General features: G+C 70.7%; 51 protein-coding genes (1 of these 51 only partly in view). 28 read left to right on the plus strand and 23 right to left on the minus strand.

Going from position 1 to position 57399, the window contains the following annotated elements:
* On the minus strand, positions 1 to 1478 hold a 1478-nt coding region (locus ACFVR6_RS09265; RefSeq protein ID WP_386961705.1), incomplete at its 3' end, for an LGFP repeat-containing protein.
* A 162-nt stretch (positions 1479 to 1640) separates the two neighbouring features.
* Between ACFVR6_RS09265 and rfbB the strand changes: the two genes are divergently transcribed.
* From rfbB to ACFVR6_RS09280, 3 genes are read left to right on the plus strand one after another with little or no spacing between them, the layout of a single operon-like run.
* A complete protein-coding gene (rfbB, locus tag ACFVR6_RS09270; protein ID WP_386961708.1) occupies positions 1641 to 2639 on the plus strand; it encodes a dTDP-glucose 4,6-dehydratase in 999 nt (332 codons plus the stop codon).
* Complete coding sequence (locus ACFVR6_RS09275) at positions 2636 to 4060, plus strand: sugar nucleotide-binding protein (protein WP_386961711.1); 1425 nt, start codon at positions 2636 to 2638, stop codon at positions 4058 to 4060. Before rfbB ends, ACFVR6_RS09275 begins: the two co-directional genes overlap by 4 nt.
* Positions 4057 to 4965 (plus strand): glycosyltransferase family 2 protein, encoded by a 909-nt coding sequence (locus ACFVR6_RS09280; RefSeq protein WP_386961714.1) that lies wholly within the window; start codon positions 4057 to 4059, stop codon positions 4963 to 4965. Before ACFVR6_RS09275 ends, ACFVR6_RS09280 begins: the two co-directional genes overlap by 4 nt.
* On the opposite strand, the gene ACFVR6_RS09285 is transcribed toward ACFVR6_RS09280, so the two are convergent.
* Positions 4928 to 6169 (minus strand): hypothetical protein, encoded by a 1242-nt coding sequence (locus ACFVR6_RS09285; protein ID WP_386961716.1) that lies wholly within the window; start codon positions 6167 to 6169, stop codon positions 4928 to 4930. The genes ACFVR6_RS09280 and ACFVR6_RS09285 overlap by 38 nt on opposite strands.
* Before the next feature lie 39 nt (positions 6170 to 6208).
* Here ACFVR6_RS09285 and ACFVR6_RS09290 point away from each other — a divergent pair, with 39 nt between their 5' ends.
* From ACFVR6_RS09290 to ACFVR6_RS09300, 3 genes are read left to right on the plus strand one after another with little or no spacing between them, the layout of a single operon-like run.
* The gene (locus ACFVR6_RS09290) at positions 6209 to 6940 is read left to right on the plus strand and encodes a glycosyltransferase family 2 protein (protein WP_386961719.1); all 732 of its coding nucleotides are present in this window, start codon (positions 6209 to 6211) and stop codon (positions 6938 to 6940) included.
* The gene (locus tag ACFVR6_RS09295; RefSeq protein ID WP_386961722.1) at positions 6937 to 7311 is read left to right on the plus strand and encodes a DUF2304 domain-containing protein; all 375 of its coding nucleotides are present in this window, start codon (positions 6937 to 6939) and stop codon (positions 7309 to 7311) included. Before ACFVR6_RS09290 ends, ACFVR6_RS09295 begins: the two co-directional genes overlap by 4 nt.
* On the plus strand, positions 7298 to 8887 hold the full coding sequence (locus ACFVR6_RS09300) for a DUF2142 domain-containing protein (RefSeq protein WP_386961725.1): 1590 nt from the start codon (positions 7298 to 7300) through the stop codon (positions 8885 to 8887). Before ACFVR6_RS09295 ends, ACFVR6_RS09300 begins: the two co-directional genes overlap by 14 nt.
* Positions 8888 to 8907: 20 nt before the next feature.
* Here ACFVR6_RS09300 and ACFVR6_RS09305 read toward each other — a convergent pair whose 3' ends face one another.
* From ACFVR6_RS09305 to ACFVR6_RS09335, 7 genes are all read right to left on the minus strand, one after another.
* A complete protein-coding gene (locus ACFVR6_RS09305) occupies positions 8908 to 11070 on the minus strand; it encodes a hypothetical protein (protein ID WP_386961727.1) in 2163 nt (720 codons plus the stop codon).
* Between the two features lie 65 nt (positions 11071 to 11135).
* Positions 11136 to 12248, minus strand: a complete 1113-nt coding sequence (locus tag ACFVR6_RS09310) for a glycosyltransferase (RefSeq protein ID WP_386961730.1) — start codon at positions 12246 to 12248, stop codon at positions 11136 to 11138.
* A 3-nt stretch (positions 12249 to 12251) separates the two neighbouring features.
* A complete protein-coding gene (locus ACFVR6_RS09315; RefSeq protein ID WP_386961733.1) occupies positions 12252 to 13706 on the minus strand; it encodes an LCP family protein in 1455 nt (484 codons plus the stop codon).
* A complete protein-coding gene (gene purE, locus ACFVR6_RS09320; RefSeq protein WP_386962842.1) occupies positions 13703 to 14170 on the minus strand; it encodes a 5-(carboxyamino)imidazole ribonucleotide mutase in 468 nt (155 codons plus the stop codon). The genes ACFVR6_RS09315 and purE overlap by 4 nt, the downstream gene beginning before the upstream one ends.
* Positions 14171 to 14297: 127 nt before the next feature.
* Positions 14298 to 15434 carry a 5-(carboxyamino)imidazole ribonucleotide synthase gene (locus ACFVR6_RS09325; protein ID WP_386961735.1) on the minus strand — a complete coding sequence of 379 codons (1137 nt, stop codon included), beginning with the start codon at positions 15432 to 15434 and terminating at the stop codon, positions 14298 to 14300.
* A 62-nt stretch (positions 15435 to 15496) separates the two neighbouring features.
* A complete protein-coding gene (locus tag ACFVR6_RS09330) occupies positions 15497 to 16078 on the minus strand; it encodes a PH domain-containing protein (RefSeq protein WP_386961738.1) in 582 nt (193 codons plus the stop codon).
* A 57-nt stretch (positions 16079 to 16135) separates the two neighbouring features.
* Positions 16136 to 16930 (minus strand): biotin--[acetyl-CoA-carboxylase] ligase, encoded by a 795-nt coding sequence (locus ACFVR6_RS09335; RefSeq protein WP_386961741.1) that lies wholly within the window; start codon positions 16928 to 16930, stop codon positions 16136 to 16138.
* A 100-nt stretch (positions 16931 to 17030) separates the two neighbouring features.
* On the opposite strand from ACFVR6_RS09335, the gene ACFVR6_RS09340 reads away from it, so the two are divergent.
* Together ACFVR6_RS09340 and ACFVR6_RS09345 are read left to right on the plus strand one after the other, a co-directional pair.
* A complete protein-coding gene (locus tag ACFVR6_RS09340; RefSeq protein ID WP_386961744.1) occupies positions 17031 to 18620 on the plus strand; it encodes an acyl-CoA carboxylase subunit beta in 1590 nt (529 codons plus the stop codon).
* A complete protein-coding gene (locus ACFVR6_RS09345) occupies positions 18617 to 18844 on the plus strand; it encodes an acyl-CoA carboxylase epsilon subunit (RefSeq protein WP_386961747.1) in 228 nt (75 codons plus the stop codon). Before ACFVR6_RS09340 ends, ACFVR6_RS09345 begins: the two co-directional genes overlap by 4 nt.
* Positions 18845 to 19071: 227 nt before the next feature.
* Here ACFVR6_RS09345 and ACFVR6_RS09350 read toward each other — a convergent pair whose 3' ends face one another.
* The 4 genes from ACFVR6_RS09350 to ACFVR6_RS09365 are packed head-to-tail and all read right to left on the minus strand — an operon-like array spanning position 19072 to position 23464.
* Entirely contained in the window at positions 19072 to 20193 is a 1122-nt protein-coding gene (locus tag ACFVR6_RS09350) for a hypothetical protein (RefSeq protein ID WP_386961751.1), read from the minus strand.
* Positions 20190 to 21440, minus strand: a complete 1251-nt coding sequence (locus ACFVR6_RS09355) for a sensor histidine kinase (RefSeq protein WP_386961754.1) — start codon at positions 21438 to 21440, stop codon at positions 20190 to 20192. Before ACFVR6_RS09355 ends, ACFVR6_RS09350 begins: the two co-directional genes overlap by 4 nt.
* Positions 21430 to 22095 (minus strand): response regulator transcription factor, encoded by a 666-nt coding sequence (locus tag ACFVR6_RS09360; RefSeq protein ID WP_386961757.1) that lies wholly within the window; start codon positions 22093 to 22095, stop codon positions 21430 to 21432. The genes ACFVR6_RS09355 and ACFVR6_RS09360 overlap by 11 nt, the downstream gene beginning before the upstream one ends.
* Before the next feature lie 10 nt (positions 22096 to 22105).
* A complete protein-coding gene (locus ACFVR6_RS09365; protein WP_386961760.1) occupies positions 22106 to 23464 on the minus strand; it encodes a class I SAM-dependent RNA methyltransferase in 1359 nt (452 codons plus the stop codon).
* Positions 23465 to 23511: 47 nt separating this feature from the next.
* On the opposite strand from ACFVR6_RS09365, the gene ACFVR6_RS09370 reads away from it, so the two are divergent.
* Entirely contained in the window at positions 23512 to 24153 is a 642-nt protein-coding gene (locus tag ACFVR6_RS09370) for a Maf family protein (RefSeq protein ID WP_386961763.1), read from the plus strand.
* 78 nt (positions 24154 to 24231) lie between these two features.
* Entirely contained in the window at positions 24232 to 25998 is a 1767-nt protein-coding gene (locus ACFVR6_RS09375; protein ID WP_386961766.1) for an acetyl/propionyl/methylcrotonyl-CoA carboxylase subunit alpha, read from the plus strand.
* 207 nt (positions 25999 to 26205) lie between these two features.
* Here ACFVR6_RS09375 and ACFVR6_RS09380 read toward each other — a convergent pair whose 3' ends face one another.
* Entirely contained in the window at positions 26206 to 27657 is a 1452-nt protein-coding gene (locus ACFVR6_RS09380; protein ID WP_386961769.1) for an NAD(P)H-quinone dehydrogenase, read from the minus strand.
* Between the two features lie 80 nt (positions 27658 to 27737).
* On the opposite strand from ACFVR6_RS09380, the gene ACFVR6_RS09385 reads away from it, so the two are divergent.
* The 5 genes from ACFVR6_RS09385 (at position 27738) to ACFVR6_RS09405 (ending at position 33741) form a co-directional block, all read left to right on the plus strand.
* Positions 27738 to 28571 (plus strand): purine-nucleoside phosphorylase, encoded by an 834-nt coding sequence (locus tag ACFVR6_RS09385; RefSeq protein ID WP_386961772.1) that lies wholly within the window; start codon positions 27738 to 27740, stop codon positions 28569 to 28571.
* The gene (locus ACFVR6_RS09390) at positions 28568 to 30268 is read left to right on the plus strand and encodes a phospho-sugar mutase (RefSeq protein ID WP_386961775.1); all 1701 of its coding nucleotides are present in this window, start codon (positions 28568 to 28570) and stop codon (positions 30266 to 30268) included. The genes ACFVR6_RS09385 and ACFVR6_RS09390 overlap by 4 nt, the downstream gene beginning before the upstream one ends.
* Positions 30269 to 30334: 66 nt before the next feature.
* A complete protein-coding gene (locus ACFVR6_RS09395) occupies positions 30335 to 31828 on the plus strand; it encodes an MFS transporter (protein ID WP_386961778.1) in 1494 nt (497 codons plus the stop codon).
* 56 nt (positions 31829 to 31884) lie between these two features.
* On the plus strand, positions 31885 to 32463 hold the full coding sequence (locus ACFVR6_RS09400; protein WP_386961781.1) for a GNAT family N-acetyltransferase: 579 nt from the start codon (positions 31885 to 31887) through the stop codon (positions 32461 to 32463).
* 324 nt (positions 32464 to 32787) lie between these two features.
* A complete protein-coding gene (locus ACFVR6_RS09405) occupies positions 32788 to 33741 on the plus strand; it encodes a hypothetical protein (RefSeq protein ID WP_386961784.1) in 954 nt (317 codons plus the stop codon).
* A gap of 217 nt (positions 33742 to 33958) precedes the next feature.
* On the opposite strand, the gene ACFVR6_RS09410 is transcribed toward ACFVR6_RS09405, so the two are convergent.
* Complete coding sequence (locus tag ACFVR6_RS09410; RefSeq protein WP_386962845.1) at positions 33959 to 35848, minus strand: BglG family transcription antiterminator; 1890 nt, start codon at positions 35846 to 35848, stop codon at positions 33959 to 33961.
* 165 nt (positions 35849 to 36013) lie between these two features.
* Between ACFVR6_RS09410 and ACFVR6_RS09415 the strand changes: the two genes are divergently transcribed.
* From ACFVR6_RS09415 to ACFVR6_RS09460, 10 genes are all read left to right on the plus strand, one after another.
* Entirely contained in the window at positions 36014 to 36331 is a 318-nt protein-coding gene (locus tag ACFVR6_RS09415; protein ID WP_386961787.1) for a PTS sugar transporter subunit IIB, read from the plus strand.
* Positions 36328 to 36603 (plus strand): HPr family phosphocarrier protein, encoded by a 276-nt coding sequence (locus tag ACFVR6_RS09420; protein ID WP_386961790.1) that lies wholly within the window; start codon positions 36328 to 36330, stop codon positions 36601 to 36603. Before ACFVR6_RS09415 ends, ACFVR6_RS09420 begins: the two co-directional genes overlap by 4 nt.
* A 17-nt stretch (positions 36604 to 36620) precedes the next feature.
* Positions 36621 to 38294, plus strand: a complete 1674-nt coding sequence (ptsP, locus tag ACFVR6_RS09425) for a phosphoenolpyruvate--protein phosphotransferase (protein ID WP_386961793.1) — start codon at positions 36621 to 36623, stop codon at positions 38292 to 38294.
* Positions 38291 to 39847, plus strand: coding sequence for a PTS mannitol transporter subunit IICB (locus tag ACFVR6_RS09430; protein ID WP_386961796.1), 1557 nt, complete (start codon positions 38291 to 38293; stop codon positions 39845 to 39847). The genes ptsP and ACFVR6_RS09430 overlap by 4 nt, the downstream gene beginning before the upstream one ends.
* A gap of 169 nt (positions 39848 to 40016) precedes the next feature.
* Positions 40017 to 40457, plus strand: a complete 441-nt coding sequence (locus ACFVR6_RS09435; RefSeq protein WP_386961799.1) for a PTS sugar transporter subunit IIA — start codon at positions 40017 to 40019, stop codon at positions 40455 to 40457.
* A complete protein-coding gene (locus ACFVR6_RS09440) occupies positions 40454 to 41605 on the plus strand; it encodes a mannitol-1-phosphate 5-dehydrogenase (RefSeq protein ID WP_386961802.1) in 1152 nt (383 codons plus the stop codon). The genes ACFVR6_RS09435 and ACFVR6_RS09440 overlap by 4 nt, the downstream gene beginning before the upstream one ends.
* 98 nt (positions 41606 to 41703) lie before the next feature.
* A complete protein-coding gene (locus ACFVR6_RS09445) occupies positions 41704 to 42417 on the plus strand; it encodes an alpha/beta hydrolase (protein WP_386961805.1) in 714 nt (237 codons plus the stop codon).
* A gap of 43 nt (positions 42418 to 42460) precedes the next feature.
* On the plus strand, positions 42461 to 43798 hold the full coding sequence (locus ACFVR6_RS09450; protein WP_386961808.1) for a flavin-containing monooxygenase: 1338 nt from the start codon (positions 42461 to 42463) through the stop codon (positions 43796 to 43798).
* A complete protein-coding gene (locus tag ACFVR6_RS09455) occupies positions 43795 to 44787 on the plus strand; it encodes a bile acid:sodium symporter family protein (RefSeq protein WP_386961811.1) in 993 nt (330 codons plus the stop codon). Before ACFVR6_RS09450 ends, ACFVR6_RS09455 begins: the two co-directional genes overlap by 4 nt.
* Positions 44784 to 45755 carry an SDR family oxidoreductase gene (locus ACFVR6_RS09460; protein WP_386961814.1) on the plus strand — a complete coding sequence of 324 codons (972 nt, stop codon included), beginning with the start codon at positions 44784 to 44786 and terminating at the stop codon, positions 45753 to 45755. The genes ACFVR6_RS09455 and ACFVR6_RS09460 overlap by 4 nt, the downstream gene beginning before the upstream one ends.
* A 238-nt stretch (positions 45756 to 45993) precedes the next feature.
* On the opposite strand, the gene ACFVR6_RS09465 is transcribed toward ACFVR6_RS09460, so the two are convergent.
* The 8 genes from ACFVR6_RS09465 to ACFVR6_RS09500 form a co-directional block, all read right to left on the minus strand.
* Positions 45994 to 47109, minus strand: a complete 1116-nt coding sequence (locus ACFVR6_RS09465) for an adenosine deaminase (RefSeq protein ID WP_386961817.1) — start codon at positions 47107 to 47109, stop codon at positions 45994 to 45996.
* A 25-nt stretch (positions 47110 to 47134) separates the two neighbouring features.
* Entirely contained in the window at positions 47135 to 48433 is a 1299-nt protein-coding gene (locus tag ACFVR6_RS09470) for a thymidine phosphorylase (RefSeq protein WP_386961820.1), read from the minus strand.
* On the minus strand, positions 48430 to 48831 hold the full coding sequence (locus ACFVR6_RS09475) for a cytidine deaminase (protein ID WP_386961823.1): 402 nt from the start codon (positions 48829 to 48831) through the stop codon (positions 48430 to 48432). The genes ACFVR6_RS09470 and ACFVR6_RS09475 overlap by 4 nt, the downstream gene beginning before the upstream one ends.
* 2 nt (positions 48832 to 48833) lie before the next feature.
* Positions 48834 to 50111 carry an ABC transporter permease gene (locus ACFVR6_RS09480; protein WP_386961826.1) on the minus strand — a complete coding sequence of 426 codons (1278 nt, stop codon included), beginning with the start codon at positions 50109 to 50111 and terminating at the stop codon, positions 48834 to 48836.
* A complete protein-coding gene (locus ACFVR6_RS09485) occupies positions 50108 to 51421 on the minus strand; it encodes an ABC transporter permease (RefSeq protein ID WP_386961829.1) in 1314 nt (437 codons plus the stop codon). The genes ACFVR6_RS09480 and ACFVR6_RS09485 overlap by 4 nt, the downstream gene beginning before the upstream one ends.
* Positions 51418 to 52932, minus strand: coding sequence for an ABC transporter ATP-binding protein (locus tag ACFVR6_RS09490; protein WP_386961831.1), 1515 nt, complete (start codon positions 52930 to 52932; stop codon positions 51418 to 51420). The genes ACFVR6_RS09485 and ACFVR6_RS09490 overlap by 4 nt, the downstream gene beginning before the upstream one ends.
* Positions 52933 to 53048: 116 nt before the next feature.
* Positions 53049 to 54164, minus strand: coding sequence for a BMP family lipoprotein (locus tag ACFVR6_RS09495; protein ID WP_386961834.1), 1116 nt, complete (start codon positions 54162 to 54164; stop codon positions 53049 to 53051).
* Positions 54165 to 54300: 136 nt separating this feature from the next.
* Entirely contained in the window at positions 54301 to 55416 is a 1116-nt protein-coding gene (locus tag ACFVR6_RS09500; protein WP_386961836.1) for a mannose-1-phosphate guanylyltransferase, read from the minus strand.
* A gap of 177 nt (positions 55417 to 55593) precedes the next feature.
* Between ACFVR6_RS09500 and sdhC the strand changes: the two genes are divergently transcribed.
* The 3 genes in view from sdhC to sdhA are tightly spaced (at most 41 nt apart) and all read left to right on the plus strand, a layout consistent with a single transcriptional unit that may run on beyond the window.
* The gene (gene sdhC, locus ACFVR6_RS09505) at positions 55594 to 56028 is read left to right on the plus strand and encodes a succinate dehydrogenase, cytochrome b556 subunit (protein WP_386961839.1); all 435 of its coding nucleotides are present in this window, start codon (positions 55594 to 55596) and stop codon (positions 56026 to 56028) included.
* Positions 56028 to 56483: a succinate dehydrogenase hydrophobic membrane anchor subunit gene (locus tag ACFVR6_RS09510; RefSeq protein WP_386961841.1), complete on the plus strand. Its 456-nt coding sequence runs from the start codon at positions 56028 to 56030 to the stop codon at positions 56481 to 56483. Before sdhC ends, ACFVR6_RS09510 begins: the two co-directional genes overlap by 1 nt.
* 41 nt (positions 56484 to 56524) lie before the next feature.
* A protein-coding gene (gene sdhA, locus ACFVR6_RS09515; RefSeq protein WP_386961844.1) for a succinate dehydrogenase flavoprotein subunit crosses the window boundary here: on the plus strand, positions 56525 to 57399 show its beginning. The gene runs 931 nt beyond the window's last position; the window shows 875 of its 1806 coding nt (coding positions 1-875); its start codon is at positions 56525 to 56527; its stop codon lies beyond the right edge, outside the window.

Consider the following 57399-nt stretch of genomic DNA (forward strand, 5'->3'; position numbering starts at 1 on the left):
AACGCCTGCCCGAACCCGCCACCGTTGGCGGCGATCGGCGCAGCCGTCATCACCGGAGCACCCCACGCACCACCCGCACCACCGGCGGCATCGAACGCGCCCAGCACCGGCTGCACCACGGCGAACGAACCCGCCGGCGAGGCCACCACCGCACCGCCCTCGAAGTTCTGGCGGCACACCGCGCCCGCGCACGACTGCTCCGACGTCGGCCAACCCAACCGACCCGCCGCACCGTTCTCACGGAAATATCCGTCCCGGATCACTCCCGACACCGCGAACGCACCGGCCGGGCCGGCATAGATGGAGCCGCCGGTGAAGGGCTGGGCCACACCACCGGGCAGGGTGCTCTGGTTGTGCGTCGGCCACCCGAGCGGTCCGTCGGCTCCCGAGCGGGCGAAATAGTAGTCGCGCAGCGCCCCGGCCCAGACCGTCTTCGCTCCGATGGAGGGCGTCCAGTAGATGGAGCCGTTCGCGTACGCGCGAGCGAAACCCCCGCCGTTGCGGGTGATCTCGAGCACCGCCGACACCGGCGCACCCAACGTGGCGTCACCGCCCTGAGCGGCATGCTCCGCCGCGATCTCGGCGACGTGGTCGCGTCGGGTCGAGCCGAACCAGTCGTTGAAGTACTGGTAGAAGTTGCGGTTGCCGTACGACGAACACCCATCACCGGTGCCGTACCCCGCCCGCAACGCCGCCGCATTGGGCTGATACGGCGTGTAGTAATACAACGCCGCCGTCGCCTTGTTCTCGATGTACACCGGCGACGAACCACAATCGATGTTCGGGTGATACCGCACATTCCACGTCTTACCCGGCGCATACCAGGTGAAATAGTTACTCGTCCCCGGCGGGTTCGCATACCGCTTCAGCTGCCACGCCGCCCCATGCACCTGATTGAAGAACCCGAAATAACGCGAATCGCACGCCGCCGTGTCCGGGCACCCCTGCCCCATCGCGATCCGATACTGCGAGTCATACGGATACGTGTCCGTCACCAGACCCTGCTCCTTCTGGAGCATCACGATCAACGCCTGCGGATTGATGCCACACGCCTGCGCCACCTTGAAGATGATCCGCGCCGCCGACTCCACCCCACCACCGGCATACGCATTGCACATCGCATCCGCACCGACCGCCCGCGTCAGATCGGTCTTGTCCTTCAAACACACATACCCGGCACGGCACGCCGTCACCTTCGAATTCAGAAACGCCTGGATCTGCGCCTCACTCATCGTCCCGGCGTTATAGAACACCGCATCCGACACGATGTTCCCCGGCCGGAACTGCGACAGATCCGCCGCCCGCACGATCCCACCATCCACAGCCGGCCCCGCCCGCACCACCCCGACCTCAGCAGCCACCGGAACCGCCTGCGCCGGCACGGCCACCAGGGCGCCAAGGAACATCAGGAGCACGCCCAACAGCGCGGTCAGTGCTTTCGAGCGCACAGAAACCTGCCGTGCCGGGGGACGCATCATGTGACCAGTGTTGCGGAAGTCATGAGTGGACAACAACGATTCGCACATAACGATCTGCTGAGGGCGCCAGTCGAGCGCTTCCCCGGTCGAGACAGACGCCCAGGCCGCGGTGATCCGCAGGCCTCACCAAACGCACATGATGACGACCGATAGCCTGGACCCATGCGCAGACTGCTTGTGACCGGCGGCGCCGGGTTCATCGGATCGAACTTCGTCCACCACGTCGTGGAGAACACCGACCAGCACGTGACGGTGCTGGACAAGCTCACCTACGCCGGCAACCGGGCCTCCCTCGCCGGGCTCCCGGAGGACCGGGTCCGGTTCGTCCAGGGCGACATCGCCGACGCGGCGCTCGTGGACGAGCTCTTTGCCGACGTCGATGCCGTCGTGCACTACGCGGCGGAGTCGCACAACGACAACTCACTGCACGACCCGCGACCGTTCCTGGACACCAACATCGTAGGCACGTACACGCTGCTCGAAGCGGCCCGCAAGCACGACCGGCGGTTCCACCACATCTCCACCGACGAGGTCTACGGCGACCTCGAACTCGACGACCCGGCGCGGTTCACCGAGAACACCCCCTACAACCCGTCGTCCCCTTATTCATCGACCAAGGCCGGCAGCGATCTGCTCGTCCGCGCCTGGGTGCGCTCGTTTGGCGTGCAGGCGACGATCAGCAACTGCTCCAACAACTACGGTCCGTACCAGCACGTCGAGAAGTTCATCCCCCGCCAGATCACCAACGTGATCCGCGGCATCCGCCCCAAGCTCTACGGCAAGGGCGAGAACGTGCGCGACTGGATCCACGCCGACGACCACTCCTCCGCCGTGCTGACCATCCTCGACAAGGGCGAGATCGGTGAGACCTACCTCATCGGCGCCGACGGCGAGAAGGACAACAAGACCGTGATCGAGCTGATCCTCCAGCTCATGGGGCAGCCGGCGGACGCGTACGACCACGTCACCGACCGCGCCGGTCACGACCTGCGCTACGCCATCGACTCCACCAAGCTGCGCACCGAGCTGGGCTGGGAGCCGAGCTTCCGCGACTTCGAGGCCGGCCTGGCCGCCACGATCGACTGGTACCGCGCTCACGAGGACTGGTGGGCGCCCGCGAAGGACGGCGTCGAGGCGTTCTACGCGGCGAAGGGCCAGTGACGGTGACCGAGTACGGCAAGCCTCTGCAGCCCACCCCCACTGCCATCCCCGGGCTGGTCGTGTGGGATCTGCCCGTCCACGGCGACAGCCGTGGCTGGTTCAAGGAGAACTGGCAGCGGGAGAAGATGACGGCGGCGGGCCTGCCCGACTTCGGCCCGGTGCAGAACAACGTCTCCTTCAACGACGCCGTCGGCACGACGCGCGGCATCCACGCCGAACCCTGGGACAAGTGGGTGTCCGTGGCCACGGGACGGGTGTTCGGAGCATGGGTCGACCTTCGGGAAGGCCCCACGTTCGGCACGGTGTTCACGACCGAGCTCGATCCGTCGAAGGCCATCTTCGTACCGCGCGGCGTCGGCAACTCATACCAGACGCTCGAGCCCGATACGGCATACAGCTACCTCGTCAACGACCACTGGTCGGCAGAAGCGAAGTACACGTTCCTGAACCTCGCCGACGAGACGGCGGCCATCGCCTGGCCGATCCCGCTGGATCGGGCCGAGCTGTCCGCCAAGGACCTCGCCCACCCGCGACTGGCGGAGGTGCGTCCCGTCCCCGCCAAGAAGATCCTCGTGATCGGCGCCAACGGCCAGCTCGGCCGCGCCTTGCAGGCGGAGTACGGCGACGACGGCACCGTCGAGTACACCGACAGGGCGACGCTGGACATCACGTCGCCCGACTTCGAGACCGCGCGCCACTGGCGCGACTACGACGTGATCATCAACGCGGCCGCCTACACGGCGGTGGACCGCGCGGAGACCCCGGCGGGCCGCGTCGACGCGTGGGCGGCGAACGTCACCGGCGTCGCCGCGCTCTCCCGCGTCGCCACCGCCAACGGCATCACGCTCGTGCACGTGTCCAGCGACTACGTCTTCGACGGCACCCAGGAGGGCGCGTACTCCGAGGACGCCGCGATCTGTCCGCTCGGCGTCTACGGCCAGACCAAGGCCGCCGGCGACGCGCTGGTGGCCGGTGTCCCCCGCCACTACGTCGTGCGCACCAGCTGGGTCATCGGCGAAGGCGGCAACTTCGTGCGCACCATGGCGTCGCTGGCCGAACGCGGCATCGACCCGAAGGTCGTCGCCGACCAGGTCGGGCGGCTCACCTTCACCGATGAGATCGCCCGCGGCATCCGCCATCTCCTCACCGTGGGCGCGCCCTACGGCACCTACAACCTCACCGGCTCGGGCGAGGCCGCCTCGTGGGCGGACATCGCCCGCGACGTCTACCGGCTCACCGGCCACGACGCCGACCGTGTCAGTCCGGTCTCCACCGACGAGTACTTCGCGTCGGCGAACGGTCCGATCTCCCCGCGGCCGCGCAACAGCGTCCTGGATCTGGCGAAGATCCGCGCCACCGGCTTCGAGCCCCAGCCGGTCGATGTCGGCCTGGAACGGTACATCGGCTCCCTCGACGCATGATCGACATCGTCATGCCGTTCTACGGCGACGCCGAGCTGTTGCGCGCCGCCGTGCGCAGCGTGATGGATCAGAGCGATGACCGGTGGCGACTCGTCGTGCTCGACGACCGCTATCCCGATCCCGAACCGGGCGCCTGGGTCGCCGGCCTGGACGATCCGCGCGTGGAGTATGTGCGCAACGAGACCAATCTCGGCGTCGCCGGGAACTTCCGCCGGAGCGTCGCGATCGCCACGGCGTCGCACGTGACGATCATGGGATGCGATGACCTCATGCACGAGGGGTACGTCGCCCGTGTGCACGATCTGATCGCGGAGTACCCCGACGCGGCGTATTTCCAGCCCGGAGTCGAGGTCATCGATGAGCAGGGCGACGTCGTGCGGCCGCTCGTCGACCGCGTCAAGCAGTGGTACGCCCCTGCTGCGGGCGCGCCGCTGCAGTTGAGCGGCGCGGACCTCATGCGGTCCCTCGCCCGCGGTAACTGGACCTATTTCCCGTCGATCTGCTGGCGGACCGATGTCGTCGCCGCTCACGACTTCGACCCCACCCTGGAAGTCGCTCTGGATCTGGACCTGCAGTTCCGCATCGTGCAGGACGGCGGTTCGCTCGTAGTCGACTCGGTTCCGGTGTTCCAGTACCGCCGCCATCATGAGAGCGTGTCGGCCCTCACCGCGAACGACGGAACCCGGTTCGTCGAAGAGCGCCGCGTGCTGCGGGAAGCCGCCGATGTCGCCGCAGACCGCGGCTGGACGCGGGCGGCGCGCGCCGCCCGGTGGCGGGTCTCCAGCCGCCTCAGCGCCCTGTCCCGCCTGCCGGCGACCGCGCTCGCGCGGGATGGGTCAGGGGTGCGCAGCCTGCTCTCCCACGCCGTCACGCTGGACGGCCGCGCGCGCTCTCACGCCGGATGAGGGCACCGATGTGGATCGCGAGCCCGCCCACGGGGCCCAGAGTGAGGGCGAGCACGACCCGCTGATCGAGGTCGCCCGGCACCGCGAGGAGCAGGATCGAGCAGGCTGCGGCAACGATCCAGCCCACCACGAATGCGGTGTGGCCGCCGCGGGCGACGACCGCAGCACCCGTGATGCACAGAGCGGCGGTCAATCCCGCGGATGCCACGAGCGCCGCCAGCGTCACGCCGCCGATCGCATAATCCTCACCGAGCCAGGCTCCGATGAGCGGGGCGATCCACACACCTGCGACGACGGAGAAGGCTGCGGTGACCGCGAAGACCGCGCCGAGCAGGGCTGCCAGCCGGCGCCCGAGCCCCACGCTCAGATGCCGCAGGCGCACGATGAGCAGGCTCTGCAGCGCCAATGCCGGGATGACCAGCGGTGCCCGGGTCACGGTGAGGTTGAACAGCAGCGCGCCGACCTCGTCTGGGGGTGTATCGCGGGCGAACGCTCCGATGAACAGCGGAAAGGCGCTGATCATGACGGCGGTGGCGGCAGCGGCGGCGAGGGTCCTGCCGGCGTTGGCGATGAGCCTCGGCATCGGCACGTCCACCACCACGCCACGACGGATCATGCGGAGCATGAAGATCGCCACGAGGACAAGGGTGAGCAGGATCGGGGCGACGATGGCGACCTCGATGAGGTCCGGACGACGTGCGGCCAGGGCGGCGGACACCAGCATGAGGCGGAGCACCGGATCGACGATGATGGCCGCACCCACCCAGCGCCACGCGTGCGCGCCGTAGAGCGTGCCGACGGCGACCGCCACGCACACCGACGCCGCGCCCCCCACGCACAGCAGCGCCACGACCGCGGCGGTGTCGGTCGGGAAGACGAGTCGCGCCCAGAGGGGAGAGGATGCCAGCACGAGTGCCGCCACCACGACGGCTGCCAGCGCCGCGAAGCGGAGCAGGGTGCGGGCGCCGCCACGGTCGGCATCCGCGCTGACCTGGACCGCACGGGCGATCTCCTGCTGGACGCCGCCGACCGCCCCGACGATCAGGAAGAGCGCGGCCCAGAAGACACTGAAGCCCGCATACTGTGCGGCATCGAGCCCGAAGCCCGCGACCGCCTGGATCCCGTAGCCGGCGACACCGGCGATGCCGGTCGCGACGATGACGATGGCCGCACCCCGGTTCGCCCCGCCCTCGCTCGCTCGCACTCACACGATCCTATCGAGCACGCTTGCTAGAGTCGTGCCATGCCGGTCTCCGCTTCAAGGGCTCTTATCGTCGTGCCCGCGTTCAATGAGGGCCGAGGCGTGCACGACGTCGTCCTGGAGATCCGCGACGCGATGGGCGACGCCGCGGACTGCCTCGTGATCGACGACGGTTCCTCCGACGACACCGCAGCCGAGGCGCGCCGCGCGGGCGCCCTCGTGGCGCGTCTTCCGGTGAACCTGGGTGTGGGCGGGGCGCTGCGGACGGGTTTCGTGTACGCGCGTGACGAGGGCTACACCGCACTCGTGCAGGTGGATGCCGACGGCCAGCACGACCCCCGTTACGTCCCCGACATGCTGCGCCGCCTGGAGCACGCCGACATCGTCGTGGGTGCGCGATTCGCCGGCGAAGGTGACTACGCCGTGCGGGGCCCGCGTCAGTGGGCGATGCGGGTGCTGTCCCACCTCATCCGCGCCGTCACGGGCTACCGCCTCACCGACACCACCTCCGGCTTCAAGGCCTGCGGCCCCCGCGCCATCGCCCTGTTCGCCGAGCACATGCCCGCCGAGTACCTCGGCGACACGGTCGAAGCACTCGTGATCGCGAGCCGCGCCGGATGCCGGGTCGAGCAGTTGCCCGTCGCCATGCGCGACCGCACCCACGGCACCCCATCCCAGAGCCCGGCGAAGGCCGCCAAGTACCTGATGCGTGCCGTCATGGCCGTCACGGTCGCCACCATGCGTCCTGCTCCCCGCGTAGGGGTCGCCCGGTGAGCACCGCCACCTACATCCTCGGCATCATCGCCGCGGCCGGCGCATTCGTCTACATCGTGGATCTGCTGCGACGCGGCAGGCTGCGCGAGCGCCATGCCGTGCTCTGGCTGTTCGCCGCACTCGCCGCACTCATCGTGAGCATCGCGCCCGGCATCCTCGTGTCGGCCGCCGATGCCCTGGGGGTGGACGTCCCCGCGAACCTGATGTTCTTCGTCGCGATCGTCGTGCTGTTCCTGGTCTCCATCCAGCACAGCACCGAACTGACGAAGATCGAGGAGCAGAACCGCAAGCTCGTCGAGACGGTCGCACTGCTGGAAATGCGGCTGGGCGCGCGCGATGACACCACCCTGCAGGACGATGACGCACACTGACACCGCACCCGACCGTACCCGCTCCACCTCACGGCGCTCACCGTGGGTGACGTTCACGGCGGTCTGGCTGATCCTGACCGTGGTGAGCTCGCTGTGGAGTCTGGCGACGCCCGTCGCCGGCTCGCCCGACGAGCCCGCCCACCTCATCAAGGCAGCCTCCGTGGCACGCGGGCAATGGGTGGGGGAATACTCGCCGCGCGGCCACATCGTGCAGGTGCCCGAGTACATCGGCGACACCCACGGCGACGCGTGCTTCGCATTCGACCCCTTCGCGGCCGCCGACTGCGCGGTCGGCCTCGAAGAAGGGGACGGCTCCCTCGTGGACGCCCTCACGACGGCCGGGCTTTACAACCCGCTGTACTACGTGGTCGTCGGCTGGCCCTCGCTCGTCTTCGACGATGTCGGCGGCATCTACGCCATGCGCATCATGAGCGGCCTGCTGTGCTCCCTGATGGCGGCCCTGGCCTTCATGGCGCTGCGCAGGCTCCCCTCCCCCCGGCTGCCGCTGGTCGGGTTCTGGATAGCGATGACGCCGATGGCGTTCTTCCTCTTCGGCTCCGTGAATCCGAACGGATTCGAGGCGGCGGCGGTGCTGTGCTTCTTCGCCGGCATGCTGGCGCTCATGCACAGCGGTCCACGGGAGCGCATCACCTCGCTCGCGGTGATCACCGGCGTGGGCTTCGCCGCTGCCGCGAACGCCCGCGGGCTCTCCCTGCTGTGGCTGGTGGCCGCGGCCCTGATCGCGGTCATCGCCGTTCCCTGGAAGCAGTTCTTGTCGCTCTTCCGCCGGCGCGCGGTGTGGATCCTGCTGCTGGCATTCGCCGCGACCGGGGCGATCGCCCTCGCCTGGCTGCTCGGAACCAACAGCCTCGGCACCTCCACCATCGATGCGGAAGCGGGCTTCGAGCACCCCAGCACGGGCGGATCCTTCGTTCAGGGATTCCTGCACGTGCTGATGAACACCCTCGGCTACGCCGAAGGGGTCGTCGGCTTGTTCGGCTGGCAGGAGACCCGCTCACCGGTGGAGGTCTACTTCGTCTGGGCCGTCGCCAGCGGCGCGCTGGTGCTGTTCGGACTCGCCGCGGCCCGAGGGCGGGCGCTGGCCATGCTCCTGGGGGCCGTCGGCCTCTTCCTCTTCCTTCCCGCGCTCGTGCAGGGGATCTTCATCTCCAGCGGCGGGATCATCTGGCAGGGGCGGTACAACCTGCCGCTGTTCATGTGCCTGGTCATCGCCGCGGCACTCGCGGGGGCAACGCAGTTCGACCGTCTCCCCCAGGCCCTCGTGCGTCGCCTGATCCCGATCACCTTCGCCGCCCTGGTCATCGCGCATCTCTACGCCTTCACCGCGACCCTGCACCGCTATGCGGTGGGCTTCACCGGCTCGTGGACCGAGGCGTTCCTCGGATCGGGCTGGCAGGCGCCGGGCGGCAACGTCGCACTGTTCATCGCGATGGCCGCCGTCGGCGCCGCCGCCGTGTTCCTCGGCTCCCGGGCGCTGTCACGTCGCGATGCGCCCGGCGAAGGGCGTCGCGCCGTCACGCTGCCCGAGCCGCAGCCCGAGCGCGTCGGCAGCTGACGCCCCTGCGGGAAACGGGCTCAGGGCACCCGCACCGTCTTGCATCCGAGCGTCGTGTTCGGCCCCTGCGGGGTGTTGATGCCGTACAGGCACACCGTCCGATCGCCGCTGGCGGCCGGCAGTGTGATCGAGAACCCGTGGTCTGCCCCGCTGGCGGGGAAGGCGAGACCGACGTCGGGCCGCGCCGATGCCGCACGGTGGCTCGTGCCGACGCCGTCGACGTACACATGCACGTCGATGGGCGCGGCGACGTCCGGGTCGATCGCCCAACCGGTGGCGGTGAGGCTGCCCGGTGCCGCCGTGAGCGACTCGAAGTTCCCGAAGGGTGCGGTCGCGACCGTCACCGATCGGCACCCGAGGGTCGTGTTGCCGCCCGGACCGGTGTTGATGGCATAGGCGCAGACGTCGGAGCGTCCTTCGGGGAGGGGCACCCGCAGCGAGAAGCCGTGCTGCGCACCGTACGCGGGGTATGCCGCGCCCACGTCGAGGCGGGTGGCGTCGGCGGTGTACTCGGCGCCCTGGCCTCGCACGTACACGTGGATCTTGGTCGAACCGTGCGTGTCGGGGTCCAGCGCCCAGCCGGTCAGCACCGCGCTCCCGGCATCCGTCGTCACGGACTCCAGATTGCCGATCGGGGTGCGCCCGAGGTCGGGCGACCCGGGCATCATGACGGTCGTGCACCGCAGTACGACGTTGCTGCCGATGCCGGCGTTGATCGCGTACAGACAGATCTGATGCGTGCCCGGACTCAGCGGGACGGTCTCGGCGAATCCATGGCGCGTGCCGTAGCCGGGATAGTGCGCGGCCAGATCGGGGCGGTCACGATCGGCGGCGAAGCCGTAGCCCGTCCCGCCGACGTACAGGTGCACCGGGATGGAGTCCGTGACATCCGGGTCCAGCGCCCAGCCGGCGATGCGCAGCGTGCCGTCGACGAAGGCGAACTGGTCGATCTGCGCGCGCGGCGAGCCGGACTGCGACACGAGCGTGTGGCATCCCAGGACGCGGTGCGACGATCCCTGGCCGACGTTGATGGCGTACGCGCACACCTCGGGGGTGCCGCCGTCGGTCGTTGCGGGGACGAAGAGGTCGAACCCGTGGCGGCTGCCGAGCGCGGGGAAGGCGGCCCCGACGTCGGGGCGGTCGAGGTCCGCGACGTAGGAGCGTCCCACGCCGGCGATATAGACGTGCAGTTCGATGGAATTGCTGGTGTCGGGGTCGGCTGCCCAGCCGCGCAGCTGGAATCCGCCCGGCACCGATGCGATGTGCTCGAGGTTTCCGATCGGGATGTGCGCGGAATCGGGCACCTGGGTCGAGCCGAACCAGTCGTTGAAGTACTGGTAGAAGTTGCGGTTGCCGTACGACGAACACCCATCACCGGTGCCGTACCCCGCCCGCAACGCCGCCGCATTGGGCTGATACGGCGTGTAGTAATACAACGCCGCCGTCGCCTTGTTCTCGATGTACACCGGCGACGAACCACAATCGATGTTCGGGTGATACCGCACATTCCACGTCTTACCCGGCGCATACCAGGTGAAATAGTTACTCGTCCCCGGCGGGTTCGCATACCGCTTCAGCTGCCACGCCGCCCCATGCACCTGATTGAAGAACCCGAAATAACGCGAATCGCACGCCGCCGTGTCCGGGCACCCCTGCCCCATCGCGATCCGATACTGCGAGTCATACGGATACGTGTCCGTCACCAGACCCTGCTCCTTCTGGAGCATCACGATCAACGCCTGCGGATTGATGCCACACGCCTGCGCCACCTTGAAGATGATCCGCGCCGCCGACTCCACCCCACCACCGGCATACGCATTGCACATCGCATCCGCACCGACCGCCCGCGTCAGATCGGTCTTGTCCTTCAAACACACATACCCGGCACGGCACGCCGTCACCTTCGAATTCAGAAACGCCTGGATCTGCGCCTCACTCATCGTGCCGGCGTTATAGAACACCGCATCCGACACGATGTTCCCCGGCCGGAACTGCGACAGATCCGCCGCCCGCACGATCCCACCATCCACAGCCGGACCCGCCTGCACCACCCCGACCTCAGCCGTCGGCACCGCCTGCGCCGGCACGGCCACCAGGGCGCCAAGGATCATCAGGAGCACGCCGAGCAGCGCCGTGAGTGTTTTCGAGCGCGCAGCAATGCCGGGTGCGGGGGGACGCATCATGTGACCAGTGTTGTGCAAGTCGACTGAGAATCCCGCGCGGCTCGCCCACACCACCCTCGATGGTGCTATAGGTCGGCGTGCAGCTGCCACACCCGTTCGGCCGCGCCGAGCCAGGAGAAGGCCCGGCCGCGGTCACCCGCGAGCACCGCGAGGCGAGCCCGGGCGGCATCGGAGCCGAGGGCCTGTGCCAGCGCTTCGGCGAACGCATCGGCCGACGCCGCAACGAACAGCCCACCCTCCGCGATCACCTCGCGGTGCACGTCGCTGTCCGCGGCGATGACCGGGGCGGCGACCGCGAGTGCTTCTACGACCGTCCACGGGTGATCGGTGATGCTCGAAGGCGCCAGCACCGCTTCGGCACCCGCCAGCGCGGCAGCGCGATCGCCGGTGTCCAGTCGCCCCTTCACGTGCACGCGCGATTCGGCCAGCCCCGCGGCCGCGGCGGCGTCCGCGACTTTCGCCGCCGCGTCGTCGCCCACATCGGTCACGACGACGGACAGGTCCCCGCCCTCGCGCACGACGGCGGCGAAGGCGACATCCAGCCCTGCCTGGCGGGATCCGTCGATCAGCACGTACTGTGCCGGCAGATCCTGCGTGCGTCGGCGTCCGACCTCATCCGCCGGCACCCCGAATCCCGCCGGCGGTGCCCCCGCCACGACGCGGAGCCGCTCACCGAGCTTCGGCGCGATCACCCGGAGCGCTTCCGCGTGGGCGTGGGTGGGCACCACGACGGCGTCGGCGTGCTTGACCGCACGCTTGAGCATGGCCCTGTGCCACAGCACGTGGGTGCGGGGCAGCTCGTCCGGCGCCTCCCAGGGGGTGAGGTCCCACACGGTCACGACCGTCTGGTCGTGGTCGTACACGCGATCATGGCGCACGAGCGGCGCCATCAGGCTCGGCGCGTGGATCATTCCACCGCCGGCACCCGCCGCGATCCCCAGCTGCCACGAGGTCGCGAGTTCCCGGCGCGCCAGCGGTGCGGTGTCGATGCGGGCGATTCCCGGGACCTCGTCGCGCACATCGGCGATCGTCTCGTCGGAGCCTGCGGGCATCAGCACGGACACCTCGCATCCGGACGGCGCGGTACGCACGAGTCCCCTCGCCAGTTCCCGCGATGCTTCGGCGACGGGCCCCACGGGGGCCGCGTCGTCCAGCACGACGCGCAGCGTGGTCGTCATCGCTCAGCCCTCCGGCGTCGGGGTGGGCGTGGGCGGATGCAGCGTCGATTGCACGATCTCGTGCACGTAGGCGTAGTCCGGGTCCTCCGGATCGATGCCGATGCCCTGCGGCGTCAGCTCGAGGGTGGTCACCGGCTGTTCCTTCGCCTTCAGTGCCAACTCGACGAACGCGGGGAACATCGACTGCGGCAGATCGGTCTGGATGAGGTCCTGCCCGGCCGAGGCGATCTCGTTGAACCGGGTGAGGACGGTGGTCGGGTCCAACTGCGCGAGCATCGCCTGCTGCAGCTGGCGCTGGCGCTGCATGCGGTCCCAGTCGCTCGTCGTGTAGCGGGAACGCGCGTACCACTGGGCCGTATCGCCGTCCATGTGCTGCTCGCCCGCCTCGATCCACCCGGACGCCCAGTCCTCGGCGGGCTGGCCGTCGTAGGCGGGGCCGCCGCCCTTGGGCAGGCGCTCCGCGACGGTGATGTCGACACCGCCGAGGGCGTCGATCATGGCGGCGAACCCGTGCATGTCGACGAAGACGTAGTACGGGATCTCGATGCCGAGGATGCCCTCGGCGGCATCCTTGGTCGCCTCCACCGCCGGGCTCGAGCCGTTCGCGGCGGCATCGGGATACAGTCCCGCCCCGTCTCGGCACACCTCGACCGCGTTCATGAGCTGGTTGATCCCCGCTCCCCACCCGCACGTGGTGTCGCCGTGACCTTCGAACCCGTCGGGGTAGAGATCCTGCATGGGGCCGACCGAGAACGGCGCGTTCTGGATGTCGCGCGGGATGCCGGTGATCGTCACGGCCCCGGTGTCGGCGTTGACGGAGACGACCGAGATGCTGTCGAACCGCATCGAGTCGCGGCCGTCACCGCTGTCGGCGCCGAGCAGGAGGATGTTGTAGTAGCCATCCGAGGGCGGCACGCTGGGGCCGCTCTGGCCGAAGATCGCCCCGAAGGCGCCTCGCAGGGTGCCCACCGAGTACGCGGCGTAGGCCGTGGTGCCGCCGGCGAGCACGAGCAGCACCACCGCGAGCCCCGCGACGCCCGCGCGGGCCGCCGGGCGCACCCGCACCAGCCGGACGAGCCGCAGCGTGTCGACCGTGAGCACCGCCCACAGCACGACGTACGCGACCAGCACGACCTGCGCCGCGGTGAGCACGAACCAGTTCGAGGCCGCCGCGGTGACCAACGGCCGCCACAGCAGGGTGGCGAGCACGCCGACGACGACCAGCAGCCACATGACGAGGGTCGCCGCCAGTCCCACGCGCCCCAGCCGCCGGTTGCCGGCCAGCACCTGGGCGGACCCGGGCAGCAGGAAGTTCAGTGCCACGAGCCACCAGGCCCGGCGGGTCATGACCTCGGGGGCCGTGGCATCCGGATGCCGCATCGGTCGGTCCTGCACGAGCCGCGATCGCGACGTCGCCGTACGCCCCGCCTGGCTGCGCGGCGGACTGGTCACACTCACAGCGAGTCCTTCAGCCGCCGGTTCTTCTCCTCGACCTGCGCCTCGAGGTCGCGCGCGTACGCGGCGACCCGGTCGACGAGCCGGTCATCGCCGGTGGCGAGGATGCGGGCGGCGAGGAGTCCGGCGTTGCGGGCGCCGTTGATCGAGACGGTGGCGACGGGGATGCCGGCGGGCATCTGCACGATGCTCAGCAGCGAGTCGAGCCCGTCGAGGGTCGCCAGCTGCACCGGGACCCCGATGACGGGAAGTCCGGTGACGGAGGCGAGCATGCCGGGGAGGTGGGCGGCGCCGCCGGCACCGGCGATGATGACCTTGAGCCCGCGTGCGCGCGCCTCGCGCCCGTAACGCAGCAGCTTGTCGGGCGTGCGGTGGGCGGAGACGACCTCGACCTCGTGCGGCACCGTGAACTCGCTCAACACCTGTGAGGCATCGCTCATGATGCGCCAATCGGAGTCGGAGCCCATGACGACGCCGACGAGGGGTGCTTCGGAGGAGTGCAGCGGCCGGGTCACCCGTCAAGGCTAGGCCGCCCGCCTGCGAGTTGTCCGCAACGGCGCGCGCCCGACCCGCCCTGCGCGTTGCGGCGCAGGCTCAGGCGTCGAAGTGCGCGGCTGCGGCGCGCGCTTCGTAGGCCGCCTCGTCGAGGTCGGCGGCGGCGACCGTCACGTGGCCGACCTTGCGGCCGGGGCGCGGGTCCTTGCCGTAGGTGTGGATCTTCGCCGTGGGGTGCTCCGCCATCGCGGCGGCGAACCGGTCGCCCAGCGCGCCCTCCGCCGGGCCGCCGAGGATGTTGACCATCACCGACCATGCGGCGCGAGGGCTGGGGTCGCCCAGCGGCAGGTCGAGGACCGCGCGCAGGTGCTGCTCGAACTGACCCGTAACGGCGCCGTCCTGGCTCCAGTGGCCGCTGTTGTGGGGCCGCATCGCGAGCTCGTTGACGAGCACCCGCTCGTCGCTCGTCTCGAACAACTCCACGGCGAGCATGCCGGTGACCCCGAGGCCCTCGGCGATCGCCTCGCCGATGCCGCGCGCGACGTCCGCGAGTCGATCGGCCGCGTGGGGAGCCGGGGCGATGACCTCGGCGCAGACGCCCTCGCGCTGCACGGTCTCCACGACCGGGTACGAGCGCATGTCACCGGAGGGCCGGCGCGCCACCTGCTGCGCGAGCTCACGGGTGAACTCCACCAGCTCCTCCACCAGCAGCGCTCCCCCGCGGGCGTCCTCGGCGAGCGCGGTGAACCAGTCATCGGCCTCGGTCGCCGCCGAGACGACCCGCACGCCCTTGCCGTCGTACCCGCCGCGCGGTGTCTTGACCACGGCGCGACCGCCGTGCGCGTCGAGGAAGTCCTGCAGCTCGGCGGCGTCGGCCACGGCGGCCCAGTCCGGCTGCGGCATCCCGAGTTCCTCCAGGCGCGCACGCATGAGCAGCTTGTCCTGCGCGAACCGCAGCGCATCGGCGCCGGGACGCACCGCGACCCCCGCGTCCTGCAGGGCGTGCAGCACCGGCTGCGGCACGTGCTCGTGGTCGAAGGTGAGGACGTCCACGTCGCGGGCGAAGGCGAGCACGGTCTCGGCGTCGCGGTAGTCGCCGACCGCCGTCGCGGCGAGCGCGGCGGCCATGCCCGGCTGCTCCGCGAGCACGTGCAGCTCGATGCCGAGCTCCACCGCCGGCGCGATCATCATGCGGGCCAGCTGCCCGCCTCCCACGACTCCGACTCGCAACGTCATGCCGATCCTTCCGTCCGTCCCCTTCATCTTCGCGCATCGGCATCGCCGCGCGCGCGACCGGGTCAGCGACCGGGCAGCGGCGGCGGGGGTCCGGGATCGTGCGCGACGGTGGGAATGGCGTGGGAGTCTCGGTGGGCGAGGATCTGGCTCACCTCCACCTGGTCGGCCAGCACCTCGTGCACGAGCGAAACGGCCGGGATGTTCTTCATGACCAGCGGTGCGTCGACGCCGTTGACGAGGATGAGGGTGCCTGCGCCCCACAGCCGCTGCAGCGGACCGCGGCGCTCGCGGATCGCGTAGCCGCGTGCGTGGGTGAGTTCGTTGCGGTGGGTCGTCAGCAGCCCGGAGCGCGCGATGACGCGGCGCGTGGTGATCGTGTACGTGCGGGAGAACCACGCGAGGAAGGGCAGCACGACCAGCAGCAGCACGATCGCCGCGGCCGCGGTCGGCAGCATCCAATCCTCGAAGGGCGCCGGCAGATTGCCCCAGTAGAACCCGACGGCACCGGCCACGGCGATGAGCACGAGAGCCGGCCACACCATGCGCCGGGCGTGGCCGCGCAGCCGCGCGACCCGCAGTTCAGGCGTGGGCGCACCGGGCGCCGGGGTGAGGGGGCGCCCCGCGAAGCTCATCGGCTGGGTCACACGACCATTGTGTCGGGCCGCGGCGACCTCGGCGGTGTGGCGCGCCCGAAGCGGTGCTCAGCGCACGTGCACGACGTCGCCGGCGGAGACCACGGACTCCACCCCCGCGACCTCGACCACCAGACGCCCGTCCGCGTCCAGCCGCACGGCGCGTCCCACGAGCACGCCACCGTCGGGCATCGCCACCGAGACGTCCCGGCCGAGGGTGTCGCACCGTTCGGACACCTCCTGGCGCACCCCGGATGCCGCGGCGTCACCGCCCGCGGCAACGAGCGCGCCCAGCAGCCGGTCGAGCTCGCGCAGGTACCGTGCCAGCAGATCGTCGAGGTCGACGGTGACCCCCACCGCGGCGAACGAGGTCGCGGTGGGCACGGGCAGATCGACAGGGGTCATCGTGGTGTTCACGCCCGCCCCGACGACGACCGCTCCGGTCTCCCCGGGCACCGCCTCGGCGAGGATGCCGCACACCTTGCCCCCGTCCAGCAGCACGTCGTTGGGCCATTTCATGCGCACCTCGTGCGACCGTCCGCGCAGCGCGTCGGCGATCGCGCGCGTCATGGCGGTCCCCGCGATGAGCGGAATCCACCCGCGGGCGAAGTCCGGCAGCGTGGGGATGCGCAGCAGCACGGACACCGCGAGGGCCGTGCCCGGCGGCGTCGTCCAGTGGCGGTCGAGCCGACCGCGGCCGGCACGCTGGTCGTCGGTCAACAGCACCGACAGGTGCGGGTGCCCTGCGGGGTCGCGCTGCACGTCGCGGACGAGGTCGGCGTTGGTGGAGCCGGTGGATTCGATGACCTGCAGCCGCGGTGAGACGGCCGCGGCCTGCGGGAAGCCTTCGGTGGGGAGCGTCATGGCGACACCCTACGCCGAAGGCCGGTTTCCACAGCGAATGCCGCAACCCCTTGTGCGCACCCTCCAACTCCCCCGGGTGTGTCATCGGTAGTGTGGAACGGTGACGGATCAGCCCGACCTTTCCACGACCGCCGGCAAGATCGCGGATCTCCGCGACCGCTACCAGGAGGCGGTGCTCGACGCGGAGATCGCCGCGCGCGAGAAGCAGCACGCCAAAGGCAAGCTCACCGCGCGAGAGCGCATCGAGCTGCTGGTGGACCCCGGCTCGTTCGTCGAGTTCGACGAGTACGTGCGCCACCGCACGACCGCGTTCGGGATGGAACGCTCGCGGCCCTACGGCGACTCGGTCGTCACCGGCACCGGCACGATCCACGGCCGCACGGTCGCGGTGTACGCGCAGGACTTCTCCACCTTCGGCGGTTCGCTGGGAGAGGTGGCCGGCGACAAGATCATCAAGGTGATGGAGTTCGCCCTGCGCGGCGGCATGCCCATCATCGGCATGCTCGACTCCGGTGGCGCCCGCATCCAGGAGGGGGTCGTCGCCCTCGGCAAGTACGGCGAGATCTTCCGACTGAACACCGCCGCCTCCGGCGTCATCCCGCAGATCTCGATCATCATGGGCCCCGCCGCCGGCGGCGCGGTGTACTCCCCGGCGCTCACGGACTTCGTGATCATGGTCGACAAGACCAGCCAGATGTTCGTCACCGGCCCCGACGTCATCAAGACCGTCACCGGCGAGGACGTCGGCATGGAGGAGCTGGGCGGCGCCCACACGCACAACACCCGCTCCGGCGTCGCGCACTACCTCGCCGAGGACGAGGACGATGCGCTGGACTACGCGCGCACGCTCATCGGCTTCCTGCCGGACAACAACATGGCGGAGCTGCCCCGCTATGAGAACGAGTTCGAGTGGGAGACGACGGATGCCGACCGGGGCCTGAACACCCTCATCCCCGATTCCGCGAACCAGCCCTACGACATGCACCAGGTCATCTCGCGCCTCGTGGACGGCGGGGACTTCCTCGAGGTGCAGCCCTTGTTCGCCCCGAACATCCTGATCGGGTTCGGGCGCATGGAGGGACGCACGATCGGCATCATCGCCAACCAGCCGTCCCAGATGGCCGGCACCCTCAACATCGAAGCCGGCGAGAAGGCCAGCCGCTTCGTGCGATTCTGCGACGCGTTCTCCATCCCGATCGTGACCCTCGTCGACGTGCCGGGATACCTCCCCGGCACCGATCAGGAGTGGACGGGCGTCATCCGCCGCGGCGCGAAGCTGCTGTACGCCTACGCCGAGGCCACCGTGCCGCTGGTGACGGTGATCCTGCGCAAGGCCTACGGCGGCGCCTACATCGTCATGGGCTCCAAGCAGCTGGGCGCCGACGTGAACCTCGCCTGGCCGACGGCGGAGATCGCCGTGATGGGCGGTCAGGGCGCGGTCAACATCCTCTACCGCGGGGAGATCAAGCGCGCCGAGGCCGCCGGCGAGGACGTGGCCGCCGTGCGCACGCGCCTGGCCACCGAGTACACCTACAACGTGGCCTCGCCCTTCCTGGCGGCGGAGCGGGGTGAGCTGGACGGCATCATCGAGCCGGCCCAGACGCGCGTGTCGGTCGCGAAGGCGCTGCGGTCGCTGCGCGGCAAGCGCGCGAGCCTGCCGCCGAAGAAGCACGGGAACATCCCGCTGTGAGCACCTCCGACACCCCCGCCCCGATCCGCGTCGACGTGCGCCGCGGCACGCCCGACGACCAGGAGCTGGCCGCCGTGGTCGCCGTGGTCACCGAGGCGTACGCCCGGGAGGCCGCGACCGCCGTCGTCGAGGATCCGCCCGTCCGCCCCGGATGGGAGCTGTCCGCGCGGGGCCTGCGCCGCCCGTTCGATCGCGACGCGGGCTGGGGTCGCGGCATCCGCTGACACGCGGCGCGGTGTCCCCCAAAATACCTACAGACACCCGTCTTGCCACCGACGGATACTGAGTGTGCTGAACGCAATTCTGCGTCGGTCGACCCGCTTCGTTCTTCGGATCCGGGAATCGACCCCCTGCGGAGTGGTTTTCGGGTAACCGCTCCGCAAGGCGAGGGGCAGGCGGCTTCGCCGCCCCTCGCCTTTTCTCTGCCCACGGGCACCCGCGCGACTCGGGCTCAGTGCTCCCGAGAGGGCAGCGCGATCTCCTGCCAGAGGTCCACGGTGTCCTCGCCGTCGGCGCGGGAGCGGCCGACCACCGTCACCGCGATCGTGTCGTGCGGCGCGGTGCGGATATAGATGCGCTCGGAACGGGCGTTGCGCAGCACCTCGGCGAGCTCGGCCCGCACGACGCGCAATTCGCGCTCGCCCACACCGTCCAGGCCGCCCTCGTCGAGCACGGTCACGTTCGCACCGCGCTGTCGCGCCGCCTCGAGCACGCCACGCACATCGTCGTCGAGCAGACGCCGACCGCGCAGTTCATCGCGCAGCCGCCCCTCCGCGAGGCGCGCCATCTCACGTTCGTGCGGGGCGAGGTCGCCGCCGGCGGCGATGGTGCGCGTGAGCACGGGACCGGCCACCGCCAGGGCGCGGCGCACCTGCACGCGCCGTTCCCGCTGGCGTCCGGCCTGCGAGGCGAGCCATTCGGATGCCGCACGCTGCAGTCGTTCGAGCTGCATGCTCTCCCGCGAAGCCCGATCGGTGGACCACATCAGCAGCTGGGCGACGGCGGTCCACATCGCCGACCCGACGAGCCCGAGCGACAGCGTCGGCACGAGGCCGATCCACAGCGCCCCCTGCAGACCCAGCAGGACGATGCCGATGCAGGCGACCACGGGGCGCCGGCGCACCACCACGATCGTCATGAGGGCGCCGATCGCCCCGATCGTCCACGTGGCGTACGGCAGCTGCCGTGCGGCGACGTCGACGTTGGCCCAGATGAGGGAGGGAAGCACGGCGGCGGTCACGAGTGCCAGCGCCGCCACCCATGCCGGCGCGACGGTGGGGCCGCTGACCCCCGAGGTCATGAACGACTGCACCGCGACCGTGCTGGTGTCCTCGTCGACCCGGCCGCCGCTGCCCGCGATCGCGGGGTCCTCCGGCTCTTCGGGGGCGGGACGCTCGCGCCGGCCCTCCCAGAAGATGCAGATCCACGACGTCACCAGGTACAGGGCGACGGCGAAGACCGTGACGGTCCACGGAGCGTCGAAGCCGTCGTCCCACCACGGCCAGCCGAGGCCGAGGTAGGCGGTGAAGGCCACCCCGAGGGCGGACAGCACGAAGCGCGGGTTGAGGGTCATACCGGCGGGCTCCACTCGAGCGTGATGGTGGTGCCGCGTGCTGTGGGCGCCACATGGGCCTCGCCGCCGACGGCGGCGACCCTGGCGTAGATGGAGGCGCGGATGCCCAGGCGGTCGTCGGGGACGGTGGAGAGGTCGAACCCGCTGCCGTGGTCACGGATGACGATCACGACGCCGCCGCGCGCGTCACCGTCGGAGACCGACACCTCGAGCCCGGCGGAGGCGGCGTGCTCGACGGCGTTCGCGACGGCCTGGGTGGCGGCCAGCACCAGGGCGCGCCCGACGCGGCCGGGAATGGTCAGGGTCTCGTCGGCCAGGATCCGGTCGACGTGCAGGTCGATCCCCACCTCGCGCGCGCCGCGCTCGAGACGCTCGACGAGCTCCCCGACCCCGATCGGGGCATCGGGCCCCTCACCGACGTCCTGTTCGGCGTTGGCGAGACGGGTGAGGGCCTCGCGGGCCATGGCGACGGCGAGCGCATGCTCGCGGGGCGACTCGGCCCGCTCGGCTGCGATCAACGCCGCCAGCACGCTGTCGTGCATGAGGGCGGCCACCGCGACGCGCTCGCGTTCGGCCGCGTCCGCGGCGGCCGCTGCGGCGTACGAGGCGACGGCATCCACCCTCGCCTGGTCGACCCGTGTCGCCACGGCCCGGTAGACCTGGTCGATCGTCACCAGCACGGCGCCGAGGATGATGGCGTAGATGACATCGAGGGTGACCGGCGCCCAGAACTCGGGGTCGAACCCCGCCTGCGCGAGCCGCACGACCCCGTACTGCACCGGCACGAGCACCGTCCACGCGATCTGCAGCGGGAACGGGAACGCCAGCACGGCGGCGACCGTGGCGATGTTCAGCAGCAGCCAGATCCACGGCCCGTCCTCGGGTGAGGGGTGGGATCCCGCCGTGGCCAGCGGCCACGCCAGCAGGGCGATGGGGTACGCCACCGCGAACACCCCCGCTGCCAGATGCACGCCTCGTCCGACCAGGCACGCCACGATCATGGCGGCCAGCGGCACGAAGACCACGATCATGAGCGCCGTGCGCCAGTCGGCGTGCTCCTCGGTGGAGGCAAGCGCCGTCAGCAGCGCGTGCGCGCCGAGGGCGATGCAGCCCGCTCCCACGGCGAGCGTCGTGAACCGCACGACCCGCGCGCGGGTGAACGTCGCCATCCCCGCTGCCGTGTCGGCGGTGTGACCGAACGTGCCGTGCGCCTCGGCCAGCACACGGCGGCTGGTCTCAGAAGGCACCGGGGGTCTCGGAAGGTCTGGTGAGCAGTCCGTCTTCCATGGCGCGCCGCGCCAGGTCCACCTTCGTGGGGGCGGGGCGGCCGACCTCCACGTACTTGTACCGCACGCGGGTGATGTTCTCCTTGGCGGTGGAGTACGCCACCCCGAGGCGGTCGGCGACGACCTTCAGCGGCAGGCCTGCGGCATACAGCCGCAGCACGTCCCGCTCCCGCGCCGAGAGCTGCGCGTCGGCGAAGGCCCGGTCGCCGTCGACGGCACTGGCCCACTCGACGTTGTCGAGGGGGTGGCCGTCGGCGACGGTCTGGATCGCGTCGACGACCTCATCGATGCGGCTCGCCTTGCTGATCACACCCGCGGCCCCGGCCGACAGTGCTTCGCGCACCGTCGCGGGCCGGTCGGCGACGCTGTGGATGATGACGCTCGAACCGTCGCCCACCAGACGCGAGACGTTCTCGGTGACGGTCGTGCCGTCGCCGAGCGTGAGGTCCAGGACCACCACGTCTGCCGGCGCCTCCCGGCTGTACAGGCGCCAGTCGAGGTACTCGGTGACGGTGCTGCCGGAGAAGACGACGTCCTTCGTCGCGGCGCGCAGGCAGGCGGCCTCGAGCCCGAGTCGGACCGACTCGTGGTCGTCGATGAGCGCCACACGGATCATGCTCGTCATGTTATCGCTGCGTGTCCTCGCGGATGAGCGTGGCCACGGCCTCGACATGATGCGAGTGCGGGAACAGATCGAGCGCGTCGATGCGGGATGCCGCATATCCGGCATCCCGGAAGGTCGCGAGGTCGCGCGCGAGCGCCACCGGATCGCACGCGACGTAGACGACGGTCTGCGGTGCGAGTCCCGCGATCGCCTCGACGACCTCGCGCCCGGCGCCCGAGCGCGGCGGGTCGAGCACCACCGCTCCGCGCGCCAGCCGGTCGCGGTCGCGCGTCGAGGCCTCCTCGCTCCACCTGGCCAGCCAGCGGTCGACGCGGCCGGTCTCGGCGCGGGCACCGACCCATTCGGCGAGGTTCTCACCGGCGTGCTCGGTCGCGCGGGAGTCGGACTCGACGCTGAGCACTCGGGTGCGAGGGCCGCCGATGTCGGCCAGCGCGGCGGCGAACAGGCCGACGCCCCCATACAGGTCCAGGTGCAGCGCCTCGGGGTCGAGACCGTCGGGCTGCGCCTGGCCGAGGTGCTCGGAGACCAGCTGCGTGAGCGCCGTCGCGGCGAAGCGGTGCACCTGCCAGAAGCCTCCGGCATCCACGCGGAATTCCCGCTGGCCGACCCGCTCGAGGACGACCTCGCGCATCGGGTTGGAGTTCTTCGCCGCCGGGTGCTTCGCAGCGCTGCCACCCCGCAGGCGGCGTCCGCCGGCGCGGTGGTGGTGCTCGGGGCGGGCCAGCACGCGCACACGACCGTCCGCCGGCAGCACCAGGTCGATCCGCCCCGGTTCGCCACTGCTCAATTCCAGCGCCACGCGCTCGATCTCCGGCGCGGCGAGCGGGTGGTCCTCGACGGTGACGACGCGATGGCTGCGCGCGGCGTACGGGCCCACGCGACCATCGGCATCCACGTGCAGGCTCAGCCGCGTGCGCCAGCGCGTGCCGTCGTCGTCGGCCGTCCCGGCGCGGTCCACGCCGTCGGCGGTGACCGGTGCGACCGTCACCGGCATCTCGAGGCCGCCGAAACGCTGCAGCGCGTCGGAGAGGACCTCGGCCTTGAGCGTGCGCTGGTGGGAGAGCTCGATGTGGCCGAAGTCGGCGCCGCCGGGACGCTCGGCGGGGTCGACGTCGACGTCGGCCTGCCGCCAGATGTGCGGACGGCGGTGCGGGGAGGCATCCAGCACCTCCAGCACCTCGCCACGCCAGAACGAGGCCTTGCCGACGTCGGTCAGTCGCACCCGCACCCGCTCCCCCGGCAGGGCATCGGGCACGAACACGACGCGCCCTTCGTGGCGGCCGACGAACACGCCGCCGTGGGCGACATCAGTGACGTCGAGATCGATGAGGGCGTCCGCAGACCCCAGGGGTGTAGCCATCCTTCGATGCTCGCACACCCGGCTGTGACCGCCTCTACGCTGGGACGATGCGCGTGTGCCTGGCCTCCACCTCCCCCGCCCGTCTGATGCTGCTGCGCCAGGCCGGCATCGAGCCGGAGACCCTCGCCCCCGACGTCGACGAGGACGCCGTGATCGCCGAGGTGCAGGAATCGGAGGGGCGGGTGCTGGATGCCGGGGAGCATGTGCTGCTGCTCGCGCGCCGCAAGGCCGCCGACGTCGCGGAGCGCGTCGCCGCCGAGGGATTCGACGGCCTCGTGATCGGCGGAGACTCGATGTTCGAGCTGGACGGGGAGATCCTCGGCAAGCCCTATACGCCCGAGGCCGCCATCGCCCGGTGGACGGCGATGCGGGGCTGCACCGGCATCCTGCACTCCGGTCACAGCGTCGTGCGCGTGACGCCGCACGAGCCGCCGCGCGAGGCGTACGCCGTCGCCGAGGCATCGGTCACCTTCGCCGCGGACATCGACGACGACGAGATCGCCGCCTACGTCGCCACCGGTGAACCGCTGCACGTCGCGGGGGCGTTCACGATCGACAGTCTCGGCGGCCCGTTCATCGATGCGGTCGCCGGCGACCCGTCCACGGTCGTGGGGATGTCCCTTCCCACGGTGCGCCGTCTGGCGCGTGAGCTGGGCGTCGCGTGGCCCGCCCTGTGGAACCGCTCGTAGACATCGGCAAACCTTTCGCGGACTTTCTTGTGCGGGGGATCCAAAGGAGGGCCCCGCAGCGTGGGTAGGCTGACATCCATGCCTGCTATCGCCAAGGTGCTCGTCGCGAACCGCGGCGAGATCGCCGTACGCATCATCCGCGCGGCGCGCGACTGCGGCAAAGCCTCCGTCGCCGTCTACGCCGACCAGGATCGCGACGCCCTCCACGCCCGCCTCGCCGACGAGGCCTACGCCCTGGACGGCGCCACGAGCGCCGACACGTACCTGTCGATCGAGAAGATCCTCTCCGTCGCACGGCGCACCGGCGCCGACGCGGTGCACCCCGGCTACGGCTTCCTCGCCGAGAACGCCGCGTTCGCCCGCGCCGTCATCGCCGCGGGACTGGTGTGGATCGGCCCGTCGCCGGAGGCCATCGAGGCGCTGGGCGACAAGGTGACCGCCCGCCATGTGGCCGAGAAGGTGGGCGCGCCGCTCGCGCCAGGCACCCCCGGCCCGGTCTCCAACGCCGACGAGGTCATCGCGTTCGCCGAGGTGCACGGCCTTCCGATCGCCATCAAGGCCGCGTACGGCGGCGGCGGCCGCGGCCTCAAGGTCGCCCGCACGTTCGACGAGATCGCCGAGCAGTTCGAATCGGCCACCCGCGAGGCGATCACCGCCTTCGGTCGCGGCGAGTGCTTCGTGGAGAAGTACCTCGACAGGCCCCGGCACGTCGAGACGCAGTGCCTCGCGGATGCCGCCGGCACCGTCGTCGTCGTCTCCACGCGCGACTGCTCGCTGCAGCGCCGGCACCAGAAGCTCGTGGAGGAGGCGCCGGCACCGTTCCTCACCCCGGAGCAGAACGAGGTGCTGTACACCTCGTCGAAGGCGATCCTCAAGGAGGTCGGCTACGTCGGCGCGGGGACGTGCGAGTTCCTCATCGGCGCCGACGGCACCATCTCCTTCCTCGAGGTCAACACGCGCCTGCAGGTCGAACACCCGGTGTCCGAAGAGGTCACCGGCATCGACCTGGTGCGCGAGCAGTTCCGCCTGGCCGAGGGCGGCCTGCTCGACGGCGTCGACCCCGAGCCCACCGGCCACTCGATCGAGTTCCGCATCAACGGCGAGGACCCGGGCCGCGGCTTCCTCCCCCAGCCCGGCCGCATCCACGTCTTCAAGACGTTCGGCGGCCCCGGCATCCGCCTGGACTCCGGCGTGACCGCCGGCGATGTCGTCTCGGGCGCGTTCGACTCGCTGCTGGGCAAGATCATCGTCACCGGACGCGACCGCGCGGAGGCGCTGGAACGCGCCCGCCGTGCCCTGGACGAGTTCGAAGTCGCGGGCATGCCCACCGTGCTCCCCTTCCACCGCCGCGTCGTGCGCGACCCCGCCTTCACGGCCGTGGACGGCGAATTCGGCGTATTCACCCGCTGGATCGAGACCGAGTTCGACAACGACATCGCGCCGTGGGACGGCGAGGCCGAGGCGCCGGATGCCGGCGAGCAGCGGCACACCGTCGTGGTCGAGGTGGGCGGCAAGCGCCTCGAGGTGAGCCTGCCCGACCGCATCGTGGCCTCGCCCGCGCGCGTCGGCCGGCCCGTCGCGGTGCCGCCGTCACGGCGCACGCACTCCACGACCGTCGTGGCGGGCGCCTCCGGCGACGCGGTGACCAGCCCCATGCAGGCGACGATCGTGAAGGTCGCCGTCAGTGATGGTCAGCAGGTCGTCAAGGGCGACCTCGTCGTCGTGCTCGAGGCCATGAAGATGGAACAGCCCATCCAGGCCCACAAGGACGGCGTGATCGGCGGCATCGACGCACAGCCGGGCACGACGGTGGCCGCGGGGCACCTGCTCCTCACCATCAGCTGACGCGCGGGCGGGCGCTCGTCGCCCGCGCCGGTGTGTTCGGACGGCGCAAACGTCCCCTACACGCGCCGCGTAGGACGGAACGCGACGACCGAAGCGCGCCGCGCCGCGGCATCCGCCCGCCCGCAGCGTTCGGGCGTCGCAAACGTCCCCCACACGCGGCGCGGCAGGGCCGAACGCGACGACCGAAGCGCGCCGCAGCGCGCGCGGCTACGCGTCGGCGTCGGCCGTGCGGTCGACGACGTGCATCGCGCGGGCGGCGTCGGTGATCGACCCCGACAGCGACGGGTACACCGCGAACACGCGGGAGAGCTGGTCGACGGTCAGGCGCCGCTCGGCGGCGATCGCGATGGGGTAGATGAGCTCCGACGCACGCGGGGCGACGATCACGCCGCCGAGCACCTCGCCGCTGCCCTGGCGCGCGATGATCTTCACGAACCCGTCGCGCACGCCCATCATCTTCGCCCGGGGATTGGCCGCCAGCGGCAGCTTGTGCACGCTGCCGTTGATGCGCCCGGCCTCGATGTCGGCCTGCTGCCAGCCGACGGTGGCGATCTCGGGCGCGGTGAAGATGTTCGCCGTGATGCGGCGGCGCTCGAGCGGGATGACGGCGTCGCCGAGCGCGTGGAAGACGGCCATGCGCCCCTGCATGGAGGCGACGGATGCCAGCGGCATGAAGCTCGTGCAATCGCCGGCGGCGTAGATGTTGGGGACCGACGTGCGGGCCACGCGGTTGACGCGGATGTGCCCCGAGTCGGTCAGCTGCACACCGGCCTCCTCGAGCCCCACACCCGCGGTGTTGGGGACGGAGCCGACAGCCATGAGGCAGTGACTCCCCTCCACGGTGCGCCCGTCGGCGAGGGTGACGACGACCCCGTCGCCGGAGCGCTCCACGCTCTGGGCGCGGGCCTTGGAGAGCACCTGCATCCCGCCGCGCTTGAACACGCGCTCCAGCACTGCCGCGGCATCCGGGTCCTCGCCCGGCAGCACGTGGTCGCGGCTGGAGACGAGGGTCACCCGTGCGCCCAGGTTCATGTAGGCGCCGGCGAACTCGGCGCCGGTGACGCCGGATCCCACGACGATGAGGTGCTCGGGAAGGGACTTCATGTCGTACAGCTGCGTCCACGTGAGGATGCGCTCGCCGTCGGGTTTGGCGCTGGGCAGCTCCCGCGGCGACGCCCCGACCGACACGACGAGGGTGTCGGCCTCGATGCGGTCGAAGTCGGTGCCGGCGGGTCCTGTCGACACGACGACGGCGTGATGCCCGTCGAGGCGCCCGTGGCCGGCGACGATGCGCACGCCGGCTTCGACGAGGGTCGCCCGCATGTCGTCGGACTGCTGGCGCGCGAGGGCGAGCAGCCGCTTGTTGACGGCGGCGAGGTTGATGGCGATCTCGGGCTTGAGCGGCTTGCCGTCGGCACCCCGGGCGAACAGCTGCACACCCAGGTCGCCGGCCTGCGAGATGGCGACCGCCGCGTCGGCGGTGGCGATGAGGCTCTTGGACGGCACGACATCGGTCATGACCGCCGCCCCGCCCACGCCCGCGCGTTCGACGAGGGTCACGGCAGCGCCCAGCTGCGCGGCGGCGAGCGCCGCCTCGTAGCCGCCGGGGCCGCCCCCGAGGACGGCGACGGACTGGGTGCGCTCGAAACTCAACGACATGCCTCCATTCTCGCAGGGCGCGATCACCTGCCGAGGCCGCGCTGCTGGCCCCGCGGCATCCGAGTTCCTAAAGTGGGGGCATGTCACACACGACCTCCCATCCCCTCGACGACCCCGCCACCGACCCGTTCGGCGTGGCCGCCGATGCCGCAGCCGACATCGCCCGCATCACGGGTGTCGAGCGCCACGACATCGCCCTCACCCTCGGCAGCGGCTGGGGCAAGGCCGCCGAACTCATCGGCGAGACGACCGCGGTGTTCCCCGCGACGGAGGTCACCGGCTTCAGCAAGCCGGCGCTGGAGGGTCACGTCGGGACGCTGCGCAGCGTCCGCACCGCGGGCGGCAAGAACGTGCTCGTCATCGGCGCGCGCACCCACTTCTACGAGGGGCACGGCGTGCGCCGGGTCGTCCACAGTGTGCGCACCGCCGCCGCGACCGGCGCCCGCACCATGGTGCTGACCAACGGTGCTGGCGGCATCCGCGACACCTGGAAACCCGGTCAGCCGGTGCTGATCAGCGACCACATCAACCTCACCGGCGCCTCGCCACTGGAAGGCGCCACCTTCATCGACCTCACCGACCTGTACTCCGCGCGCCTGCGCGACATCGCCCGGCAGATCGACCCCACCCTCGACGAGGGCGTGTACTGCCAGTTCCGCGGCCCGCAGTACGAGACCCCGGCCGAGGTGCGGATGGCCGCGACCATCGGCGGCCACATCGTGGGCATGTCCACCGCGCTCGAGGCGATCGCGGCGCGCCAGGCCGGCATGGAGGTGCTCGGATTCTCCCTCATCACCAACATGGCCGCCGGCATCCAGGCCACCCCGCTCAGCCACGGTGAGGTGCTCGAGGCCGGTCAGGCCGCCGAGCCGGTCATCTCGTCGCTGCTGGCCCGCGTGATCGGGTCGCTGTGAGCGACCGGGCAGCCGCCGCCGTGATCGATCCGATCGCCGCCGCGCGCGCGTGGCTCGCGCAGGATCCCGACCCCGTCACCCGGGCCGAGCTCGAACAGCTCCTCACCGCAGCGGATGCCGGTGACGCGTCCGCCTCGGCCGAGCTCGCAGACCGCTTCACCACGCGCCTGGCGTTCGGCACCGCGGGGCTCCGCGGGCGCCTGGGCGCCGGCAGCAACCGCATGAACCGCGTGCTGGTCATGCAGGCCGCCGCGGGCCTGGCCTCGTACCTCCTCGCCACGCCCGGACCCGACGGCCCGCCCACCGTCGTCATCGGCTACGACGGCCGGCGCAACTCCGACGTCTTCGCCCGCGACAGCGCGGAGGTCTTCGCCGGGGCCGGCCTGCGTGCCATCCTGCTGCCGCGCCTGCTGCCGACGCCCGTGCTCGCCTTCGCCGTGCGTCATCTCGGCGCGGATGCCGGTGTCATGGTCACCGCGAGCCACAACCCGCCCGACGACAACGGCTACAAGGTCTACCTCGGCGGCGCCGACGACGGCGCGCAGATCGTCCCGCCGGCCGACGCCGAGATCGCCGCGCACATCCAGCGCGTGGCGGATGCCGGCGATCTGGCATCCGTCCCCCGCTCGCACGGCTACGAGACGGCCTCCGAAGACGTCGTCGAGGCGTACATCACGGCGACGGCGGCGGTGTCCCCGGCGCCCGCGGGCATCGAGGACATGACGTGGGCGTACACCGCCATGCACGGCGTGGGCTGGGAGACGCTGTCGAAGATCCTCGAGCGTGCCGGCTACCCCGCCCCCGCGCTCGTGACGGCGCAGACCGAGCCCGACGGCACGTTCCCCACCGTCGCCTTCCCGAATCCGGAGGAGCCGGGGGCGATGGACCTGGCGTTCGAGACGGCGCGCAACGTGGGTGCGGAGTTCGTCATCGCCAACGACCCCGATGCCGATCGCCTCGCCGTGGCCGTTCCGGATGACGACGTCGCGGGCGGCTGGCGCCCCCTCACCGGCAACGAGGTCGGCTTGCTGCTGGGCTGGCGCGCGGCGCGGCTGGCAGCGGCGGCGGGCGCGGGCCGAGAGGCATCGCTCGCGTGCTCGCTGGTCTCCTCCCCGGGCCTGGCCGTCGTCGCCGAGCGGTACGGGCTGAGCTCGCACGCGACCCTCACCGGCTTCAAGTGGATCTCCCGCGCCCCCGGCATCGTCTACGGGTTCGAGGAGGCACTGGGCTACCTCGTGAACCCCGAGACGGTGCGCGACAAGGACGGCATCTCGGCCGCCGTCGCGATGCTGGGGCTGGTGGCGGAGGCCCGCGGCCGCGGGGCGACGGCCGCCGACCTGCTGCGGGAGTTCCAGGAGGAGTTCGGGTTCTTCGCGAGCGGGCAGGTGTCGCTGCGGGTGGAGGATGTCTCGGTGATCGGCCGCATCATGGCGCGGCTGCGGGCAGAGCCCCCGCAGGCGGTCGGCACGGTCGCGGTGGAGCGCATCGACGACCTGCTCGACGGTGTCGACGACCTGCCGCCGGGCGATGTGCTGCGGCTGTGGCTCGTCGACGGATCGCGCGTCGTGGTGCGCCCGAGCGGCACCGAGCCCAAGCTCAAGGCCTACCTCGACGTCCGGGGCGATTCCGCCGCGGACGCACGCGCGCGCCTGGCGGCGCTCGAGGCCGGCGCGAGGGAGCTCGTCGCGGCGGAGTGAGCGTCCGGAGTCCGTGCTAGTCTCCCTACTCGCGATATATCGCGACGACCACAAAGGGGCGGGCGGATGCGGGACGAGGACACCACGAGCCACGCGGCAGGAGAGCCGACTCGCGACCCCGATGCCGCGGCCGCCGGGACACCCGTCTCGGAGGCCGCGGCATCCGGTGCGCCCACAGCGCCGCCGAACGCGGGCCCGGCCGTCGACGCCCCGGTGGACGCCCCCCACTGGCTGCGCAACGTCGTCCTGTTCCTGAGCGGGCAGACCGTGAGCCTGCTCGGCTCGATGCTCGTGCAGTACTCGGTGTTCTGGTACCTCACCATCACCTACCAGCGCGGTGACATCATGGCGCTCGCGGCGATCTTCGGGTTCCTGCCGCAGGCGATCGTGTCGATCTTCGGCGGAGTGTGGGCCGACCGGCACAACCGCAAGTTCCTCATCATGGGGGCCGATGCCGCCATCGCGCTGACGACCCTCGCCCTCGCGGTGATGATGATGACCGGCTACGACGGGGTGTGGCTCATCTTCCTCACCCTCGCGATCCGCTCCGCCGGCGCCGGCATCCAGACGCCCGCCGTCTCGGCGCTCATCCCGCAGATCACGCCGACGCGCAACCTCATGCGCATCAACGGCATCAACGGGTCGATCCAGTCCGCCATGGCCCTGCTCGCCCCGGCCGTCGCCGGCGCCCTGTTCGCGTGGTCGGCGTCGGTGTGGGGCGCCTCGGCCGCCTCGCTCATCCCGATCTTCTTCATCGATGTCGTCACCGCCGCGATCGGCATCGCACTGCTGGCGTTCGTCCCTGTCACCGCGGTGCGCCGGGCCTCCGACACCCAGACCGGGTACTTCGCCGACCTCGTCGAGGGCGTGCGCTACGTCGCGCACCACGCGTTCCTGCGCTGGCTGCTGGTGCTGTTCGCGATCATCTTCCTGCTCACCGTCGCCCCCTCCAACCTCACGCCGCTCATGCTGGTGCGCTCGTTCGACGCCGGCGAGGAGCAGAACGTCGTCAACCTCGCGGTGCTGGAGGTCGCCTTCAGCGTGGGCATGATGCTCGGCGGCATCGTGGTGGCCTCGTTCTTCGCCAAGCGCAGCCGTATCGGCCTCATCGTGTCCTCGGCGTTCGTGTTCGGGCTGCTGGCGATCGGCATGGGGCTCTCTCCCAACATCTGGTTCTTCTTCGGCTTCATGTTCCTCGTCGGACTCGCCGTGCCGTTCTTCTCGACGCCGTCGTTCACCCTCCTGCAGGAGACAGTGGAACCGGAGCGTCAAGGCCGCGTGTTCGGGTTCGTGGGGATCGTCATGGCCGTCGCGATGCCGCTGGGCATGTCGGTGCTCGGCCCGCTCGCCGACGTCGTGCCGATCGAAGTGCTCCTGGTGGCCACCGGCATCCTCACTTTCATCGTCGTCGCGGCCGCGGTGTGGCTGCCGGTCGGTCGGCGCGCGGTGCAGGCGGCGCGGGAGGCCGCCCGTGCGAGCGACCCCACTGCGGCGGCGGCCGCCGTCGATGCCGCGATGCACGAGACGCACGAGACGCACGAGACGCACGAGACGCGCTGAGCACCCTGCGGCGGCGGGCGGCACGCGGGCGGATGCCGGGGCAATACGCTCAGGGGATGCAGCTGACCGCCCCCATCACCCTCGAGAGCAGCCACGTGCGACTGGAGCCGCTGACCGCGGAGCATGCGGTCGACCTCGCCGCGGCATCCGTGGGGCTCGAGCACGCCTGGTACACCTCGGTGCCGGCCCCGGCCGACGTGCCCGCAGACATCGCCCGGCGGCTCGAGATGCGCGACGCCGGTGAGATGAACCCGTGGGCGGTCGTGCGCGGCGGAATCGCCGTGGGCGAGACGACGTTCTGCAGCATCGATCAGGCCAACCGGCACGTCGAGATCGGCCACACCTGGCTCGGGCCCGCCGCGCAGCGCACCGCGGTGAACACCGCCGCGAAGCTGCTACTGCTCGGCCACGCGTTCGAGACGTGCGAGGCGATCGCGGTGGAGTTTCGCACCCACTGGCACAACCGGCAGTCGCGCGCGGCGATCGCGCGGCTGGGCGCGAAACAGGACGGCATCCTGCGCAACCACCGCCTCGGTCCCGACGGCACCCTGCGCGACACCGTGGTGTTCTCGATCCTCCCCCACGAGTGGCCCGCCGTGCGGCTGAATCTCCAGGAGCGGCTGGCGCGCGGCTGAGCCCTCCCCTCCGGACGCCCGGATGCCGGCGCGTCGCCCGGATGCCGGCGCGTCGCCCGGTACGCGCCCCGAACCCCGCCAGACACGGGTTGGTTACCCGGTACGCGCCCCGAACCCCGCCAGACACCGGGTCATCACCCGATACGCGCCCCGAACCCCGCCAGACCCCGGGTCATCACCCGATACGCGCCCCGAACCCCGCCAGAGGCTCGCGATCCGCTGGGCGGGCGTCACGGCTCCCCCACAGCCCGGCTCTTCGGCGTGTCCTCCCCATCCGCCGGGAGCGCGCCACCATGTGGACCGCTGAGCGCGGATGCTCGGAGGATGACCGAACACCTCCGCCTGATGACGCGCGAACAGCTCCACGGCCACGGGCTGTCGGGTCGCCAGATCGCGGCATCCGCCGCCGGCGGCACTCTCGTGCGGTTGCGGCGCGGGGTGTACGTCCACACCGGCGACTGGCGCGATGCACGCCCCGAGCGCCGCATCGTCGCTCGGGCACACGCACTCGCCGCAGTCGCGTCGACGCGACCCGTGTTCGCCTACGAGACGGCGCTGGCCCTGCACCGGCAGCCCCTGTATCGGGCGCGCGACGACCGCGTGCACGTCATCGCAGCCGACGGGAGACCGGGCGCGGCGCATGGGGTCGTGCGGCATCGGGGCGAACTCGGGTCCGACGTCGTCGAGGTCGACGGCCTGCTGTGCACGAGCATGCCCCGCTCGGTGGCGGACATGGCCCGCACTGCGACGTTCGAGCAGGCTGTGACTTCAGCCGATGCCGCGCTGCACACCCTGTTCGCGCCGCGCGACGGGATGTACGACCTCGCGGGCGCCCGAGAGTTCCGCGCGGCTGTGCTCCAGATCGTGCGTGCCAGCGCGCACGGACTGCGCCGAGCCGAACGCGTGCTGGAGTTCGCCGACGGTCGCGCGCATTTGCCCGGTGAGACGATCAGCCGGATCCGGCTCGTCGAGCTCGGATTCCGCCGGATACGCCTGCAGGTCGCCGTCCCCTCGCCCTCCGGGGGCAGCTTCTTCGTCGACATCGGCCTCGACGACGCCGATGCGTTCGGGGAATTCGATGGATCGATCAAGTACGTGGACGGCCGGATGCTGGACGGCCGCTCCCGCGCGGATGTCTTCGACGCCGAGAAGCAGCGCGAGGACTGGATCCGCGGCACCACGCAACGCCGCTACGCCCGATGGGGCTGGCCGCATGTGCGCACCGCCGCAGTGCTCGGGGAGCGTCTGGCTGCCTTCGGCATCCTGCCCCCTCGGTGATCTCGGCCACGATCCCGAACCCGATACGCGCCCCAACCGGCGGGGACGGCGACGCGATACCCGATACGCGCCCCGAACCCGCGCGGACGTGACCCGATACCCGATACGCGCCCCAAACCCGCGCGAGACGGCGACCCGCTACCCAGTACCCGCCCCAGACCCAGGCGAGACGGCCCCGGTGCCCGATACGCGCCCCGAACCGGGGCGGACGAGCGGGTCAGCCGTCGATGACGGCGACCAGCTCGTCCAGGAACGAGGCGAAGTCGGTGCCGCGGCGCACGATCCGCTGCACGCTCTCGCGCTCGCTGAACACCTCGACGAACTGCTCGAACACCGTCTGGAACGCCGCGCGGTCGCTCTCGGAGAAGGCGGTGAACGCCACCACCTGCACGCGGCCATCGCCCCACGGGATCGACGGCTCGGCGATGCCGATCGCGATCGCGGTGCGGGTCGCGGTCATCCCCAGCGCGTGCGGCACCGCCAGCGAATCGGTGAACGCCGTCGACGACAGCCGCTCCCGCTCGATCGTGCGCTGCACGTAGTCGTCGTCGATCACGCCGTCGGCCACGAGCAGGCTCCCCAGACGCCGGATGACGGCCTCCTCGTCGGCATCGCCGTCGAGACCGCGGATGAACGCACCGGCGGAGAAATAGCGCTCGAGCTCCGCCCGCAGCCGCGCCAGGCGCCGCCCGCGCCGCACGCGCCCCGCCGCGGCCTGTACGCGCTCGACGTCGGCATCGGTGAGGAACGGCTGGATGCGCACGATCCGCTCCCCCGGCGCCGGCGGGTCGATCGTGGTGAGCACGAGGTCGGTCTGGATGCCGGCCCAATCCGGATCCGCCCGCGTCTCCACACCGACCACCTCCACCGCCTGCCCGAGGGAGCGGTCCACGCTCGAGCGCAGCAGCTCGTGCAGCTCGTAGTAGCCGGGGCACACGATCGTCGCGGTCAGGAGCTGATCGGCGCGGCGGCTGCGCTCCAGGCGCCCGCCGACGTGCATGGCGATGTAGGCGATCTCGTCGTCCATGAGCGGGATGTCCAGGCGGTCCGCCAGGCCGCTGGCGATGAAGACGGCGACCTCGAAGATCATCGGGTAGGTCGATTTGAGCGACCGGGTGAGCGGATTGCGCGACCACGCCTGCTCCCGGGCGCGGTGGCGCAGGTTCTGCACGTGCAGGGCCAGGCGCAGCACGAAGTCCTCGTGGGCGATGTCGACGAGGAACTCGGATGCCGCGGCCTGCACGACCTCGCGCACGACCTTCTCCACCTCGGGGTCCAGTCTCTCGCGCGCCCGGTCGGCGGGGCCTTCGCCGGGCGCGACGATGCGGGTGAGGATGAGCGTCGCGAGGTGCGCGAGGTCGCCCGCGCCGAGACTCATCCCCAGGTGCGCGACGCTCAGCCGGTCGATCAGCGCGCTGATCTCCGCCCGCGCCGCGTCGCCCTCGGGCCCGCCGCCGTCCAGCGCCCGGTCGCGCGCGACCCGGTCGGCGGCGATGGCGATGTGCATGACGACATCGGCGATGCCGAGTTCGTTGACGAAGTAGCCGAGGTCCCCGAGTCCCGCGACGAGCTCGGACTTGAACGGCCCGAACGCCTGCGCACCGATCGACCGGCTCCCGAGGGTGCGCCGCAGCGCCTCGAGGTCGAAGGAGCCTGCCTCCATCTCGTCGTGCGCGAGCCTGCTGAGCAGCCGGCGCTGGGCGGCCTCGGTGCCGCGCAGCCGGGCCCGCGAGGCGGAGCGCTCCAGCGTGAGTTCGGTGCCGCCGAGGAGACCCCGCACGCGCGCGAGGTCGGCGTCGATGGTCGCGGGACTCACGTGCAGCCGGTCGGCGGTGTCGAACACGTCGATGCCGTCGTCCTCGTCCAGCAGCATCCGCACGAGCGAGTGCAGCCGGTCGCGCGGCGTGCTCGTCTCGGTGCCGGCGCGCAGCGCCGCCGCGGCATCCGCGCCCGCCCGGTAGCCCTGCGGGCCGGACTCCACCGCCGTCCCGCCCGGCACGCGGGCGTTGATGGCGGTGACGTAGCTGCGGACGCTGCGCGGGGTGACCCCCAGCGCGTCGGCGATGGTCGCCGCCGTGCGCCATTGGCCGTCGCGGGTGAGCAGCATGAGCAGACGATCCTGCCTTGCTCGTGTCACGTGATCCCCCGAATACGCCTGAAGCCTGAGACCCAGTCAACCACGCGTGTCGCCGTCTTCCGCCCCTGCGGAAGCAACCCTGGTTGTCCGCTCCCAGTCCTGTCACAACAATGGAGGAAGCAGGGAGGAAGGTCGATGAGGATCCTCGTCGTGTGCGGAGCGGGCGCGTCCAGTACGTTCGTCGCGCAACGCGTACGTCACGCGGCGCGTGATCACGGCCTGCCGTATGCAGCCTTCGCCGGCACCGAGCAATCGCTGCCGATCGATCTGGATGCGGCCGACGTCGTGCTGGTGGGCCCTCACCTCACGCACGCTCTCGACCGGATCCAGCACGAGGCCGACCAGCGCGGCACCGCGGTGGTGCTCCTCCCCGCAGACATCTTCAGCGACCGCGACGGCACCCGTACCCTCGCGTTCGTGCAAGAGGCCTTGAAGGAAAGGGAACCGTCATGACCCCGCTCACCCGCACGGTCCGCGTCGGCTCGTCGCACGGCTTGCACGCGCGCCCCGCGAAGCTCTTCGCGCAGGCGGCGAAGGACGCCGGCATCCCGATCACCATCTCCAAGGATGCCGGCACCCCCACCAACGCCGCGAGCATCCTCGGCGTCATCGCACTGGGGGTGGAGCGCGGCGACTACGTCACGCTCACCGCGGACGGGGAGGGCGCCGAGGCCGCTCTCGACGCCCTCGCCGAGCTGCTGGCGACCGATTTCGACTCCGAATGACCGACGAAGGAGACATCATGAGTGAACTGCGCGGAGTGGGTATCGGACTGGGCGTCGCACAGGGACCGGTCGCGCGCATGGCCGAGCCCCTGCCCGCCCCCGCCGACACGGCGAGCGAGCAGGAGCCCGAGGCGGAGCGCGAGCGTGCGCGCACGGCGGTGACCGCTGTCGCCCGCGAGCTCGAGCAGCGTGGCGCGAAGGCCGGCGGCGCCGCCCGGGACGTGCTCGAGGCGCAGGCCATGATGGCCGAGGACCCGTCGCTGCTGACCGAGGTCGATTCGCGCATCGCGCAGGGCAAGACCGCGGAGTTCGCCGTGTTCGACGCATTCGCGACGTTCCGCGAGCAGCTGACCGCCATGGGCGGCTACCTGGGCGAGCGTGCCGCGGACCTGGACGACGTGGCCCAGCGGGTCATCGCGCACCTGCGCGGTGTGGCAGCCCCCGGCGTCCCCGACCCCGGGCACCCGTTCGTGCTCGTCGCGAAGGACCTCGCTCCCGCCGACACCGCCCTGCTCGACCTGGACAAGGTGCTGGCGCTGGTCACCACCGAGGGCGGCCCCACCTCCCACACCGCGATCCTGGCCCGCGAGAAGTCGATCGTCGCAGTCGTCGGGGCGGTGGGTGCGAAGGACCTCGCCGACGGCGAGATGGTGATCGTGGATGCCGCGGCGGGGGTCGTCACCACCGCGCCGAGCGGGGAGGACCTCGCCCGGGCGCAGAACCGTGCCGACGCCCGCGCGTCTGCGGCATCCGCCCCCATCACCCCCGGCGCCCTGGCCGACGGCACCCCGGTGCCGCTGCTGGCCAACCTCGGCAAGCCCGAGGGCGCCGAGGAAGCCGTCGCGCTGGGCGCCGAGGGCGTGGGGCTGTTCCGCACCGAGTTCCTCTTCCTCTCCTCCAGCTCCGCCCCCACCGTGGAGCAGCAGCGCGAGACGTACACCAGGTTGCTGGCCGCCTTCCCCGGCAAGAAGGTCGTCGTGCGCGTGCTCGACGCCGGCGCCGACAAGCCGCTGGCATTCCTCAACGACGCGCACGAGGAGAACCCGGCGCTGGGCCTGCGGGGCCTGCGCGCCCTCCGCGCGAGCGAGGACATCCTGCGCGAGCAGCTGACGGCGCTGGCGCAGGCGGATGCCGCGACGGAGGCTGACCTCTGGGTCATGGCCCCCATGGTGTCCACCGTCGAGGAGACGCGGTACTTCACCGAGATCGCCCGCGACTACGGCGTGAAGACGGCCGGGGTCATGGTGGAGGTGCCCTCGTCGGCGCTGCTGGCCGACAAGGTGCTCCAGATCGCCGACTTCGCCTCGATCGGCACCAACGACCTCACCCAGTACACCCTCGCGGCCGACCGCCTGCTCGGCTCGGTCGCCGCGTTCCAGGACCCGTGGCACCCCGCAGTGCTCCGCCTGATCCGCGAGGTCGGCGAGGCCGGCGCCGCCAACGACAAGCCGGTGGGCATCTGCGGCGAGGCGGCGGCCGATCCGCTGCTGGCCGTCGTGCTGGTGGGGCTGGGAGCCAAGACGCTCTCGATGGCCCCCACCGCGCTGGCGGACGTCCGCGCGAGCCTGCTCAGCTACACCCTCGACGATGCGAAACGCATCGCCGACGCCGCCCTGACCGCGGAGGACGCGGCCGGAGCACGCCTCGCGGCTCAACAGTCCGCAACCCGAGAGAAGGAGACACAGTCATGACAACGACGTCCACGCCCGCAGCGGGCGGCAACACGGTGAGGGTCGGGGTCCAGCGCTTCGGCACCTTCCTCTCCGGCATGATCATGCCGAACATCCCCGCGCTCATCGCGTGGGGTATCTTCACCGCCTTCTTCATCGAGGCGGGCTTCACGCCGAACGCGGACCTGTCCACGATCGTCGGCCCCTTCATCCACTACCTGCTGCCGCTCATCATCGCCTACACCGGCGGCACGATCGTCTACGGCGTGCGCGGCGGCGTCGTCGCCTCCATCGCGACGATGGGTGCGATCGCCGGCTCCGACCTGCTCATCGCGAACTTCAACGCGTCGCTGCCCGAGGGCGCCGACCAGCTCGGCCAGGTGCACATGTTCATCGGCGCCATGATCATGGCCCCGCTGGCGGCGTACACGATGAAGTGGCTCGACAGCCTGTGGGAGGGCAAGATCAAGGCGGGCTTCGAGATGCTCGTCAACATGTTCTCCGCCGGCATCTGGGGCTTCGTCATGGCCATCGTCGGGTTCTACCCGATCGCGTGGCTCGTCAACGGCCTCATGGAGATCCTCAGCAACGCGGTCAACTGGCTCGTCGAGCTGAACCTGCTGCCGCTGACGAGCATCCTCATCGAGCCGGCGAAGGTGCTGTTCCTCAACAACGCCATCAACCACGGCGTGCTCACTCCGCTCGGCGTCCAGCAGGCGGCGGAGGACGGCTCGTCGATCCTGTTCCTGCTCGAGGCCAACCCCGGTCCGGGGCTCGGTCTGCTCCTCGCGTTCGCGTTCTTCGGTCTCGGCGCCGCGCGCGCCTCGGCCCCCGGCGCCGCGCTCATCCAGTTCGTCGGCGGCATCCACGAGGTGTACTTCCCGTACGCCCTCATGAAGCCGATCCTCATCCTCGCCCTCATCGGCGGTGGCATGACCGGCGTCACCACCAACATGCTCCTGGGCGGGGCGCTGCGCGCCCCTGCGGCACCGGGCAGCATCATCGCGGTCCTCGCGCAGACGGCATCGGGGGCGTATGTGGCCGTGATCCTGTCGGTGATCCTCTCGGCGGCGGTGACGTTCGTCATCGCGGCGCTGATCCTGCGGGCTTCCCGCAAGCGTGATCTGGCGGCGATGGCGGCGACCGACGACGCCTTCGGTGAGGCCATCACCCAGACCGAGGCCGCCAAGGGCAAGTCCTCCGATGCGCTGAGCAACCTGCGCGGCGGGGCGGCGACCGAGGCCGGCGGCGGCGTCGAGCCGGCGGTGATGACCGAACGCGAGATCAAGAACATCGTGTTCGCGTGCGACGCCGGCATGGGGTCGTCGGCGATGGGCGCGAGCGTCCTGCGCAACAAGATCAAGAAGGCGGGCATCGAGGACGTCACGGTCGTCAACAAGGCGATCGCGAACCTCGACTCCTCCGCGGACCTCGTCATCACGCAGAACCAGCTCACCGACCGGGCCCGCCAGAAGACGCCGAACGCGGTGCACGTCTCGGTGGACAACTTCATGAACTCCCCGAAGTACGAGGAGGTCGTGGACCTCGTCCGCGCCCAGCACGACGGGGCGTGACAGACCGCTGCGGGGCCGGGCGGCGTGATGCCCCCGGCCTCGCGGCCTTTCGCCCGTGCGGCCGCTATCGCGGTCGCCGGGCAGTGCGCAAGCCCTCGTCGGGTGGCGCACGACCTGCGACAGTGGAAGGGCGGATGCCGCGGCATCCGTCCGAGGAAAGGGGCAAGACATGGCACGTGACGTGCTGAGCGTGGGACAGGTCCGCATCCATCAGGGATCGGTGAGCCGCGAAGACGCGATGAAGGAGGCCGCCGACATCCTGCAGGCCGCCGGCGCCGTCACGGGCGCGTACTACGACGCGATGCAGCAGCGCGAAGAGACGGTCTCGACCTACATGGGCAATGAGCTGGCCATCCCCCACGGCACCAACGAGACCAAGGACACGATCCTCGACTCCGCCCTGTCGTTCGTGCGCTACGACGGCGGCGTGGACTGGGACGGCAACCCGGTGACCTTCGTCGTGGGCATCGCCGGCAAGGGCGACGAGCACCTCGAGATCCTGTCCCAGATCGCCCTGCTCTTCTCCGACGACGACGAGGTGGCAAAGCTCAAGCAGGCCCAGACGCCCGAAGAGCTGTACGCCCTCCTGTCGACCGTCAACGCATCATGAAGGCCGTCCACTTCGGAGCCGGCAACATCGGGCGCGGGTTCGTCGGCCTCCTGCTGCACGAGGGCGGCTACGACCTCGTCTTCTCCGACGTGCAGGAGGCGCTGGTCGACGCGATCAACGACGCCGACTCGTACACCGTGCACGAGGTCGGCGACGGCGGCACCGACAAGGTCGTGACCGGCTTCCGCGCGATCAACAGCCAGACCGACCCGCAGCAGGTCATCGACGAGGTCGCCACGGCCGACGTCGTCACCACCGCGGTCGGCCCCACCGTGCTGCGCTTCGTCGCCCCGCACATCGTGGCGGGCCTCGCGATGCGCGACCCCGCGCTCCCGCCGCTGCAGATCATGGCGTGCGAGAACGCGATCAATGCCACCGACGTGCTCCGCGACGAGATCCGGGCGCAGGCGGAGGACGGCTGGGATGCCATCGCCGGCCGGGCGATCTTCGCCAACACCGCCGTCGACCGCATCGTGCCCGCCCAGGCACCCGGCGAGGGCGTGGACGTCACGGTGGAGCCGTTCTACGAGTGGGCCATCGAGAGCGCACCCTTCGGCGGCGAGCTGCCCTCGATCCCCGGGGCGCACTTCGTCGGCGACCTCGCCCCCTACATCGAGCGCAAGCTGTTCACGGTGAACACCGGCCACGCCGCGACGGCGTACTTCGGCGCCCGCGCCGGCGTCGACACGATCGCCGCCGCGCTGTCGGACCCCGCCATCGCCACCGCCGTCGCCGCCGCGCTCGAGGAGACCTCGGCGCTGCTGGTCGCCAAGCACGGGCTCGACCCGCAGGAGATGGCCGAGTACCGCGCCACGATCCTGCGCCGGTTCGCCAACCCCGCCCTCCCCGACACGGTGTGGCGGGTGGGCCGTCAGCCGCTGCGCAAGCTCTCGCGGCACGAGCGGTTCGTGGGCCCCGCGGCCGAAGCCGCCGAACGCGGTCTGCCGGTGGCCGGGCTCGTGGCCGCCATGGCCGCCGCGCTCGAATTCGACGACCCGGAAGACCCGCAGTCGGTCGACATGCAGCGGCTGCTGCGCGAGCAGGATGCCGCGACGTTCACGGCATCCGTCACCGGCCTCGAGCCCGACCACCCGCTGTTCTCTGCCGTGCTCTCCGCCGTGCAGGCACGCCAGGGCGCGCTGTCCTGAGCGCCGGCGAGGACGTGCCGCGTGAGGGCACGGAGGCGACTCCGGGCCCTCACGCGGCGCCGACCCGCCCGCGCCGAGGCCGACGCATCCTGCGCTGGGTGCTCCTCTGCCTCGGCGCGCTCGTCGTGGCCGCGGTCGTGGGCGTCGTCGTGTGGACCCAGGTCGGCGTCATGGCCGCCGAGCCCGAACCCCTCGCGGCGGTGCGCGCAGATGAGCGCATCTCGATCACCGACGACGCCGCCGGCATCGTGCTCTCGCCCGCCGATGGCCCGTCCGACACCGGCCTGGTGTTCATCCCGGGCGCGAAGGTAGACCCGTGGGCTTACGCCGCGACCCTCGCCGACGTCGTCGCCGAGGACGGTGTGACGGTGGTCATCACCAAACCCTGGCTGAACCTCGCCTTCTTCGACCTGCGCGGCCTCGATGCGTTCACGTCCCTCGCTCCGGACGTGTCGACGTGGATTGTCGGCGGGCACTCCCTGGGCGGCGTGCGCGCCTGCCAGCTGGCGGCGGATGCCGATGCGCTGGCTCTGTTCGCCTCGTACTGCGCCACCGATCTGGCCGCCAGCGACCTTGCGGTCGTGAGTCTCGCCGGCAGCGAGGACGGCCTCTCGACCCCGGAGAAGATCGCCGACGCGCGGCATCTGCTGCCCGCCGACGCCGACATGGTGGAGATCGACGGCGCCTCGCACGCGTCGTTCGGCGCGTACGGTCCGCAGGCCGGCGATGGCACACCGACCATCACCGACGACGAGATGGCGGCGCGCATCGCCGATGAGCTGGGCGCCTTCGTCGCGCAGGGTCTCGGTTAACAGGCGCTAACATCGACCCTGGACGACGAAGTCTGGGGAGAACATGCACGCGCACTATGCCGTCATCGGCGCCGGCCCATCGGGCCTGGCCATCGCACGAGCCCTGTCACGGGCAGGACTGGAATGGGACGGCTACGAGGCCGCCGGCGGCGTCGGCGGGCTCTGGGACATCGACAACCCCCGCTCCACGATGTACGAGTCCGCGCATCTCATCTCCTCCCGCACGACCACCCAGTTCGCGGAGTTCCCGATGGCGACCTCCGTCGACTACCCGGGACACCGCACCCTCCTGCAGTACTTCCGCGACTACGCCGAGCGGTTCGGTCTGACCGAGCGGTTCCGCTTCGACACCCGGGTCACCGACGTCTCCCGCCAGGACGACGGGTCGTGGCAGGTGACGGCGACCGGGCCTGAGGGAGCGCGCACCGAGACGTACGCGGGTGTGATCCTCGCCAACGGCACCCTCGCCGAGCCCCACATGCCGGAGTTCCCGGGCACCTACACCGGCGACCTGCGGCACACCAGCACCTACAAGCGCGCGAGTTCGCTCGCCGGCCGGAGGGTGCTCATCATCGGCGCAGGCAATTCGGGCTGCGACATCGCGGTGGATGCCGTGCACCACGCGGCATCCGTCGACATGAGCGTGCGCCGCGGCTACTACTTCGTGCCCCGGTACCTCTTCGGCAGGCCGTCGGACACCCTCAACCAGGGCCGGCCGCTGCCGGCGCGCATCAAGCAGTTCATCGACACCCGGGTGCTGCGGGCCTTCACCGGCGACCCGGCGCGGTTCGGCTTCCCCCGGCCGGACTACCGCATCTACGAATCGCACCCCGTCGTCAACACCCTGCTGCTGAACCACCTCGGGCAGGGCGACCTGCGCATCCGCCCCGACATCGCGCGCTTCGACGGCACCACGGTGCACTTCCGCGACGGCACGTCGGGCGATTACGACACCGTGCTGCTGGCGACCGGCTACACGCTGGACTACCCGTTCGTCGATCGCGCCGAGCTCAATTGGCGCGGCTGGTCACCGCAGCTGTACCTCAACGTCTTCCCGCCGGCGTTTCGCGGGCTCTTCGTCATGGGCATGATCGAGGCCTCCGGCATCGGCTGGCAGGGCCGGTACGAGCAGGCGGAGCTGATCGCGGCGTACCTCGCCGCGCCCGCCGAGCGGCAGCGGGAGTTCCGGGCGCGGGTGGATGCCGCCCCCTGGCCCGATCTCACCGGCGGCTACCGGTACCTGGGGCTCGAGCGCATGTCGTACTACGTGAACAAGGACGCCTACCGCCGCGCCGTCCGCGACGCGACCGAGGCGCTCCGCGCGAGCGCGCCGCCGCGGCGCGGTGGCGTGGAGCGCGTCGCGAAGCGGGTGTCGGCATGAACCCCGACGAGGTGATCCTCAACTTCACCCCCGGCACGCTCATGATCCTCAACGTGGTGCTGGCACTCATCATGCTGGGCATCGCCCTGGACACCTCGCTGGACGACTTCAGGATCGTCGCCCGCAAGCCGAAGCCGTTCGCCATCGCCATCCTCGCGCAGCTGCTGGTGCTGCCCGCGGTCACGCTCGGCCTCACGCTCGTGCTGCCGGTGAGCCCGTCGATGGCACTGGGCATGATCCTCGTGGCCTGCTGCCCGCCCGGGAACATCTCGCAGGTGCTCACGCATCGCTCGGGCGGCAACGTCGCGCTGTCGGTGTCGATGACGGCGGTGGGCAACCTCCTCTACATCGTCGTGCTGCCCTTCAGCATCGCCTTCTGGGGATCGCTGCGGGCCGACACCCGCGAGCTGCTCTCGGCGGTGTCGCTGAACGGCTGGCAGATGCTGCTGGAGATCCTCCTCATCATCGGCGTGCCCTTCCTCATCGGCCTCGCGGTACGCGAGAAGCTCCCCCGCGTCGCCCGCCGGGTGCAACCGTTCGTGAAGTGGTTCTCGCTCCTCGCGCTGGTCGGATTCATCGTGGCAGCGCTCGCGGGCAACTGGGCGTACTTCGTCGCCTTCCTCGGGATCATCATCGTGGTCGTCACGATCCACGACGCCGTCGCGCTCGCGATCGGGTACGGCACCGCCGTCGCGGGGGGCCTGGGCACCCGTGAGCGCAAGGCGATGACGTTCGAAGTCGGCATCCGCAACGCCGGTCTCGGGCTGGGACTCGTGTTCACCTTCTTCGGCGGGCTCGGCGGCATGGCCATCGTCGCCGGCTGGTGGGGCATCTGGGACATCATCGCCGGCCTCGTCGTGGCGGCCCTGTGGGCGCGTCACACCCGCCGGCGCACCGGGTCGGCCACGGGCGATGCGTCACGCCACGCCACGGTCGGCGACGCGCGTCGCGACCACGGCGTGACCGGCGACGAAAGGAGCGCGTCGTGACGGGAGCGGCGGCGGGCGGGCGGGTACTGGTGACCGGCGGCGGCGGATTCCTCGGCACCCACGTGACCGCAGCGCTCCGCGCGGCCGCCGGGGTGGACCTCGTCGTCGCCGGCGACGTGCGCACCCCGGCCGCCCCGGTGCCGGGCGTCGTGTACGAGACCCTCGACGTGACGAGCCCCGACGGCATCGCGCCGATGCTCCTGCGCCACGGCATCGACGTGGTGGTGCACCTGGCCGCCATCGTGAGCCCCGGGCGCGATCACGACCTGGAGTACCGCGTCGACGTCGACGGCACCCGCCATGTGCTCGAGGCGTGCCTCGAGGCGGGGGTGCGACGCGTCGTCGTGTCGTCGTCGGGCGCGGCCTACGGCTACCACCCCGACAACCCGGAGTGGCTCCGCGAGGAGCACCCGGTGCGCGGCAACGAGGAGTTCCCCTACGCCAAGCACAAGCGACTCGTCGAGCAGCTGCTGGCCGGGTACCGCATGGCCCACCCGGAGCTGGAGCAGGTGGTGTTCCGCATCGGGACGATCCTCGGCCCCACGGTGGCGAACCAGATCACCGCCCTGTGGGACGGCCGCGGCGTTCTCGCCGTGCGCGGCTCGGACTCGCCGTTCGTGTTCGTGTGGGTCGACGACGTGGCCGCAGCCATGGCCCGCGGCGCCACCGACGGTCCGCCCGGGGTCTACAACGTCGCCGGTGACGGCCGGCTGACCGTTCATGAGATCGCCGCGCGGCTGCGCAAGCCCGTCGTCTCGGTGCCGCCCGGCGCACTCGCGGCGGCGCTGCGGGTGGGGCGGGCGCTGCGGCTCACGGTGCACGGACCCGAGCAGGTGGGCTTCCTCCGCTACCGGCCGGTGCTCGCCAACGATGCGCTCAAGCGCGAGTTCGGCTACACGCCCGCCCTCACCAGTGCCGAGGCCTTCGAGGCATACCTCGACACGCACCCCGGCGTCGCGCGCCGCTGACGCGGCCTCCGGCATCCCCGCACCGGCTCAAGCGCCGGCCCGTCACCCGATACGCGCCCCAAACCGGCCCGGACGCCGGCCCGTCACCCGATACGCGCCCCGAACCGGCCCGGACGCCGGCCCGTCACCCGATACGCGCCCCAAACCGGCCCGGACGCCGGCCGTCACCCGATACGCGCCCCAAACCGGCCCGGACGCCGGCGACGCGCGGCGGCGGCGGTGAGGTGAGCCCCCGCGGTCAGCGGGCGAAGCCGTCGGCGATGAGCTCGATGAGCTCCTCGCGCTCCTCGACCGAGAGGAACGCGGCGGCTGCGGCGTTCAGCTGGAACGCCTCCAGATCGCCGAGGTCGTACTCGAACGTCTCCGCCAGCAGCGCCAGCTCGCGCGTGAGCGAGGTGCCGCTCTGCGTGCGGTTGTCGACGTTCACCGTCACCGAGAAGCCCAGCTGGTAGAGCAGGTCGAACGGGTGGTCCTCGAGTTCCTTGCCCCACCGCTCGATCGCGCCGGTCTGCAGGTTCGACGAGGGCGACAGCTCGAGCGGGATCTCGCGGTCGCGCACCCAGCGCGCGAGGTCGCCCAGCTGCACGAACACCTCTTCGCCCTCGCGGGAGACGACTTCGAGGTCCTCCGCGATGCGCACGCCGTGACCGAGGCGCAGCGCGCGCCCGTCGATGAGCGCCGAGCGGATCGAGTCGAGCCCGGCCGCCTCTCCGGCGTGCACCGTGACGGGGAAGAACTGCGACGCGAGGTAGTCGAATGCCGCACGGTGGTTGGACGGCGGGAAGCCGTCCTCGGGGCCGGCGATGTCGAAGCCGACCGCGCCGCGCGTGCGGAAATCGACCGCGAGCTTCGCAATCTCCAGCGAGCGGTCGGTGTGGCGCATCGCGGTGATCAGCTGACCCACGCGGATGTCGCGGCCCGCCGCCTCGACGGCATCCTCACCCTCTTCGATGCCCTCCTGCACGGCTTCGACGACCTCTTCGAGGGTCAGTCCGCCCTGCAGGTGCTGCTCGGGTGCCCAGCGCACCTCGCCGTAGACCACGCCGTCGGCGGCGAGGTCCTCGACGAATTCCCGTGCCACGCGTGTCAGGCCCTCGCGGGTCTGCATGACGGCCGTGGTCAGGTCGAACGTCTTCAGGTACTCCACGAGGGAGCCCGAGTCGCTGCGCTCCTCGAACCAGTCGGCGAGGGCGCCGGCGTCGGTCTCGGGGACCTCGAGCGAGATCGCGTCGGCGAGCTCGATGATCGTCGCCGGGCGCACCGCGCCGTCGAGGTGATCGTGCAGCGAGACCTTCGGCAGCTCGCGGATCGAGACTCCCTGCACGCGGACGTCGTCGTTCTGATCGATGGCCATGGCGGCTTCCTTCGTTCGGTGCGGTTCAGGCGGTGATGCGCTCGAGCACGAGCGGGCGGGCGGGCGGAGCCGTGTCGCCGATCTCCCATGCGCCCTCGAGGGCGTCGAAGGCGCGGGCGAACCGCTTGTCATCATCGGCCAGCAAGGTGAACAACGGCTGACCCTCGGTCACCGTGTCGCCGGGCTTGACGTGCAGGTCGATGCCCGCGGCGTGCAGCACGGGGTCCTGCGCGCGGGCGCGGCCGGCGCCCAGCCGCCACGCCGCGATGCCGAACGGCAGAGCGTCGAGACGGGTGAGGATGCCGGAGGAGCCGGCGGTGACGGTGTGCGTCTCCCGGGGCTCGGGGAGCGCGGCATCCGGGTCGCCGTCCTGCGCGCGGATCATCGCACGCCACGTGTCCATCGCGCGGCCGTCGCGCAGCGCCGCTTCGACGTCGGCGTCGGGCTGACCGGCGAGGGTGAGCATCTCGCGGGCGAGTGCGACGGTGAGCTCGACGATGTCGGCGGGGCCGCCGCCGGCGAGCACCTCGACGGATTCGCGCACCTCGTTGGCGTTGCCGATCGCGAGGCCGAGCGGGGTGTTCATGTCGGTGAGCAGCGCCGTGGTCGCGACCCCCGAGTCGGTGCCCAGCGCCACCATGGTGCGGGCGAGCTCGCGGGCCTTGTCGACATCGCGCATGAACGCGCCGCCGCCGAACTTCACGTCGAGCACGAGCGCGTCGGTGCCTTCGGCGATCTTCTTGGACATGATGCTCGAGGCGATGAGCGGGATGGCCTCGACGGTGCCGGTGACATCGCGCAGCGCGTAGAGCCGCTTGTCGGCCGGGGCCAGGCCCGAGCCGGCGGCGCAGATGACGGCGCCGATGTCGCGCAGCTGGGCGAACAGCTCGTCGTTGGTGAGGGCGGCGCGCCAGCCGGGGATCGACTCGAGCTTGTCCAGCGTCCCGCCGGTGTGACCGAGACCGCGTCCCGACAGCTGCGGCACGGCGACGCCGAAAGAGGCCACCAACGGTGCGAGCGGCAGGGTGATCTTGTCGCCGACGCCACCGGTGGAGTGCTTGTCGACGGTGGGCTTGCCGAGCGAGGCGAAGCTCATCCGCTCCCCCGAGGCGATCATCGCGTCGGTGAGCACGCGAATCTCACGCCGCTGCATGCCGTTGAGCAGCACCGCCATCGCGAACGACGCCATCTGCGCGTCGGCGACGTAGCCGCGGGTGAAGGCGTCCACCATCCACCGCAGGGCATCGTCGGGCACCGCGCCGCCATCGCGCTTGGCGCGGATGACGTCGACGGCGTCGAACGGCTCGACGTGCTCGGAACTCATCGGGAAGCCTCCTCGAGGTCGCGGGGCCCGAACGCGTCGGGCAGCACCTCGTCGATCGTGCGGATGCCGGAGACGGTCTCCAGCAGCATGCCCGGCAGGGCGAATTCGTACAGCAGCTGTCGGCAGCGGCCGCAGGGCATGATGGTCTGCCCGTCGTTGTTGACGCAGACGAAGGCGACGAGCTGCCCGCCGCCGGACATCTGCAGGTCGCCCACGAGCGCGCATTCAGCGCACAGGCCCACGCCGTAAGAGGCGTTCTCGACGTTGCAGCCGGCGACGATGCGGCCGTCGGTCACGAGTGCGGCGGCTCCGACGCGGTAGCGCGAGTACGGGGCGTACGCCCGCTGCATGGCCTCCGTCGCGACGGCGCGGAGATGGTCCCAATCGATATCGGTCATTGTCAACCCTTGATGTACGGCTTGCCGGCCGCTGCGGGTCCGCGGATCTGCCCGGCGAATCCGGCGACGGCGATGATGGTCACCACGTACGGGAGCATCAGCATGAACTCGCTGGGGATGGGCGTACGCAGGGCCGTCAGCAGGTTCTGCAGGTTCGTGGCAAAGCCGAACAGCAGCGCCGCGAGGGCTGCGCGCAGCGGATCCCAGCGACCGAAGATCACCGCCGCCAGGGCGATGAAGCCGAGGCCCGCGGTCATCTCCTTCGTGAACTGCGGCACCGACACCAGCGTGAAGTACGCCCCGCCCATACCGGCGATGGCGCCGGCCAGCGACACGTTCCAGAAGCGGGACACGTTCACCTTGATGCCGACGGTGTCGGCCGCCTGCGGGTGCTCGCCCACGGCGCGCAGCCGCAGGCCCCAGCGGGTGCGGTACAGCGCCCACGCGACGACGGCCACCGTGATGTACATGAGGTACACGAGGAAGGTTTGGTTGAACAGCACCGGGCCGATGATCGGGATGTCGCTCAGCAGCGGGATCTCCAGGCGCGTGAAGCGCACCGGCCGGTTGAGCTGCTCCTCGTTGGGCACCAGCAGCGCGCCGTAGAGGAAGCCGGTGAGGCCGGTGACGAGCACGTTGAGCACGACACCGACGATGACCTGGTCGACGAGGTACTTGATCGCGAAGGCGGCCAGCACGAACGACACCAGAACGCCGCCCATCATCGCGCCGATGAGGCCGATGAAGGGGTTGCCGGTGATCGACGACAGCAGCGCCGAGGAGAACGCCCCCAGCAGCAGCTGGCCCTCGATGGCGACGTTGACCACGCCGACGCGTTCGCCGATGACACCGCCGAGGGCGCCGAAGACCAGCGGCACCGACAGCGAGATGGCGCCGAACAGCAGGCCGGTGACGGGCACGAGCCCGTCGGCGGCGGCCCACACCAGGAACGCGAACACGGCCAGGAGGCCGAAGACGATGGGCAGCCACAGCGCCGGACGGCGGTACGACCAGGCATCCCAGGCCGACCATGCCGTGAGCAGCACGAGCATGACCAGCAGCAGCCAGCTGGTGGTCGCCGTCGGCAATTCCACCTCGGGCAGCACGATCGCCGAGGTGGCATCGCCGAGGCGGAAGGTGCTGACGCCGTCGCGCGGGGCGAGCAGGAACAGCACCGCCAGCAGCAGGGTGACGATCCCCAGCACGATGGGCAGCTTCAGGTGACGCTGCTTGACGGTGGTGAGCGTCATGCCGGATGCGGCGGGAGCCTGAGCGGTCATGCCGTCACCGCCTTCTTCGCGGCCTTGGCTCGCGCCTTGGCAGCCTTCTCCGCGTCGGTCTTGGGCAGGAAGAAGATCGTGCGCAGCAGTGGCGGCGCCGCGATCAGCAGCACGATGAGCGCCTGCACGACCAGCACGATGTCGACCGGGATACCCTGGGCCTGCATCGAGAACGACCCGGCCTTGAGCGCCCCGAACAGGATGCCGGCGGCGAAGGTGCCCCACGCGCGGCTGCGGCCGAGCAGGGCGACGGTGATCGCGTCGAAGCCGATGCCGGCGTCGATGGTGCCGGTGAAGCCGGTGGTCACCGACCCCTGGATCTGGTTCATCGCGGCCAGGCCCGCCAGGCCACCGGCGAAGAGCATCGCGTAGATGTAGATGCGCTGCACGCTGATGCCGGCGGCGCGCGCGGCGAACGGGTTCTCACCCACGGCGCGCATGCGCACACCGAGGCTGGAGTACTCCACCACCCACCAGACGATGAGCGTCGCGATGATGACGACGATGAAGCCCCAGTCCAGCAGCGGGAAGGCCGGCCCGAACAGGTCGGGGAACTGCGCCGACTCGGGGGTGGCCGAGGTGATCGGCTGGTTGGTCCCCGGCTTCTGCAGCAGTCCGGGTGTGCGGATCATCCACAGCAGCAGGTAGTACGCCACGTAGTTGAGCATGATCGTGAGGATCACCTCGTGGGCGCCGGTGCGGGCCTTGAGCAGGCCCACGATGCCGCCCCAGATCGCTCCGCCGAGGATGCCGGCCAGCAGCGTCAGGGGCAGGTGCGCCCAGATGGGCATGTCGAGGTTGAAGGCGAAGAAGGCCGCGAAGATCGCGCCGACCAGCATCTGACCGCGGGCGCCGATGTTGAACAGGCCCACGCGGAACGCCAGCGCGACACCGAGACCGGCGGCGATCAGCGGTGCGGCGAAGCCGAGGGAGTTGGTCAGCGGGCGGATCTGCGCGGCGAAGTCCGCCCCGCGCGGGTTGAACACCGCGCCGCGGAACAGCGCCTCGTACCCGCCGTACACCGACTGCCAGATCGCGACGAACGTGTCGCCGGGACGGGCGAAGAAGTAGACCGCCGACTCCTGCACGTCGTCATCGGTGAGGGCGATGAGGATGCCGCCGACGATCATCGCCAGCACGATCGCGAGGATCGTGGTGACGGCGCTGCCGCGCAGCAGGTCCTTGATGAAGACGTTGGTGCGGGGCGGCGCCGGGTCGGGCTCGCCGGTGAGCGGGCTCTTGACGGGCGGGAGCTGCTCGGGAGGCAGCCCCTTGGTCACATCCTCGGCACCGGGCGTCGTGCCGGTCATGCTGCCACCTCCGGGTCGCTGGCTCCGGCCATCATCAGGCCGAGGATGTCACGCGGCGTGTCGCCGGGGACGACGCCGACGATCGTGCCGCGATACATGACCGCGATGCGATCGGCGAGGGCGGTGACCTCGTCGAGCTCGGTGGACACGACGATCACCGGCACGCCGGCATCCCGTGTCTCGATGATCCGCTTGTGGATGAACTCGATCGATCCGACGTCGACGCCACGGGTCGGCTGTGCGGCCACGAGCAGCCGCAGCTCGCGGCTGAGCTCGCGGGCGATGACGACCTTCTGCTGGTTGCCGCCGGAGAGCGTGCCGGCCGGGGTCTCCGGCCCGCGCGTGCGGATGTCGTACTCCTCGATGCGATCGCGGGCGAAGGCGTCGAGGGCGGAGCGGTTGATCGTGCCGAGCCGCACGAAGGCGGGGTCGGACGACCGGTCGAGGATGAGGTTCTCGGCGACCGAGAACCCGCCCACGAGGCCGTCCTCGGTGCGGTCCTCGGGGACGAAGCCGACGCCCTCGTCGAGGATGCCGCGCACGGTCTTGCCGATGAGCTCGGTGCCGTCGAGGCTGATGGAGCCCTCCACCCGGGCGGCGAGCCCGACGATGGCCTCGACCAGTTCGGTCTGCCCGTTGCCCTGCACACCGGCGATGGCGAGCACCTCGCCGGGACGCACGTCGAAGTTGACGTCGTCGACGATGACGGTCCCACCCAGGGTGAGCACCCGCAGGTCGCGCACCTCGAGGCCGCCTTCGCCGATGCGCGGCGGCTGCTTGTGCACGGTGAGCTCGACCGCGCGGCCGACCATGAGCGAGGCGAGCTCGGTGTTCGTGGCGGTCGGCGAAGCCTCGCCCACCACGGCGCCGAGCCGGATGACGGTGATGCGGTCGGCGACTTCGCGCACCTCGCGGAGCTTGTGGGTGATGAAGACGATGGAGGTGCCCTCGTCGCGCAGCTGGCGCATGATCGCCATCAGCTCGTCGGTCTCCTGGGGCGTGAGCACCGCAGTGGGCTCGTCGAAGACGAGCACCTTGGCATCGCGGGACAGCGCCTTGATGATCTCCACGCGCTGCTGCACCCCGACGGGCAGGTCGCCGACCATCGCGTCGGGGTCGATGTCGAACCCGAACCGGTCGGCGACGGCGTGCACGTGCGCCCGTGCCGCCGCGAGGTCGAGGACGCCGGGGCCCTTGGTGGACTCGTGTCCCAGCATCACGTTCTCGGCGACGGTGAACACGGGGATCAGCATGAAGTGCTGATGCACCATGCCGATGCCTGCGGCCATGGCGTCGCCGGGACCGCGGAAGTGCTGCACCTCGTCATCGAGGAGGATCTCGCCCTCGTCAGCCTGGTAGAGGCCGTAGAGGACGTTCATCAAGGTCGACTTGCCGGCTCCGTTCTCACCCAGGAGCGCGTGGATCTCACCCGGTTCGACGGTGAGGTCGATCCGGTCGTTGGCGACGAGGCTGCCGAATCTCTTTGTGATCCCGCGTAGCTCGAGCTTCATAACTGCACCTTATCCAGCACGTCGATCCTTGTGGGACACGTGACGTGCGCGTTGTGGGGGACGGCTCGGGGCGAGCAACGAGTGATCGCTGCTCGCCCCGAGCGTGACTCACGAGGTCACGGGGAGTTCGGCGACTCCACCACGATGTCACCGGCGATGATCTGCTCCTGCAGAGCGGCCAGCTCGTCGAGCAGACCCTCCGGGAGCTCCGCCTCGAAGTCGTGGAAGCTGGACAGCTTCACGCCCTCGTTCTCGAGCGTGCCGATGTACGGCGTCACGTCGAAGTCGCCGGCTGCAGCCTCGAGCGTCGCGTCGTAGACGGCGACGTCGATGGCCTTCATGATCGACAGCAGCGTGATGTCGGCGACGGTGTCGTCGGCGACGGCGAGGTCCTTGTCGACACCCAGCATCAGCACGTCCGAGCCGCTGTCGGCGATGGCCGCTGCCGCGCTCTGGTAGATCGGACCGCCGACGGGGAGGATGACGTCCACGCCCTGGTCGAGCACGGCCTGCGCGGTCTGCTTGGCGGTGTCGTTCGCGGTGAAGCCACCGGTGAACTGACCCTCCTGCGACGCGGAGTCCCAACCGAAGACCTCGACGGCAGCGCCCTTGTCCTCGTTGAACTTGTCGACACCGAGCTCGAAGCCGTCCATGAACACGGCGACCGACGGGATCTGCATGCCGCCGAAGGTGCCGACCTTGTTCACGCCGTTCTGCTCGGACCATGCCGCGGCAGCGTAGCCGCCGAGGTAGGCCGCCTGAGCGGTGTCGAAGACGAGGGGCTTGATGTTCGGGGCATCGGTGGTGCCGTCGAAGTCGTTGTCTGCCCAGTCGTCGATGATCGCGTAGTCGACCTCGGGGTTGGCCAGAGCCGACTCCACGGTCGCGGCCGACAGGTTGAACCCGACCGACACGATGAACGTGCAGCCTTCCGAGACGAGGGTCTCGAGGTTCGGGGCGTAGTCGTTCGGAGTCGTCGACTCCATCTCGATGCCCTCGATGTCGAGCTCCTCGAGCGCGCGGTCCATGCCTTCCTTGGCGGCCTGGTTGAACGAGCGGTCGTTCCACCCGCCTTCGTCCGAGATCAGGCAGGGCTTGAAGTCGTCAGCGGGCTCGGGTGCCGCGCTGCCGCCGGTGTTCTCCTCGGGTGCCGAACCGCAGCCGGCGAGCGCCACGAGCAGCGCTGCTGCGCCGGTGACACCGAGGACCTTTTTGGTGGTCGAGATGGTCAATGCAGCCTCCACATTGATGGGCTCGCGGATTTCGCGATCGCCCCTTGACGTTACCGATTGTTACGATACCTGTGCACGCTCCCAGGCCCTCCGCGGCGGAATGGTTACCAAGACGCAATCATCCCGTCACGCGGAGTCAGAGGACGTCGCCGCGACCGGTCAGTTTGAGCGCGTCCACGACGCCCTTCACGCGCTGGGCGTGCTCGCTCGTGGTCACCAGCAGCGCGTCGTCGGTGTCGACGACGATGATGTCCTTCACCCCGATGAGGCTGATGACGCGGCTCGTCTGGCTCACCACGATGCCGCTCGCGGCGTCGGAGAGGATGCGGGCGTTCTCACCCAGGATCGCCAGCTCGTTCTTGCGGCCGTGGGAGTTGAGTTTCGCGAGGCTCGCGAAGTCCCCCACGTCGTCCCAGTCGAAGTGACCGGGGATGACGGCGAGCTTGCCCTTCTCGGCCGCAGGCTCGGCCACGACGTAGTCGATGGCGATCTTGGGCAGGGTCGGCCACACCCGGTCCACGACCGGGCCGCGGCGGTCGCGGTCGTCCCAGGCCTCGGCGAGCTCGATGAGCCCGGCGTGCAGCTCCGGGGCGTTCTCGGCGATCTCGGCCAGCAGCACGTCGGCGCGCGAGATGAACATGCCGGCGTTCCACAGGTACGACCGGTTGGCGAAGTACTCCTTCGCGGTGTCGAGGTCGGGCTTCTCCACGAAGCGCTCCACCACCGCGGCCTCGGGCGCGCCCTCGACGATCAGCTCGCCGTCCTTCTTGATGTAGCCGAAGCCCACCGACGGCTCCGACGGCTGGATGCCGATGGTGCAGATGTAGCCGGCGCGGGCGACGGCCACGGCCTGCTGCACCGCGAATTCGAACGTGCGGGTGCCGTGGATGACGTGGTCGGCGGCGAACGAGCCGATGATGACGTCGGGCTCGCGTCGCACCAGGATGGCCGCTGCCAGTCCGATCGCGGCCGCCGATTCGCGCGGATCGGACTCGAGGAACACGTTGCGGTCGGGGATGGCCGGCAGCTGCTCCTCGACGGCGGCGCGGTGGGCGCGGCCGGTGACGACGGCGATGCGGTCGCTGCCCGCCAGCGGCTCCAGGCGATCCCACGTGTCACGCAGCAGCGTCTGACCCGAGCCGGTCAGATCGTGCAGGAACTTCGGGGCGTCGGCACGCGAGAGCGGCCACAGGCGGCTCCCGATGCCTCCGGCGGGAATGACGGCGTAGAAGTCGGGGAGGGTGTCGGCCATGCCCCCAGGCTATCCACACGCGGCATCCGCACCCCGACGCATCCGCCCGGGTAAGGCGTGCCTATGTCGCCCGCCCCGGATTCACCGGAATAGGATGGAGGCTGCGCCCCTGTGACGCAAGCGGGTTCCGCCCCTCGTGTGAGCGACCCGATCCCCCTTCGACCATGGAGGACGAAAGTGGCAGCTCCGGCACGCGTCACGCCCTCGGCAAGCGAAACCACGTCCAGAACCCCTCGCGGCACGCTCTATCGCGGCAATGAGGGCATGTGGTCGTGGGTCCTGCACCGCATCACCGGCGTCGCGATCTTCTTCTTCCTGCTCGTGCACGTGCTGGACACCGCACTCATCCGCGTGGCGCCCGAGGCATACGACGCGGTGATGAGCACCTACAAGAACCCGATCATGGGGATCGGCGAAGTGGTGCTGGTCGCCGCCATCGCCTACCACGCCTACAACGGCCTGCGCATCATCCTCGTGGACTTCTGGTCCAAGGGCGCCCGCTACCAGCGTCAGCTGTGGTGGGGCGTCATCGGCCTCTGGGCGGTGACGATGCTCGGCTTCACGCCGCGTCACCTCATGAACGTCTTCGCCGAGATGGGAGGGGGCCACTGATGAGCGCCGACACCCTTGCCGCACCCCGCACGCCCCACTCCACGCCCCGCAAGCGCGGCGCGAACCTGGAGAAGTGGGGCTGGATCTACATGCGCGCCTCCGGCGTGCTGCTGGTCGTCCTGATCTTCGGTCACCTGTTCGTCAACCTCATGCTGGGCGACGGCATCCACGGCATCGACTTCGCATTCGTCGCCGGCAAGTTCGCCTCGCCGTTCTGGCAGTGGTGGGACGTGCTGATGCTGTGGCTGGCCTTCATCCACGGCGCCAACGGCATGCGCACGATCGTCAACGACTACGTCACCGGCGCCACCGCGCGCCGCGTGCTGGTCTGGGCCATCTGGCTGTCGGCGGGCCTCATGATCGTCCTCGGCACGCTGGTCGTCTTCACCTTCGACCCCTGCCTCGGGATCGAGAACAGCACGACCGAGTGGCTCATCGAGAAGTGCGCGGCGTAGTTTCGCCGCGCGACGCAGCAGAGAACGAAGGCATCTGACACGTGAGTACGGAAACCGCTGGCACCGTCGTCAAGGACGGCGTCCACTACCACCAGTTCGACATCGTGATCGTCGGCGCCGGCGGCGCAGGCATGCGTGCGGCCATCGAGGCCGGACCCGGCGCGAAGACCGCCGTGATCACGAAGCTCTACCCGACCCGCTCGCACACCGGTGCGGCCCAGGGCGGCATGGCGGCGGCCCTGGCCAACGTCGAAGAGGACTCGTGGGAGTGGCACACCTTCGACACGGTCAAGGGCGGCGACTACCTCGTCGACCAGGATGCCGCGGAGATCCTCGCCAAGGAGGCGATCGACGCCGTCATCGACCTCGAGAACATGGGGCTGCCGTTCAACCGCACCCCCGAGGGCAAGATCGACCAGCGCCGCTTCGGCGGGCACACCGCCGACCACGGCAAGACCCCGGTGCGCCGTGCGTGCTACGCCGCCGACCGCACCGGCCACATGATCCTGCAGACGCTGTTCCAGAACTGCGTCCGCCTCGGCATCAACTTCTTCAACGAGTTCTACGTGCTCGACCTCATCACGGTCACCGCCGAGGACGGCTCCACCCAGGTCGCCGGCGTCGTGGCCTACGACCTGGCCACCGGAGACCTGCACGTCTTCCAGTCCAAGGCCGTGATCTTCGCCACCGGCGGCTTCGGCAAGATCTTCAAGACCACTTCCAACGCCCACACCCTCACCGGTGACGGCGTGGGGGTCATCTGGCGCAAGGGCCTGCCGCTGGAGGACATGGAGTTCTTCCAGTTCCACCCCACCGGCCTCGCGGGCCTCGGCATCCTCCTCACCGAGGGCGCCCGCGGCGAGGGCGCGATCCTGCGCAACGCCTCGGGTGAGCGCTTCATGGAGCGCTACGCCCC

It is taken from the genome of Microbacterium sp. NPDC058021, assembly GCF_042885955.1.
Lineage (GTDB): Bacteria > Actinomycetota > Actinomycetes > Actinomycetales > Microbacteriaceae > Microbacterium.

What these genes read in the sequence shown, in the direction of transcription:
- rfbB (WP_386961708.1), top strand. Translation starts at nt 1,641, where the DNA reads ATGCGCAGACTGCTTGTGACCGGCGGCGCCGGGTTCATCGGATCGAAC.
- ACFVR6_RS09280 (WP_386961714.1), top strand. Translation starts at nt 4,057, where the DNA reads ATGATCGACATCGTCATGCCGTTCTACGGCGACGCCGAGCTGTTGCGC.
- ACFVR6_RS09290 (WP_386961719.1), top strand. Translation starts at nt 6,209, where the DNA reads ATGCCGGTCTCCGCTTCAAGGGCTCTTATCGTCGTGCCCGCGTTCAAT.
- ACFVR6_RS09300 (WP_386961725.1), top strand. Translation starts at nt 7,298, where the DNA reads ATGACGCACACTGACACCGCACCCGACCGTACCCGCTCCACCTCACGG.
- ACFVR6_RS09305 (WP_386961727.1), bottom strand. Translation starts at nt 11,070, where the DNA reads ATGATGCGTCCCCCCGCACCCGGCATTGCTGCGCGCTCGAAAACACTC.
- ACFVR6_RS09310 (WP_386961730.1), bottom strand. Translation starts at nt 12,248, where the DNA reads ATGACGACCACGCTGCGCGTCGTGCTGGACGACGCGGCCCCCGTGGGG.
- purE (WP_386962842.1), bottom strand. Translation starts at nt 14,170, where the DNA reads ATGGGCTCCGACTCCGATTGGCGCATCATGAGCGATGCCTCACAGGTG.
- ACFVR6_RS09325 (WP_386961735.1), bottom strand. Translation starts at nt 15,434, where the DNA reads ATGACGTTGCGAGTCGGAGTCGTGGGAGGCGGGCAGCTGGCCCGCATG.
- ACFVR6_RS09335 (WP_386961741.1), bottom strand. Translation starts at nt 16,930, where the DNA reads ATGACGCTCCCCACCGAAGGCTTCCCGCAGGCCGCGGCCGTCTCACCG.
- ACFVR6_RS09350 (WP_386961751.1), bottom strand. Translation starts at nt 20,193, where the DNA reads ATGACCCTCAACCCGCGCTTCGTGCTGTCCGCCCTCGGGGTGGCCTTC.
- ACFVR6_RS09360 (WP_386961757.1), bottom strand. Translation starts at nt 22,095, where the DNA reads ATGATCCGTGTGGCGCTCATCGACGACCACGAGTCGGTCCGACTCGGG.
- ACFVR6_RS09365 (WP_386961760.1), bottom strand. Translation starts at nt 23,464, where the DNA reads ATGGCTACACCCCTGGGGTCTGCGGACGCCCTCATCGATCTCGACGTC.
- ACFVR6_RS09370 (WP_386961763.1), top strand. Translation starts at nt 23,512, where the DNA reads ATGCGCGTGTGCCTGGCCTCCACCTCCCCCGCCCGTCTGATGCTGCTG.
- ACFVR6_RS09375 (WP_386961766.1), top strand. Translation starts at nt 24,232, where the DNA reads ATGCCTGCTATCGCCAAGGTGCTCGTCGCGAACCGCGGCGAGATCGCC.
- ACFVR6_RS09380 (WP_386961769.1), bottom strand. Translation starts at nt 27,657, where the DNA reads ATGTCGTTGAGTTTCGAGCGCACCCAGTCCGTCGCCGTCCTCGGGGGC.
- ACFVR6_RS09385 (WP_386961772.1), top strand. Translation starts at nt 27,738, where the DNA reads ATGTCACACACGACCTCCCATCCCCTCGACGACCCCGCCACCGACCCG.
- ACFVR6_RS09395 (WP_386961778.1), top strand. Translation starts at nt 30,335, where the DNA reads ATGCGGGACGAGGACACCACGAGCCACGCGGCAGGAGAGCCGACTCGC.
- ACFVR6_RS09400 (WP_386961781.1), top strand. Translation starts at nt 31,885, where the DNA reads ATGCAGCTGACCGCCCCCATCACCCTCGAGAGCAGCCACGTGCGACTG.
- ACFVR6_RS09405 (WP_386961784.1), top strand. Translation starts at nt 32,788, where the DNA reads ATGACCGAACACCTCCGCCTGATGACGCGCGAACAGCTCCACGGCCAC.
- ACFVR6_RS09410 (WP_386962845.1), bottom strand. Translation starts at nt 35,848, where the DNA reads ATGCTGCTCACCCGCGACGGCCAATGGCGCACGGCGGCGACCATCGCC.
- ACFVR6_RS09415 (WP_386961787.1), top strand. Translation starts at nt 36,014, where the DNA reads ATGAGGATCCTCGTCGTGTGCGGAGCGGGCGCGTCCAGTACGTTCGTC.
- ACFVR6_RS09420 (WP_386961790.1), top strand. Translation starts at nt 36,328, where the DNA reads ATGACCCCGCTCACCCGCACGGTCCGCGTCGGCTCGTCGCACGGCTTG.
- ptsP (WP_386961793.1), top strand. Translation starts at nt 36,621, where the DNA reads ATGAGTGAACTGCGCGGAGTGGGTATCGGACTGGGCGTCGCACAGGGA.
- ACFVR6_RS09430 (WP_386961796.1), top strand. Translation starts at nt 38,291, where the DNA reads ATGACAACGACGTCCACGCCCGCAGCGGGCGGCAACACGGTGAGGGTC.
- ACFVR6_RS09435 (WP_386961799.1), top strand. Translation starts at nt 40,017, where the DNA reads ATGGCACGTGACGTGCTGAGCGTGGGACAGGTCCGCATCCATCAGGGA.
- ACFVR6_RS09440 (WP_386961802.1), top strand. Translation starts at nt 40,454, where the DNA reads ATGAAGGCCGTCCACTTCGGAGCCGGCAACATCGGGCGCGGGTTCGTC.
- ACFVR6_RS09450 (WP_386961808.1), top strand. Translation starts at nt 42,461, where the DNA reads ATGCACGCGCACTATGCCGTCATCGGCGCCGGCCCATCGGGCCTGGCC.
- ACFVR6_RS09455 (WP_386961811.1), top strand. Translation starts at nt 43,795, where the DNA reads ATGAACCCCGACGAGGTGATCCTCAACTTCACCCCCGGCACGCTCATG.
- ACFVR6_RS09465 (WP_386961817.1), bottom strand. Translation starts at nt 47,109, where the DNA reads ATGGCCATCGATCAGAACGACGACGTCCGCGTGCAGGGAGTCTCGATC.
- ACFVR6_RS09470 (WP_386961820.1), bottom strand. Translation starts at nt 48,433, where the DNA reads ATGAGTTCCGAGCACGTCGAGCCGTTCGACGCCGTCGACGTCATCCGC.
- ACFVR6_RS09475 (WP_386961823.1), bottom strand. Translation starts at nt 48,831, where the DNA reads ATGACCGATATCGATTGGGACCATCTCCGCGCCGTCGCGACGGAGGCC.
- ACFVR6_RS09480 (WP_386961826.1), bottom strand. Translation starts at nt 50,111, where the DNA reads ATGACCGCTCAGGCTCCCGCCGCATCCGGCATGACGCTCACCACCGTC.
- ACFVR6_RS09485 (WP_386961829.1), bottom strand. Translation starts at nt 51,421, where the DNA reads ATGACCGGCACGACGCCCGGTGCCGAGGATGTGACCAAGGGGCTGCCT.
- ACFVR6_RS09490 (WP_386961831.1), bottom strand. Translation starts at nt 52,932, where the DNA reads ATGAAGCTCGAGCTACGCGGGATCACAAAGAGATTCGGCAGCCTCGTC.
- ACFVR6_RS09500 (WP_386961836.1), bottom strand. Translation starts at nt 55,416, where the DNA reads ATGGCCGACACCCTCCCCGACTTCTACGCCGTCATTCCCGCCGGAGGC.
- ACFVR6_RS09510 (WP_386961841.1), top strand. Translation starts at nt 56,028, where the DNA reads ATGAGCGCCGACACCCTTGCCGCACCCCGCACGCCCCACTCCACGCCC.